Source organism: Phenylobacterium sp. SCN 70-31 (genome assembly GCF_001724605.1).
Classification (GTDB): domain Bacteria; phylum Pseudomonadota; class Alphaproteobacteria; order Caulobacterales; family Caulobacteraceae; genus Phenylobacterium.
This window is the reverse complement of sequence record NZ_MEEX01000028.1, coordinates 1-56585: the sequence shown is the minus strand read 5'-3', so window position 1 is coordinate 56585 and position 56585 is coordinate 1. Positions and strand designations below refer to the sequence as shown.

Annotated in this window: 49 protein-coding genes (1 of these 49 running past the window's edge); 27 read left to right on the top strand and 22 right to left on the bottom strand. The window is 70.7% G+C overall.

The features are described from left to right. From ABS78_RS18330 to ABS78_RS18315, 4 genes are all read left to right on the top strand, one after another. A protein-coding gene (locus ABS78_RS18330; protein ID WP_293382752.1) for a 50S ribosomal protein L25/general stress protein Ctc crosses the window boundary here: on the top strand, nt 1–463 show its 3' portion. It extends 146 nt beyond the left edge of the window; the window shows 463 of its 609 coding nt (coding positions 147–609); the start codon falls outside the window, past its left edge; it ends in the stop codon at nt 461–463. 22 nt (nt 464–485) lie between these two features. Continuing rightward, on the top strand, nt 486–1106 hold the full coding sequence (gene pth / locus ABS78_RS18325; protein WP_293382749.1) for an aminoacyl-tRNA hydrolase: 621 nt from the start codon (nt 486–488) through the stop codon (nt 1104–1106). Nucleotides 1107–1125: 19 nt separating this feature from the next. Beyond that, nucleotides 1126–2133, top strand: coding sequence for a beta-eliminating lyase-related protein (locus ABS78_RS18320; RefSeq protein ID WP_293382746.1), 1008 nt, complete (start codon nt 1126–1128; stop codon nt 2131–2133). Between the two features lie 326 nt (nt 2134–2459). Then, entirely contained in the window at nt 2460–5555 is a 3096-nt protein-coding gene (locus ABS78_RS18315) for a TonB-dependent receptor plug domain-containing protein (protein ID WP_293382743.1), read from the top strand. A 206-nt stretch (nt 5556–5761) separates the two neighbouring features. On the opposite strand, the gene ABS78_RS18310 is transcribed toward ABS78_RS18315, so the two are convergent. Beyond that, nucleotides 5762–6724, bottom strand: coding sequence for an acetyl-CoA carboxylase carboxyltransferase subunit alpha (locus ABS78_RS18310; RefSeq protein WP_293382740.1), 963 nt, complete (start codon nt 6722–6724; stop codon nt 5762–5764). A 174-nt stretch (nt 6725–6898) separates the two neighbouring features. On the opposite strand from ABS78_RS18310, the gene ABS78_RS18305 reads away from it, so the two are divergent. Beyond that, nucleotides 6899–7675: a glycine zipper domain-containing protein gene (locus tag ABS78_RS18305; RefSeq protein WP_293382737.1), complete on the top strand. Its 777-nt coding sequence runs from the start codon at nt 6899–6901 to the stop codon at nt 7673–7675. Nucleotides 7676–7747: 72 nt separating this feature from the next. On the opposite strand, the gene ABS78_RS18300 is transcribed toward ABS78_RS18305, so the two are convergent. Then, entirely contained in the window at nt 7748–8668 is a 921-nt protein-coding gene (locus tag ABS78_RS18300; protein ID WP_293382734.1) for a site-specific tyrosine recombinase XerD, read from the bottom strand. After that, nucleotides 8665–9912: a hypothetical protein gene (locus tag ABS78_RS18295; protein ID WP_293382731.1), complete on the bottom strand. Its 1248-nt coding sequence runs from the start codon at nt 9910–9912 to the stop codon at nt 8665–8667. Before ABS78_RS18295 ends, ABS78_RS18300 begins: the two co-directional genes overlap by 4 nt. Nucleotides 9913–9981: 69 nt before the next feature. Between ABS78_RS18295 and ABS78_RS18290 the strand changes: the two genes are divergently transcribed. Both ABS78_RS18290 and aroB read left to right on the top strand, forming a co-directional pair. After that, entirely contained in the window at nt 9982–10530 is a 549-nt protein-coding gene (locus tag ABS78_RS18290; RefSeq protein WP_293382729.1) for a shikimate kinase, read from the top strand. Then, entirely contained in the window at nt 10527–11657 is a 1131-nt protein-coding gene (aroB, locus tag ABS78_RS18285; protein ID WP_293382726.1) for a 3-dehydroquinate synthase, read from the top strand. Before ABS78_RS18290 ends, aroB begins: the two co-directional genes overlap by 4 nt. Nucleotides 11658–11700: 43 nt before the next feature. Here aroB and ABS78_RS18280 read toward each other — a convergent pair whose 3' ends face one another. After that, nucleotides 11701–11952, bottom strand: a complete 252-nt coding sequence (locus tag ABS78_RS18280; protein WP_293382723.1) for a DUF3297 family protein — start codon at nt 11950–11952, stop codon at nt 11701–11703. Nucleotides 11953–12066: 114 nt separating this feature from the next. On the opposite strand from ABS78_RS18280, the gene ABS78_RS18275 reads away from it, so the two are divergent. Then, on the top strand, nt 12067–14325 hold the full coding sequence (locus ABS78_RS18275) for a S9 family peptidase (protein ID WP_293382720.1): 2259 nt from the start codon (nt 12067–12069) through the stop codon (nt 14323–14325). Between the two features lie 5 nt (nt 14326–14330). Here ABS78_RS18275 and ABS78_RS18270 read toward each other — a convergent pair whose 3' ends face one another. Both ABS78_RS18270 and ABS78_RS18265 read right to left on the bottom strand, forming a co-directional pair. Next, nucleotides 14331–16460: an ATP-binding protein gene (locus tag ABS78_RS18270; RefSeq protein WP_293382717.1), complete on the bottom strand. Its 2130-nt coding sequence runs from the start codon at nt 16458–16460 to the stop codon at nt 14331–14333. A gap of 118 nt (nt 16461–16578) precedes the next feature. Then, complete coding sequence (locus ABS78_RS18265) at nt 16579–17349, bottom strand: class I SAM-dependent methyltransferase (RefSeq protein WP_293382714.1); 771 nt, start codon at nt 17347–17349, stop codon at nt 16579–16581. 112 nt (nt 17350–17461) lie between these two features. Here ABS78_RS18265 and ABS78_RS18260 point away from each other — a divergent pair, with 112 nt between their 5' ends. After that, the gene (locus tag ABS78_RS18260) at nt 17462–18274 is read left to right on the top strand and encodes a hypothetical protein (protein ID WP_293382711.1); all 813 of its coding nucleotides are present in this window, start codon (nt 17462–17464) and stop codon (nt 18272–18274) included. 107 nt (nt 18275–18381) lie between these two features. On the opposite strand, the gene ABS78_RS18255 is transcribed toward ABS78_RS18260, so the two are convergent. After that, nucleotides 18382–19665 carry a PEPxxWA-CTERM sorting domain-containing protein gene (locus tag ABS78_RS18255; protein WP_293382709.1) on the bottom strand — a complete coding sequence of 428 codons (1284 nt, stop codon included), beginning with the start codon at nt 19663–19665 and terminating at the stop codon, nt 18382–18384. 808 nt (nt 19666–20473) lie between these two features. On the opposite strand from ABS78_RS18255, the gene ABS78_RS18250 reads away from it, so the two are divergent. From ABS78_RS18250 to ABS78_RS18240, 3 genes are read left to right on the top strand one after another with little or no spacing between them, the layout of a single operon-like run. Then, the gene (locus ABS78_RS18250; RefSeq protein WP_293382706.1) at nt 20474–21103 is read left to right on the top strand and encodes a TetR/AcrR family transcriptional regulator; all 630 of its coding nucleotides are present in this window, start codon (nt 20474–20476) and stop codon (nt 21101–21103) included. Nucleotides 21104–21113: 10 nt separating this feature from the next. Then, nucleotides 21114–21941, top strand: coding sequence for a tRNA glutamyl-Q(34) synthetase GluQRS (gene gluQRS, locus ABS78_RS18245; protein ID WP_293382703.1), 828 nt, complete (start codon nt 21114–21116; stop codon nt 21939–21941). Next, a complete protein-coding gene (locus ABS78_RS18240; protein ID WP_293382700.1) occupies nt 21934–22821 on the top strand; it encodes an EamA family transporter in 888 nt (295 codons plus the stop codon). Before gluQRS ends, ABS78_RS18240 begins: the two co-directional genes overlap by 8 nt. A 29-nt stretch (nt 22822–22850) precedes the next feature. Here the strand turns inward: ABS78_RS18240 and ABS78_RS18235 are convergent, their stop codons facing one another. The 3 genes from ABS78_RS18235 to ABS78_RS18225 all read right to left on the bottom strand — a co-directional run bounded on the left by ABS78_RS18235 (nt 22851) and on the right by ABS78_RS18225 (nt 25828). Beyond that, nucleotides 22851–24266, bottom strand: a complete 1416-nt coding sequence (locus ABS78_RS18235) for a protein adenylyltransferase SelO (protein ID WP_293382697.1) — start codon at nt 24264–24266, stop codon at nt 22851–22853. 178 nt (nt 24267–24444) lie between these two features. Further along, a complete protein-coding gene (locus ABS78_RS18230; RefSeq protein ID WP_293382694.1) occupies nt 24445–25257 on the bottom strand; it encodes an SDR family NAD(P)-dependent oxidoreductase in 813 nt (270 codons plus the stop codon). A gap of 1 nt (nt 25258) precedes the next feature. Further along, on the bottom strand, nt 25259–25828 hold the full coding sequence (locus tag ABS78_RS18225) for a carboxymuconolactone decarboxylase family protein (RefSeq protein ID WP_293382691.1): 570 nt from the start codon (nt 25826–25828) through the stop codon (nt 25259–25261). Nucleotides 25829–25927: 99 nt separating this feature from the next. Here ABS78_RS18225 and nhaA point away from each other — a divergent pair, with 99 nt between their 5' ends. From nhaA to ABS78_RS18210, 3 genes are all read left to right on the top strand, one after another. Beyond that, nucleotides 25928–27115: a Na+/H+ antiporter NhaA gene (gene nhaA / locus ABS78_RS18220; RefSeq protein WP_293382688.1), complete on the top strand. Its 1188-nt coding sequence runs from the start codon at nt 25928–25930 to the stop codon at nt 27113–27115. A gap of 85 nt (nt 27116–27200) precedes the next feature. Then, nucleotides 27201–27692 carry a (2Fe-2S)-binding protein gene (locus ABS78_RS18215; protein WP_293382685.1) on the top strand — a complete coding sequence of 164 codons (492 nt, stop codon included), beginning with the start codon at nt 27201–27203 and terminating at the stop codon, nt 27690–27692. Further along, nucleotides 27689–29944, top strand: a complete 2256-nt coding sequence (locus tag ABS78_RS18210; RefSeq protein ID WP_293382682.1) for a molybdopterin cofactor-binding domain-containing protein — start codon at nt 27689–27691, stop codon at nt 29942–29944. Before ABS78_RS18215 ends, ABS78_RS18210 begins: the two co-directional genes overlap by 4 nt. 82 nt (nt 29945–30026) lie before the next feature. On the opposite strand, the gene ABS78_RS18205 is transcribed toward ABS78_RS18210, so the two are convergent. After that, the gene (locus ABS78_RS18205) at nt 30027–31469 is read right to left on the bottom strand and encodes an aldehyde dehydrogenase family protein (protein WP_293382679.1); all 1443 of its coding nucleotides are present in this window, start codon (nt 31467–31469) and stop codon (nt 30027–30029) included. Between the two features lie 85 nt (nt 31470–31554). On the opposite strand from ABS78_RS18205, the gene ABS78_RS18200 reads away from it, so the two are divergent. The 5 genes from ABS78_RS18200 to ABS78_RS18180 all read left to right on the top strand — a co-directional run bounded on the left by ABS78_RS18200 (nt 31555) and on the right by ABS78_RS18180 (nt 33977). Then, the gene (locus ABS78_RS18200) at nt 31555–31773 is read left to right on the top strand and encodes a hypothetical protein (RefSeq protein WP_293382676.1); all 219 of its coding nucleotides are present in this window, start codon (nt 31555–31557) and stop codon (nt 31771–31773) included. A gap of 28 nt (nt 31774–31801) precedes the next feature. After that, nucleotides 31802–32530, top strand: a complete 729-nt coding sequence (locus ABS78_RS18195) for an SDR family oxidoreductase (RefSeq protein ID WP_293382673.1) — start codon at nt 31802–31804, stop codon at nt 32528–32530. Beyond that, nucleotides 32527–32910 (top strand): dihydroneopterin aldolase, encoded by a 384-nt coding sequence (gene folB, locus ABS78_RS18190; RefSeq protein WP_293382670.1) that lies wholly within the window; start codon nt 32527–32529, stop codon nt 32908–32910. Before ABS78_RS18195 ends, folB begins: the two co-directional genes overlap by 4 nt. 172 nt (nt 32911–33082) lie before the next feature. Further along, the gene (locus ABS78_RS18185) at nt 33083–33478 is read left to right on the top strand and encodes a hypothetical protein (RefSeq protein WP_293382667.1); all 396 of its coding nucleotides are present in this window, start codon (nt 33083–33085) and stop codon (nt 33476–33478) included. Between the two features lie 124 nt (nt 33479–33602). Then, nucleotides 33603–33977 (top strand): VOC family protein, encoded by a 375-nt coding sequence (locus ABS78_RS18180; protein ID WP_293382664.1) that lies wholly within the window; start codon nt 33603–33605, stop codon nt 33975–33977. Between the two features lie 43 nt (nt 33978–34020). On the opposite strand, the gene ABS78_RS18175 is transcribed toward ABS78_RS18180, so the two are convergent. Further along, the gene (locus ABS78_RS18175; protein ID WP_293382661.1) at nt 34021–34716 is read right to left on the bottom strand and encodes a hypothetical protein; all 696 of its coding nucleotides are present in this window, start codon (nt 34714–34716) and stop codon (nt 34021–34023) included. A gap of 208 nt (nt 34717–34924) precedes the next feature. Here ABS78_RS18175 and ABS78_RS18170 point away from each other — a divergent pair, with 208 nt between their 5' ends. Beyond that, nucleotides 34925–35368, top strand: coding sequence for a DUF2059 domain-containing protein (locus tag ABS78_RS18170; RefSeq protein ID WP_293382658.1), 444 nt, complete (start codon nt 34925–34927; stop codon nt 35366–35368). 76 nt (nt 35369–35444) lie between these two features. Here ABS78_RS18170 and ABS78_RS18165 read toward each other — a convergent pair whose 3' ends face one another. The 7 genes from ABS78_RS18165 to ABS78_RS18135 form a co-directional block, all read right to left on the bottom strand. Next, a complete protein-coding gene (locus ABS78_RS18165) occupies nt 35445–36542 on the bottom strand; it encodes an acyl-CoA dehydrogenase family protein (protein WP_293382655.1) in 1098 nt (365 codons plus the stop codon). A 101-nt stretch (nt 36543–36643) separates the two neighbouring features. Then, nucleotides 36644–37852, bottom strand: a complete 1209-nt coding sequence (locus ABS78_RS18160) for an acyl-CoA dehydrogenase family protein (protein ID WP_293382652.1) — start codon at nt 37850–37852, stop codon at nt 36644–36646. Nucleotides 37853–38004: 152 nt separating this feature from the next. Continuing rightward, on the bottom strand, nt 38005–39207 hold the full coding sequence (locus ABS78_RS18155; protein WP_293382649.1) for an acyl-CoA dehydrogenase family protein: 1203 nt from the start codon (nt 39205–39207) through the stop codon (nt 38005–38007). 88 nt (nt 39208–39295) lie between these two features. Next, nucleotides 39296–40501, bottom strand: coding sequence for an acyl-CoA dehydrogenase family protein (locus ABS78_RS18150; protein ID WP_293382647.1), 1206 nt, complete (start codon nt 40499–40501; stop codon nt 39296–39298). Nucleotides 40502–40584: 83 nt separating this feature from the next. Further along, nucleotides 40585–43509: a TonB-dependent receptor plug domain-containing protein gene (locus ABS78_RS18145; protein WP_293382644.1), complete on the bottom strand. Its 2925-nt coding sequence runs from the start codon at nt 43507–43509 to the stop codon at nt 40585–40587. 108 nt (nt 43510–43617) lie between these two features. Then, nucleotides 43618–44829, bottom strand: coding sequence for an acyl-CoA dehydrogenase family protein (locus tag ABS78_RS18140; RefSeq protein ID WP_293382642.1), 1212 nt, complete (start codon nt 44827–44829; stop codon nt 43618–43620). A gap of 56 nt (nt 44830–44885) precedes the next feature. Then, nucleotides 44886–46091: an acyl-CoA dehydrogenase family protein gene (locus ABS78_RS18135; RefSeq protein ID WP_293382639.1), complete on the bottom strand. Its 1206-nt coding sequence runs from the start codon at nt 46089–46091 to the stop codon at nt 44886–44888. A 120-nt stretch (nt 46092–46211) separates the two neighbouring features. On the opposite strand from ABS78_RS18135, the gene ABS78_RS18130 reads away from it, so the two are divergent. Next, entirely contained in the window at nt 46212–47849 is a 1638-nt protein-coding gene (locus ABS78_RS18130; protein WP_293382636.1) for a phosphatidylglycerol lysyltransferase domain-containing protein, read from the top strand. Nucleotides 47850–47873: 24 nt separating this feature from the next. Here the strand turns inward: ABS78_RS18130 and ABS78_RS18125 are convergent, their stop codons facing one another. After that, a complete protein-coding gene (locus tag ABS78_RS18125; protein WP_293382633.1) occupies nt 47874–48071 on the bottom strand; it encodes a hypothetical protein in 198 nt (65 codons plus the stop codon). A gap of 133 nt (nt 48072–48204) precedes the next feature. On the opposite strand from ABS78_RS18125, the gene ABS78_RS18120 reads away from it, so the two are divergent. The 5 genes from ABS78_RS18120 (at nt 48205) to ABS78_RS18100 (ending at nt 54103) form a co-directional block, all read left to right on the top strand. After that, nucleotides 48205–50646: a hypothetical protein gene (locus tag ABS78_RS18120; protein WP_293382630.1), complete on the top strand. Its 2442-nt coding sequence runs from the start codon at nt 48205–48207 to the stop codon at nt 50644–50646. A 32-nt stretch (nt 50647–50678) separates the two neighbouring features. Further along, the gene (locus ABS78_RS18115; RefSeq protein WP_293382628.1) at nt 50679–51602 is read left to right on the top strand and encodes a sulfite exporter TauE/SafE family protein; all 924 of its coding nucleotides are present in this window, start codon (nt 50679–50681) and stop codon (nt 51600–51602) included. Further along, nucleotides 51599–52393 carry a TIGR02186 family protein gene (locus ABS78_RS18110; RefSeq protein WP_293382625.1) on the top strand — a complete coding sequence of 265 codons (795 nt, stop codon included), beginning with the start codon at nt 51599–51601 and terminating at the stop codon, nt 52391–52393. The genes ABS78_RS18115 and ABS78_RS18110 overlap by 4 nt, the downstream gene beginning before the upstream one ends. 6 nt (nt 52394–52399) lie before the next feature. After that, nucleotides 52400–52867 (top strand): DUF3429 domain-containing protein, encoded by a 468-nt coding sequence (locus tag ABS78_RS18105; protein ID WP_293382908.1) that lies wholly within the window; start codon nt 52400–52402, stop codon nt 52865–52867. An 87-nt stretch (nt 52868–52954) separates the two neighbouring features. Further along, nucleotides 52955–54103, top strand: coding sequence for a hypothetical protein (locus tag ABS78_RS18100; RefSeq protein WP_293382622.1), 1149 nt, complete (start codon nt 52955–52957; stop codon nt 54101–54103). Nucleotides 54104–54109: 6 nt separating this feature from the next. On the opposite strand, the gene pdeM is transcribed toward ABS78_RS18100, so the two are convergent. Together pdeM and ABS78_RS18090 are read right to left on the bottom strand one after the other, a co-directional pair. Continuing rightward, nucleotides 54110–54838 (bottom strand): ligase-associated DNA damage response endonuclease PdeM, encoded by a 729-nt coding sequence (pdeM, locus tag ABS78_RS18095; RefSeq protein WP_293382619.1) that lies wholly within the window; start codon nt 54836–54838, stop codon nt 54110–54112. Beyond that, a partial coding sequence (locus ABS78_RS18090) for a helicase-related protein (RefSeq protein ID WP_293382617.1) occupies nt 54835–56585 on the bottom strand: 1751 nt, incomplete at its 5' end. The genes ABS78_RS18090 and pdeM, both read right to left, overlap by 4 nt.

Sequence of the window (56585 nt, the reverse complement as noted above, 5' to 3'; positions counted from 1 at the left end):
CCGCAAGGCGCTCTACACCGGCAAGCTTCTGGGCCATCTGGTGACCCTGAAGTACGGCGAAGAGACCCAGCCGGTCATCGCCAAGGCGGTGGACCTGCATCCGGTCACCGACGAACCGCAGCACTTCGACCTCTACCGGGTGGACGAGCACCAGGAGATCAAGATCGACGTGCCGGTGCACTTCGCGAATCAGGAAGCCTCTCCGGGCCTGAAGCGCGGCGGCTCGCTGGCGGTGATCCTGCACAGCGTCAACGTCTCGTGCCACGCCGACCAGATTCCGGAAGAGATCGTGGTCGACCTCACGGGCCGCGAGATCGGCGACACGATCCGCGTCGCCGACCTGACGCTGCCGAAGGGCGTCACCGCCGCCATCGACGGCGAGCTGGTGGTGGTCTCCATCGCCGGCGCCAAGGTCGAGGCGGCCGACGCCGAGGGCGAAGCCGCCGAGGGCGGCGAAGCCTGATCCTCCATTCCCGGGGGCTTCCGTGCTGCTCATCGCGGGCCTGGGCAACCCCGGGCCCAACTACGCCAAGAACCGCCACAACATCGGCTTCATGGCCGTGGACGAGATCGCGCGCCGCTGGGGCTTCTCCGCGGCGCGTTCGCGTTTCCAGGGCCACGCCAGCGAGGGCGCGATCGACACCCCGCAGGGTCCGGTCCGCACGCTGATCCTGAAGCCCCAGACCTTCTACAACGAGGCCGGACGCGCCGTGGGCGAGGCGGTCAAGTTCTTCAAGCTCGATCCTGCGATCGACGTTGTCGTCTTCTACGACGAGATCGACCTGGCGCCGGGCCGGTTCCGGATGAAGGCCGGAGGCGGCGCCGCCGGCAATAACGGGGTCCGCTCCATCACCTCCCAGATCGGACCCCATTTCCGCCGCGCCCGCCTGGGCACGGGCCATCCGGGCGACAAGGCCCTGGTCCAGGGTCACGTCCTCTCCGACTTCCACAAGGCCGACATGCGATGGGTGGAGCCCCTGCTCCAGGCCTGCGCCGACGCCGCGCCTCTGCTGGCCCTGGGCGAGGACGAGAAGTACCAGGCCGAGGTGATGCGGCTGGCGCCGGCCGAGAAGCTGGACCCGCGCAAGCTGGCGCGCGAGGAATAGGCCGCCTAATAGCCGGGGCATGGCCCGCTACGACTTCGCCTCCGACAACACCGCGCCCGCTGCGCCCGAGGCCGTCGCGGCCCTGATCGACGCGAACCGCGGATTCACCCCGGGCTACGGGGCCGACGCGATCAGCGCACGGGCCGCCGACCTGATCCGGGCGTGGCTGGACGCCGACGCCGAGGTCCGCTTCGTCGCGTCCGGGACGGCGGCCAACGCCCTATCCCTCGCCGCCCTCTGCCGACCCTTCGAGGCCGTCCTGGCGCACGAGCACGCGCACGTCCTCACCGACGAGACGGGCGCCCCGGGCTTCTTCGGCCACGGCCTGGGCCTGATCGGCCTGCCGGGGCCTTCGGGGCGGATCGACCCGGCGAGCCTCGAATCGCCTCTGTCCGCGCCCGACGTCTCGTTCCGTCAATCGGTCGCGGCGCTCTCGCTCACCAACGCCACGGAATACGGCACGGTCTACTCGAACCGGCAGATCGAGGTGCTCGCAGCGCCGGTGAAGGCGCGCGGCTATGGCGTACATCTCGACGGGGCGCGACTGGCGAACGCGGTCGCGGCGGGCTTCGACGTGCGCGCCCTGCGGACGGCAGGGATCGACATCCTGGTCGTCGGGGGGACGAAGGCGGGCATGCCGCCCACCGAAGCCGTGGTGATCTTCGACCGCGATCTCGCCCGGCGATTCGACGCGCGCCTCAAGCAGGCCGGGCAACTGCCGTCCAAGGGCCGCTTCTACGCCGCGCCCTTCATCGGCATGCTGGAAGACGGCGCCCTGCTGCGCCACGCCGCGCACGCCAACAGCATGGCGCGGCGGCTCGCAGCGGCCTGCCCGTTTCCGGTCCGCCATCCCGTGGAGGCAAACGGCGTGTTCGTCGAGATGGACGACGCCCGCCTGTCGGCCCTGCAGGCCGCCGGCTGGTTCGCCTATCGATTCCTCGACGGAACGGTTCGGTTCATGTGCTCCTGGGCCACAGTGGAGGCGACCGTCGACGAGCTTTCCGAGGCGCTCCGCCGCATAGCCTAGTCTCCGCGGGGCTCCGGGCGCGGGCGTTGAGGTTATCTTTACCTCATCTGGGCGGATGTGTGGCCGAAACACCGCACATCATGGAAAAACTGTAATACTACCCGACTGTTCAGCGCGAGTGTGGCGGCTTTTCGTTGCCCGGATGTCGCGTGCGTGACAGCTTCCGCCTCACCTTGACAGGTGTGACCCTTTGGTACGTCGGGCGAAGAAGTTCCGGCGCGCGGGAGGGTTTTCGCGCCTGTTTCGGGCGCGTCGGCCTCGGCCGGCGCCCCATCATAACGTTCCCAGGCCGGGGGGCCGCAGACATGAAAGTTGAAATGAGGACCATGCTTCGAACCGCGCTTCTCGCGTCGGCTGCGTGCGCCACGATCGTTGGCGCGCCGACCATCGCCCAGGCCCAGAGCGGCGACGCCGCCGTGGACGTCGGCGAGATCGTCGTCACCGGCTCGCGGATCCGCCGTGCGGACCTGACCTCGGTCCAGCCGCTGCAAGTCATCACCACCGAGCGTATGGAAGACCGCGGCTTCACCAACGTGGCCGACGCGCTCAACGACCTGCCGTCGGTCGGCGTGCCCGTCAGCCCCGTGGGCGACCAGGGCTCGTTCGGCGTCGGCCGTAACTTCCTCAACATCTTCAACCTCGGCACGCAGCGCACCCTGACGCTGGTGAACGGCCGCCGCTTCGTGGGCGGCAACCCCGCCTCGATCTTCACCGGCGCAGCGCCGGGCGGTCAGGTCGACCTGAACGTCATCCCCACCGGCCTGATCGACCGGATCGAAACCGTTCAGGCGGGCGGCTCGGCGGTCTACGGCTCGGACGCCATCGCCGGCGTCGTCAACATCATCACCAAGACCGAGTATGAGGGCGTCGAGGTCGACGGCCGCTACAGCTGGGCCGACGGCGGCTACGATGACTGGCGCGCGCGCATCACCGCCGGCAAGTCGTTCCTGGACGGCAGGCTGAACCTGTCGGGCAGCTACGAATACAACCAGACCGGACAGCTCGCGTTCACCGACCGGGCCCGCACGGCGGAACAGCTCACCTTCGCCGCCAACCCGGCGAACACCAGCACCAGCGACGGCATCCCGGGCGCGATCATCATCTTCGATCGCCGCATTCCGGAACTGACCACGGGCGGCCTGCCCTATCGGTCGAACAGCATCTCGGCCGCCCAGGTCATCACGATCGCCAACCCCAACGGCGCGGGCCGCGTGCTCGCCCAGTTCGGACCCGGCGGCGTGCTGCAACCCTACAACCCCGGCCAGTTCTACCAGGCCTCGATCGCCTCCGGCGGCGACGGCCTCAACCTTGCCGAACTCAGCTCGCTGATCTCGCCGGTGAAGCGTCATGTCGCCACCGCGTTCGTGAAGTACAACCTGCTCGACAACGTCCGCGTCAACGGTGAGTTCTTCTACTCCGAGTTCAAGGCGGTCGAGCCGTTCAACCAGCCGATCTACAACTCCGGCCTGTTCGGCGGCAACTCGGCTTCGCTGGCGTTCTCGACGGCCAACCCGTTCCTGCCCGCCGCCACCCGAGCCGCCCTGCTCGACCCTGCCAACAACCTGGTCGCCGACGCCGCGAACCCCGGCGAAGGCATCTTCTGGCTGCAACGCGCGTCGGTCGATATCGGCAACAACAAGACCCGGGCCGAAGGCGACACCTTCCGCGGCGTCCTGTCGGTCGATGGCGACTTCCAGTTTGCGGACCGGAACTTCAACTGGAACCTGGCCTACGCCCAGGGGATCTCGAAGGGCTCGTTCGAGTCGCCGAACATCATCCAGACCCGCTTCCTCGAAGCGGTGGATGTGATCCGCGACGCCAGCGGCGCCATCGTCTGCCGTAGCGCCACGGCGCGGGCCAACGGGTGCGCCCCGCTGAACATGTTCGGCGACGGCGCCCCCAGCCAGGCGGCGCTGAACTACATCGGCGTCCAGTTCGAGACCGAGTACAAGAGCATCCAGACCCTGTACGAAGGCAACTTCGGCGGCGAACTGCTCCAGCTTCCGGCCGGCATGTGGAGCTTCAACGTCGGCTTCGAGGCCCGCTACGAGAAGTCGGACTTCAATCCGAACGATCCGCAGGAACGTGGCGTCGGCCGGTCGGCCGCGATCACCGCCCTGACGGGCAAGTACAACACCAAGGAGTTCTACGGGGAATCGCTGCTGCCGATCTTCGGCGGCGACTTCACGTTCCCGCTCATGCACCGCCTGGAAGTCGAAGGCGCCTACCGGAAGGTCGATCACTCGACCGCCGGCAAGGATGACGCCTGGAGCTACGGCGGCCGCTGGTATCCGGTTCGCGACCTGATGATCCGGGCTCAGAAGGCCCGCTCGTTCCGCGCTCCGGCGATCACCGAGCTGTTCCTGCCCCAGGCGACCAGCTTCATCACGGCGAACGACCCCTGCGATTTCCGCAACATCAACAGCGGTCCCAGCCCGGCGATCCGCCGCGCGAACTGCGAAGCCGCCTTCCAGGCCCTCGGCCTGCCGGCGAACTTCTCGCTGACCTCGCAGGTCCAGGCCGCCACGGTCCAGGGCAGCACCGCGGGCAACCCCACCCTGGGCAACGAACTGGCCGACCAGTGGACGATCGGCTTCGTCTACCAGCCCAGCTTCATCCCGGGCCTGGCGATCAGCTTCGACTGGGTCGATATCGACCTGCGCGGCGCGATCAACAACTTCAACTTGGCCTCGATCCTGCAGGTTTGCTACGACTCGCCGGACTCGCCGCCGGATGCTTGCAGCCGCTTCGAACGGGGCACCTCGACGCTCGCGGCGAACCGTCAGGGCCAAGTCCTGACCAACGGTGAAGCGGTCGGCAACGGCCAGACGGCCCAAGGTCCGCGCCAAGGCTACATCAACGCCGGCTACACCAACTTCGAAGGCTTCACCGCCGGCATCAAGTACCAGTCCGACCTGGCGGACGTCCTCGACGGCGTCTTCTCGACCTGGCTGAACAACGATCCGGGCCGCATCTCCTTCGACTTCGACGTGTTCCACGTCGAGAAGCAGCAGACCTCGGTCACCGGCCTCGGCTTCGACCTGAACCGCGACCAGGGCGAGATCGGCAACGCCAAGTGGCGCTGGAAGCTGGAAACGGCCTATTCCCGCGGCCCGCTCTCGCTCGTCTGGACGACCAACTGGATCGACGAGTCGCGCTTCAACAACGACTTCACGCTCGAAACCCGTACGCCGCTGAAGGTGGACGACTACTTCCTGCATGACCTGTCGGTGACCGTGAAGCTCGACGAGCTGACCGAGAACTACGGCATGGGCGTGCTGGATCAGGCCCGTCTGCGCTTCGTGGTCCGCAACGTGTTCGACACGAAGCCGCCGCTGGCCGCGACCAACTCGGCCAACGCCTACGGCACCTACGACTTCATCGGCCGCTACATGCAGGTCGGTCTGACGGCCCGCTTCTAAGCGACGCCTGAAGTCGGAAACGACGAAGCCGCCGGGGCGACCCGGCGGCTTCTTTCGTTTGCGGAGGCTCTTGCGTCACCCGTCACGGCGGCGATGGAGGTTCCACGCCGAAAGCGCTGTGAAGGAAGGCCAGGCCCAATCCGGCGGATACCGGCCCGAGCCGTAGGAGTCCCGCCCGCGGGAGCGCGGCGCGGGCGCGATCGCGGCTACTGCAGGCCGCTGCGGCCGATGGCGTAGAAGCGTTCGGCGCGACGCGCGCGGAGTTCGTCCGGGGACAGGCCGTCCAGACTGGCCAGTTCCTGCTCGACCGCGTCGCCCACGGCGGCGATCGCCGAGTCAGGATCGGCATGCGCGCCGCCCGGCGGCTCCGGGATGATCCGGTCCACCACCTTCATCTGCAGGAGATCCTGGGCCGTGATCTTCATGGCGTTCGCGGCCTCGGCCGCCGTCCGCGCCCCGCGCCAGAGGATGGAGTTGGCGCCCTCGGGCGGGATCACCGAATAGATGGCGTGCTCCATGATCAGCACGCGGCTGCCGCAGGCGGTGGCGATGGCGCCCCCCGATCCGCCCTCGCCCGTGATGACCGCCACCATCGGCACGCCGAGCATCAGCGCCTTTTCGGTCGAGCGCGCGATAGCCTCGGCCACGCCCCGCTCTTCGGATGCGATCCCCGGGTAGGCGGCCGGCGTGTCCACGAAGCTCAGCACCGGCAGAGAGAACCGCTCGGCCAGCTCCATCAGCCGCACGGTCTTGCGATAGGCCTCGGGCCGGGCGTAGCCGAAGTTGTGCTTCACCCGGCTGGCGGTGTCGCGTCCCTTCTCGTTGCCCATCACAACGACGGCGCGGCCCCGGAAACGGCCGACGCCACCCAGGATCGCCGGATCGTCGGCGAACTTGCGGTCGCCGCGCAACTCCTGGAACTCGTCGATCAGCGCTGCGGCGTAGTCGATGAAGTGCGGTCGGTCGGGGTGGCGGGCCACCTGCGTCTTCTGCCAGGCGTCGAGGTTCTCATAGGCCTCGCGACGAAGATCCTGGACCCGTGTCCGCAACGCTTCGATCTCCTCGTCGAACGAACCGGCGTTCGCCTTGGCGGACAGCCGCGACAGCTCTTCGATCTTGGCTTCGAGGTCGGCGATGGGGCGCTCGAACTCGAGGTAGTGGGCGGCCATTCAGGAATCCGTCGTGTGGGGCGGGCCCCGGGAAGCCGCGGAAATTAGGCGTGATCGGCCCCCGTCACAAGCGCCGAAGACCCCGGTCGTCGCCACGCGACGGAACGCGCGGCGGGGCTTGGCCGTTTGGCCGCCACGAGAACTGCCCTCGAGAACGACCAGGGAGCTTCCTCCATGACGACGTCCGCCCGGATCGGTCTGGCCTCGGCGCTGGCGATCGCGACCGCTCTGCCGGCCGCCGCCCAGCCCTATCGCCCCACCGACGAATATCAGCGCCAGCAGCGCGCCTACGAAGCCGAACGCGATCGCTACGAGGCCCAGCGCGCCCAGTACGAGGACACACGCGCCGACTATCGCGAGGCCCGCCGCGATCATCGCGCCGCACGTCGCGACTACGACCGCCGCCTCGCGGAATGGGAGCGCGCACGGACGATCTACGACCGCCGCCACGGCTCGGGGGCCTATGCCCGCGTCTACGCCCGACCGGTCTGGGACGAAGCCTACTGGACCCGCAACCAACCGCCGCCCTACGCCGGCTATTACGGGCAGCACGCCTCGGCCAACATCCGCTGCGACAGCAACACCAACACCGTGGCCGGCGGCCTGATCGGCGCCCTGGCCGGCGCGGTCCTGGGCTCGCAGGTCGCCTCCAGCGGCGTCAGGACCGAGGGCGCGGTCCTTGGCGGCGTGGTCGGCGCGGGCCTGGGCGCCGCCATCGGCAACTCCAGCGACCGCAAGTATCGCTGCGACAGCCGCGGCCCCTACTTCACCTACGACGAGACCATCCCCTACCGCGAAGGCCGCCGCCGATTCTCCTCGGCCTACGACAGCGGCTACTACAACCGCGAGGGCTGCCGGCTCGCGGCGGCTCCCGTCGACGCCTATGGCCGCGACATGCGCTACGTCCGCGTCTGCCCCGACGGCGACCGGCGCTACCGCATCACCGGCTGACGCACCGCTCAGTTCCTCCCCTGCGTCGGCGGGGGAGGTGGCGGCGAAGCCGGCGGTGGGGGCGCAAAGGCGTCACTTCTTGGCCAGCGGGTGCTTCGTCGCCACCACCTCGCGCAGGCGGTCCGAGGCCACATGGGTATAGATCTGGGTCGTGGCGATGTCGGCATGGCCCAGCAGCGTCTGCACCACCCGCAGATCGGCGCCGCCCTCCAGCAGGTGCGTGGCGAAGGCGTGCCGCAGGACGTGGGGGCTGACCCGCTCGGGATCGACGCCGCAGGCCGCCGCAGCCTCGTCCAGCAGCTGGGCGAAACGCCGGGGTGTGAGCCGCCGCGCCTTGCCTCGTGAGGGGAACAGCCAGGGGTTCGCCGCATCGCCCCTGGGCAGGAAGACGTCGCGCACGTCCAGGTAAGCCTTCACCGCGGCGCGGGCGGCGTCGTTCAGCGGCGCCAGCCGTTCCTTCCCGCCCTTGCCCTTCACGATGAGATAGGCCGGGTCGCGGGCCAGAGCAGCCAGCGGCAGCGACGTCAGCTCCGAGATCCGCAGGCCCGAGGCGTAGGCCAGCTCGACCATGCAGGCCAGCCGCAGCCCCTCGGCGCGGCCGTGAGCGCCGTCCCGCCCGCCCGCCGCCGCGATCAGGCGGTCCATGTCCTCGCGGCTCAGCACCTTCGGCAACGCCCGGCCCTGCCGCGGCGCCTCGATCCGGCGCGAGGGGTCGTCGTCGCGCCAGCCCTCCGACAGCACGAACCGGTAGAACTGCCGCAGCGCCGCGCGCCGCCGCGCCGCGGTGGCCGGCGACAGCCCGCGGACGCCGAGGTCGGTGAAATAGGCCTCCACGTCCTCGGCGGCGGCGTCCCCCAGGGTCTGGCCGCGGCGGCCGAGGAAACCCGACGCGTCCTCCAGGTCCCGGGCGTAGGCGTTCAGGGTGTTGCGCGCGGCCGCCCGCTCGACGGCCATCATCTCGAGGAAGGCTTCAGGCCACCCGGCGGCGCTCACTTCAGCCCCGCCAGGCCTTCCAGCACGAACGCGCGCGCCTCGCCCATGAGGCCGGCCCGCGCCAGCGCGCGGACGATACGCACGCGATCGGCCAGAGCGGGCCCGGCCGCGCCGGCGTCGGCGCTGGTCCACAGCGCGAGCAGCGCCACCTCACCCGCCCTTCGGGCGTCCGCCGCGGCCTCGAGGGCCAGGTTGCGGCCTGCGGGCGACTTGCCCTCGGCCACCGCGAACGCGGCGATACGCCCCCGGTCGGCCGCCGGCAGCTCGCCCGACAGCGCCGCCGCCAGGAGCGCCGCCGACTGCATGCGCGTTCGCGTCTTGGGATCGGCGTCGAGCGCCGCCGCTATCAGGGCCGAGACCGCGCCCTGCGGCGGCGGGCCGGCGGCGATGGCCTCTCCCAGGCCGCCGATCTCGGCGTCGATCGCCGCGGTGTCGAAGACGGGCGGCGCGGGCGCCTCGCCCGACAGCGCCGCCGCAACCGCCGGCGCAGGCTTGGCCGTGGAGAGATCCAGGCCCAGCGACCGCGACAGGGCGAGGTCCAGTCCGTTGCGCAGCGAAGCCGCGCCGGGAGCGCCCGCCCCGCCCGAGAGCCTGGCGCCCATCAGCCGTCCGTAGACGGCGTCGCGCGACTGCGTCTGGGCGAGATCGAAGGTGAGCTGGGCCTGGGCCGTCTGCTCCGCTTCGACCTGGCAGAAGGCGCGCAGCCGCAGCCAGTAGATGTCGCCGCGCCCGCTGGCGAGGCCATCGGCGATGGCGCACGCCCGCCGGGCCTGATCCGCCAGCAGCGCCGCCTCGGCGGCCGCGCGCGCCACGTCGGGATTGCGGTCCTGCCCCGGCGCCCGATCCAGAACCCTCGCGGCGGCCGTGAAGTCGCCCAGCGCCAGCAGCGCTCCGGCCCGCGCGCCGGCCAGCGCCTCGTCGCCCGCCGCACCGTCGGGACCCGGCGCCCCCGTCGCCAGCACGCGGAGCGCCAACGCCGCCGACGCCGGCGAGAGCGGCTTCCCGTTCAGCATCGGCAGGACCGTCCTCGCCGTCTCCACCGGGGTTCCCCGCCACAGATCCCGCGGCAGGCCGGTGTCCCGGCCGGGCGTGGAGAACGCATCGGGCGCGGCGAGTTCGCTCACCTGCACCTCGATCTGCGCCAGGAGGGGGACCGGCGCCGGTCCCTGGGCGGCGTGGGCGGGAACGCTCGCAGCCGAGGCGGCGAGGACGAGGGTGGCGGCGAAGGACGTCAGACGCGACATGGCTTCGAGCCTAACCCGAGTGCGCCGGTTGGCGCGAGGGCGCAGCGTCGTGTAAAGCCTGCCCCGCTCATGGAACCGCACGAACCGCTTCGCCGCCGCACCATCGCGCTCGTAGGACTCATGGGCGTCGGCAAGTCCAGCGTGGGCCGACGCCTGGCCATGACTCTCGGCCTGCCGTTCCGCGACGCCGACTCCGAGGTCGAAGCGGCCGCCGGGCGCTCGATCTCCGAGATCTTCTCCGCCCTGGGCGAACCCGCCTTCCGCGACGGCGAACGCCGCGTGATCGCGCGCCTGCTTGAGGGGCCGCCCCATGTCCTGGCCACGGGCGGCGGCGCCTTCATGAACGACGAGACCCGCGCCCTGATCAAGGCGCGCGCGATCTCGGTGTGGTTGAAGGCCGACCTGGACATCCTGGCCCGCCGGGTCGGCCGCAAGGACACGCGTCCGCTCATCGCCGACAAGGACCCGCTGGAGGTCCTCAAGGCCCAGGCCGAAATCCGCTATCCGGTCTATGCCGAGGCCGACGTCGTGGTGGAGACCGGCGACGCCGCCCACCACATCACCGTCGCCCAGGTGATCGAGGCCCTGAACGCCCATCTCGGCGAGACCGCGAAATGAGCCGCAGCGTTCCCGTCGGCCTGGGCGCGCGCGCCTACGACGTCCTGGTGGGGGACGGCGTCCTGGAGCAGGCCGGCCGCCTGATGGCCCCCTTCCTGAAGCGCGGTCGCACCGCCGTGGTCAGCGACGAGACCGTGTGGGCCCTGCACGGCGCGCGCCTCACCGCGGCCCTGGCCGCCGCGGGGATCGAGGCGCTGCCCGTGATCGTGCCGCCGGGCGAGCAGACCAAGTCGTTCGAGGGCCTGGCCGGCCTCAGCGACCGCCTGCTGGCGCTGGAGCTGGATCGCGGCGACCTGATCACCGCCTTCGGCGGCGGCGTCGTGGGCGACCTCGCCGGCTTCGCCGCCGCGATCTACAAGCGCGGGATCGACTTCGTACAGATCCCCACCACCCTGCTGGCGCAGGTGGATTCCTCGGTGGGCGGCAAGACCGCCATCGACACCCCGCGCGGCAAGAACCTGATCGGCGCCTTCCACCAGCCGCGCCTCGTCCTGGCCGACCTTTCGGTGCTGGCCACCCTGCCCGTCCGCGAGATCCGCGCCGGCTACGCCGAGATCATCAAGTACGGTCTCCTGGGCGACCGCGACTTCTTCGAGTGGCTGGAGCATGGCGGCAACCGCGAAGCCCTCTTCGCCCTCGACCCCGCCGGCCCTGTCCCCGACGCCCTGGGCCATGCCGTGGCGCGCTCGGTCGAGATGAAGGCCGAGATCGTCGCCGAGGACGAGAAGGAGCAGGGCCGCCGCGCCCTCCTCAACCTGGGCCACACCTTCGGCCACGCCCTGGAAGCCGAGACCGGCTACGGAGACGCCCTGCTGCACGGCGAAGCCGTCGGGGCGGGCATGGCCCTGGCCTTCCGCTTCTCGGCCGCTCAAGGATTCTGCCCGGGACAGGACGCGGCGCGCGCCGTCGCCGGGATCGCCGCCTCGGGATTGCCGACCACGCTGGCCGAGGTCGCCGGCCATCCGTTCGACGCCACGCGCCTCGTGGCGCACATGGCCCAGGACAAGAAGGCCGAAGCCGGCCGCCTGACCTTCATCCTCGCCCGCGCCCTGGGCGACGCCTTCGTGGCCCGCGACGTGGACGCCGATGCGGTGCTCGCCTTCCTCCGCGCCGAGGGGGCGCGGTAGCGTTCGGACTGGCGCCTGTTGCGCTGTCGCCCGCGCGCCTGCCTCAGCCTTCGCGGTAGTACGGCTCGACCGGACCCTGGAGCTTGAGCGTCAGGGCGTTGCCCCGCCGGTCCTTGGCCGTGCCCACCGACAGGCGCACCCAGCCCTCGCTCACGCAGTATTCCTCGACGTTCGTCTTGTCCTCGCCCTTGAAGCGCACGCCCACGTTCCGCGCCAGAACGTCGGCGTCGTAGTAGGGGCTGTTGGGATCCACGCTCAGCCGGTCGGGCGGCGTGTCGGACGTCGTCTCGCTCATGCGGCGGGAGGTGACACAGACCCCGCCGATGTTCAAGCGACTCGGTCGCGCGGGCACGGCCGTTGCGCGAAACCCCGATTGCCAAGCGCAGCTCGACCCTGTTCAACGTCCGGCATGAAACGTCTTGCCGCCGCGCTCGTGGCTCTCGCCGTCGTCGTCCCCGTCCACGCCCAGACTCAGGTTCACACACCGGTCCTGGACAAGGGCGAGCCCCTGCCGCCCAAGCGGATCTTCGAGAGCCCCGACATCTCCGGTCCCCGCGCCCGCGGGGTGAAGCTGTCGCCCGACGGCCTGTCGGTCACCTACATCAGGACCCGCGACGACGACCTCACGATCAGCGACCTCTGGATCGCCGACGTCGCCGGCGGCGAGCCGCGCCTGCTACTGGACGGCAAGCAACTCGCCCCGCCCGAGCGCGAACTCTCCGAGGCCGAGAAAGCCCGCCGCGAGCGGGCGGGCGTCGCGACGCGCGGCGTGGTGGACTACGCCTGGGACCGTCAGGCACGGCTGATCCTGGCGCCGGTAGAGGGCGATCTCTGGATCTACGACGTCGCGTCGCGCCGGGCCCGCCAGCTCACCCGGACGCCCGGCGACGAGATCGACGCCAAGATCTCGCCCCGCGGGACCTATGTCTCCTACGTCCGCAACGACGACCTCTACGTCACGCCGGCCGCCGGCGGCGCCGAGCGCGCCCTGACCGAGGGGGGGACCGAACTGCGGAGCTGGGGCACGGCCGAGTTCATCGCCCAGGAGGAGATGCGCCGCCACACCGGTTACTGGTGGAGCCCCGACGAGCGGGCGATCGCCGTCGCCTTCGTGGACCAGACCGGCGTCGACGTGGTCGAGCGGCCCGAAGTGAACGCCACCGGCGCCCGTGTGGTCCCTCAGAGGTATCCGCGCGCCGGCCGGCCGAACGCCGTGGTCGATCTCTACGTCCAGCCGCTGGACGGACCGCGGGTGAAGGTCGACCTGGGCGCCGACGCCGACATCTACCTGGCCCGGGTCGAATGGGCGAAGGACGGCCGCACCCTCTACGTTCAGCGCCAGAGCCGCGACCAGCGGCGGCTGGACCTGCTGGCCGTCGAGCCCGCCACCGGCCGGAGCCAGGTGATCCTCACCGAGACCAGCCCGCACTGGGTGGGCCTCACCGACGACTTCCGGCCGCTGGGTGACGGATCGTTCCTATGGTCGTCCGAGCGCTCGGGCCATCGCCACCTCTACCTCCACGGCCGCGATGGCCGGCTGATCCGCCAGATCACCCGGGGCGACTGGCCGGTCGACGAGATCGAGGGCGTGGACGAGGCCACGAAGAGCGTCGTCTTCTCCGCCTTCCGCGAGACGCCGGGCGAACGGCGCATCTGGCGCGCGTCCTACGCCCGCCGCGGCGAGCCTACGCCGCTGACGCCCGCCGGCGGCTGGTGGACCGTGACCGTGGCTCACACCGGCGGCGCCTTTGCCGGAACCTACGAAGACCCGAAGACCCCGCCCCAGACCGCGCTTTACCGCGCCGACGGAACCCGCGTCCGCTGGATCGAGGCGAACGCCCTGGAGCCGGGCCATCCCTACTGGCCCTACGCAGGCCGCCTCCGCGCGCCCGAATTCGGCGTCGTCAAGGCCGCCGACGGCTCGGACCTGTGGTGGTCGCTGCGCACCCCGCCGGGTTTCGACCCCTCCCGGAAGTATCCGGTCATCGTCCAGGTCTACGGCGGCCCCTCGGGTCCACGTGTGGCGTCCAACTGGCACACGCCCGAAGACCAGATCCTGCTCGACGCCGGCTACATCCTGTTCCGCCTCGACAATCGCGGCGTGGGCCACCGCTCGGTCGCCTTCAAGACCGCCATCGATCGGCGGCTGGGCCAGCTCGAGGTGGACGACCAGCTCGCGGGCGCGGCCTACCTGAAGACCCTGCCCTATGTGGACGGCGGGCGGATCGGCGTCACCGGCTGGTCGTACGGCGGCTACATGACGCTGCTGATGCTCACCGCGCCGGACAGCCCGTTCCGGGCCGGCGTCTCGGGGGCGCCCGTCACCGACTGGACCCTCTACGACACCCACTACACCGAGCGCTTCATGGGCAAGCCGTCCGAGAACGCCGCGGGCTACGCCGCCTCCGAGGTTGTCGCGCGGCTGGGGAGCCTGAAGCCCGGCGCGCTGCTCCTGATCCACGGCATGGCGGACGACAACGTCACCTTCGATCACGCCACGCGCGTCATGTTCGCGCTGCAGGCCGACGGCAAGCCGTTCGAGACGATGGTCTATCCGGGCCTGCGCCACCGCGGCGGCTGGACGCCGGCCAATCGCATGCACCGGGCGATGGCCGCGCTGGACTTCTTCGACCGTAAGCTGAAGGGCCCGCCCGCGACCGCGGAGTGACGGGCTCAGGCGACGGCCTGCGACCGACCGTCGTCCTCGTTCCCGGACGGGACCAGGGCGCGCTCGATCGCCTCGATCAGCACCGCCATCTCGATCGGCTTGGCGACGAAGCCGTTCATGCCCGCCGCCCGGTACTCCTCGATCTGATGCGGCATGACATTGGCCGACAGCGCCAGGATCGGCGTGGGCGGGAGTCCGCGCTGGGCCTCCAGCGCCCGGATCGCCCGCGCGGCGTCGACTCCGTTCGCGACCGGCATCTGGATGTCCATCAGGATCAGGTCGAAGCGGCCGGCCTCGAAGGCCTCCACCACCTCGGCGCCATCGCCCGCCAGGCGGATTTCGGCGCCGAGAGGCTCGAGCATCGCCGTCAGCAGGAGCTGGTTGGTGCGGTTGTCCTCGGCCGCCAGGATACGTACGGCCGGCAGCGTGGGCTCGGCTTCGGGTTCCGGCTCGGTTGAGGCCGGCGTCCCGGGCCTCACCCATTCCAGCGGAAGCTCCACCGTGAAGGCCGATCCGCGCGCCTCGGCGCTGGCCACCGAGACGCGTCCGCCCATCAGTTCGACCAGCTCGCGCACGATGGCGAGGCCCAGGCCCGACCCCCCGTGCTTGCGCGTGGTGGTGGGGTCGGCCTGCGAGAACCGCTGGAAGAGTTGGGGGATGCGGTCGCGGGCGATGCCCGGACCGCTGTCGAGCACGGCGATCGCCAGGCCGGTGTCGCTGCGGCGGATACTCACCTGCACCTCCCCGGTCGCGGTGAACTTCACGGCGTTGGAGACAAGGTTGGCCAGGACCTGGCGGATTCGCCCCGCATCGCCGCACCAGACGCCGCGCGCCGATCCCTCGATATCGACGGCGAACCCCACATCCTTCTGCGCCGCCAGGGTGGCGAAGGCTCGCGTCGCCGCCTCGACCTCGGCCTCCAGGTCGAATTCGTCGAGATGCAGCTCCATCCGCCCCGCCTCCACCTTGGACAGGTCGAGCAGGTCGTTGAGCAGACCCAGCAGGGTCTCGCCCGAAGTTCGGATCAGCCGCACCTTTTCCTGGTCGGTCGGCGACAGGTCGCTGCGGGCCAGCACCTGGGCCATGCCGAGGACGCCGTTCAGCGGCGTGCGGATCTCATGGCTCATGTTGGCCAGGAACTGGCTCTTGGCGACATTGGCGCTCTCGGCCCGGTCGCGGGCGTAGGCCAGTTCGTACAGCGCCGCCGCGTGGCCCCGTTCGTAGACGTCCAGCTGCCTGACGACTCGCCGGATCTGCCACCCCAGCGCCGCCATCACCGCCAGCAACAGCAGAAAGCCCGCCGCCAGCACCGGGGCGGCGTCCGCCAGCACCTCCAGCCCCGGATGGCGAGGCGCCCAGGCCACGCCGCCTACGATCTGGCCGTCGGCGCCGCGAAGGCTGATGCTGGCCGACGACTCGAAGGGATGGCGTTCGATCCGGACCCCCGTGAGGCCCACGTTCGCCATCAGGCCCGGAAGCTCGCGCTCCACTCTCTGCGCCGACACCAGCAGCGGCGCCGGGCCGGGCTGGCGCGGAATGGCGGAAGTCTCGGGCGTGACGGTGGAGGCCGCCACGAAGTAGATGGCGTCGCCCGACCGCACCAGCCCCGAGGCGGTCTCGGAGAGCGCCGGGTCGGTCGGGGCGAGGTCCGGCGGCCGGCTGCCACGGCCGGCTTCCAGCACCCGGGCCTGCCGGATGATCGCGGCGGCGTCGGCCAGGAACACCGGGTACGCGTCCGGCGCGCGGCGGCCCGCGCGGTCCCAGGCGTAGAAGGGGCGGCCCGCGGCGTCGAGCGCGATGGTCAGGTCGTGGCCGCGGTTGTTCGCGAAATAGCTTCCGATCTCCTCGTCCAGCCAGCGAACGTCGCCTCCCCGGCGCAGCTCGCGGTAGGCCTGGTTCCAGACCGTCGACGTGGTCAGGTCCGTCACCATGCGGTGCAGCCGCCGGTCGATCAGGCCCGTCACGAGGGCGCGATCCTCGCGGGCCTGCAACGCATCGAGGGCCTTGGAGCCCGCCGCCAGCATCGCCAGCGCGCCCATCAGGACCAGGAACACCGCCGCGAGACCCAGCACGACCAGACGACGCGCCGCCGTCTGGCCTTCCGTCAGGGAACTGGTCGCAGGGGTCGCGGTCATGGGACGACATGGTCCCCACCCGGAGGCGCCGGCAGGTTAACGGCCCCGCTCGGGACGCCTGACATACTGTCGCAGGCCAGCCCGCCGTGCGGTCCCGCAACCGCCGTTTTCCGGGCGCTTAGGCCGGCTTGCGGAACTTCAGGACGAACTGGTCGGTCTTGCCGCGGATCGCGGGATCGAAGACGTTCGCCGTGTGCGGATCGGACGGATCGCGCAGCAGCGGACTGTCACCCTCGAACCGGAAGCCGGCCGCCTCCACCTCCTGACGCACGATGGCCGGATCGATGCGGTGGACCTTCATCGCCGGCTCCAGGCCCGAGCCCGGGACGGCGGCGTGGTCCACGATCACATACAGCCCGCCCGGCTTGAGCGACCTGAAGACCTCGGCGTTGACCTTGGCCGCGGTGTCCTTCGGGAACGGGGTCAGGTGGAAGTCGTGGTAGTTCTGCACCGTCAGCACCAGGTCCAGGCCGTCCGGCAGGTCGAGGTCGGCGAACGTCGCCGTCAGCGGCGTCACGTTGGCGTAGGCGCCGGCGACCTTCTTCTGGTTCTCGCCGTAAGACGCCTGGAAGCGGATGAACTCTTCCGGCTGATAGGCGGTGACATTGCCCTGCGGCCCGACCGCCGCCGAGAGTATGCGGGTGAAATAGCCCCCGCCCATCACCAGGTCGGCCACCTTCTGCCCCGGCTTCACCTCGGCGAAGGCCAGCAGTTCGCCCGGCTTGCGCGCCGCGTCGCGCGCAGCCTCCTCGTCCGGCCGGGCCTTGTCGGCCAGGGCCGCGGCGATATGCGGCGGAACCGCCGCCTGCGACGCCGCATGAGACACGCCCTGGGCCGCGTCGGCGCCTAGAATCGCGGCGGCGGCGGCCGCCATCAGCATCATGCGCATGGTCCGATCCCTCCCTGGATGGATGGGCGAGCCTAGCGCGGCGGCGTGGCCGCCTCTAGCCGCCTGCGAGGAACAGCCCTATCGTCGCGATGCGTGTCAGTCAGGAGTCGTCGTGATCAGGTCGATCATCGGCGGCGCGATGGCTGTCGCGCTCGTTTCGGGCCCGGCCGTCGCGGCGCCTTCACCGCCCCGCCCCGCACCTCTCGCGTGGATCGTCACGCCCGGAGAGGCGGGATGTCAGGTGGAGTTCGAGCTGTCGGGACGCTCCGGCGGCGTCACGCCCGTCCGCCTCTCGTCCGACGGCCAGTTCATCAGCCTGAGGTTCGCCAAGGCCGACCTGCCGTCGCGGGCCTTCCTGCCGATCCGCATCGACAATGCGCGGTTCTCGAACCTGATGCTGCGCGACGCCGACGGGTCGGGAGAACTGGTGTTGTCCGAGGAGACCGAGGCCGCCCTGCGACGGGGCTCGACCCTGGGCGTGGCATGGTTGGGGGAAGAGCCGCTGACCGGATCCCTGGCGGGGTCCGACCGGGGACTGGTGGATCTGCGCGTCTGCGGGGCTCAGGCCGCGAGCCGTCACCGCGAGCGCATGACCGTCGAGGCGGTTGAACGGGAGCGCGCCCAGGCCGAGGCCCGCTCGCGCGCCCTGAGCGAGGCGCAACTCGCCGCCATCCAGGCGCAGACCGCCGCCGCCGAAGCTCAGCGGCGTCAGGCCGAAGAGGCGGCCGAGCGCCAGCGCCGCGCCGAAGCCGCCGCCACCGAACGCGCTCACATGGAAGCACGGCAGCGAGCCTATGAGGACGAGCGCCGCCGCGCCTACGAGGACGAACGCCGCCGCGCCTATGCGCGGGAGCTGGAAGAAGACGGTCGCTGGGCGCCGCCATCCGGCTGGACCCGGCCGCGATATCCCTACGACAGGTACTGACCCGACGCCCCGGCGCCGTCCGCCCCCGACCGCACAGGATCGGGCTCGAAGCTGCCCCCGGGGGAGAAGGCGGCGACCGTCAGACCCGGATCGTCAGGTCGGGACCGTCAGGCCACCGTGGCGCGGAACCGCCGCCGGCGGATCACATAACCCGCCGCGCCGAAGCCGAGGATCATCATCGCCCAGGTGGACGGCTCGGGGATCGCCCCGACCGGGCCATTGGCGCCGCCGGGTCCGGTGTCGCCCGGACCGCCCGGCGCGCCACCGCCCGGAGGCGTGAAGGGATCGTCGCCACCGCCGGTGTCGGGCGCAAACGGGGCGCCGCCGCCCGGCGAGCTGCCGCCACCGCTGGGGCCGCCACCCGGCCCGCCGCCCGGCAGGGTCGGGATATCCGGCTTGTCCGTCGGCGGGTCGGTCGGGAACGGCGGATCGCCGCCGCCGCCCGGAGGTGTGAAGGGATCTTCGCCGCCCGGCTGCGTCGGATCGGTCGAGCCGCCGCCGCCGCCACCGGAACCGCCACCGGAACCGCCGCCACCGCCACCGCCACCGCCCGAGCCGCCGCCGCCGAAGCCCAGGCCGGGATCGGGCGCGAGGTCGCCGTTCGGGTCGTTGAAGGACGGAGGACCGCCTGTCGAAGAGTCGCCGGGCGTCGTGCCCGGACCGCCGCCGGTATCGCCGCCACCGGCGCCGCCGTCGCCACCACCGCCGAAGTCGCCGCCCGACCCGGGCGTCGCGCCATCGCCGCCGCCGACGGGACCGCCGCCGGAGCCGGAACCGCCCGCGCCGCCCTCACCGCCACCGACGCCGCCATCGGTCTCGCCGCCGGGCGTGGTGTCGCCGGGTTGTTCGGCCGTGAACGGCTGAGACGCCTCGGTCCCGCCGCCACGGAAGAGATTGATGCGGCCGCCGTCCAGCGCCGCGTTGCCGTCCATCAGGGTCGGCGCGGCGATGGCCGTGGCGCCGAACATCATGGCCAGGGCGCCGCCGTGGCGCGTGACCTTGCGATGCCAGGGATCGGTCGGGCAGAACGCCGGCTGGGCCGCCGGATGCCAGGGCGCGATCGGGCAGATCTCGCCGTCGGGGCCCATGACGCGGCCCGGCCAGATCCAGCTCCACAGCCAGCTCATGCGCCACCAGCGCGCCAGCCCGCGATCCGCACCCTGGGGCCACAGCCAGCCGAACAGGGCGGCCATCAGGCCGTGCCGCTGGCCGAACCGTTCGTCCTGAAGGCGTGACGGCCACAGCCAGCCCGCCAGGACGCCCATGAACGTCGTGCCGGCGACGCTGCGCCGTTCGGTTTGCAGGGGCTGCGGCCACACCCACGCCACCGCCGAGGCCAGCAGGCCCTGGCGGCCGCGCGGGGCCCCGTGGGAAATCGCCTGGACGCTCATGCGCGCACCGTCCCGCCGATCGTCCGACCGGCCAGACCGTTCGCTGCGCAGACAGCCTGCGTCGCCGCTTCAGGAACCATATCGTCGCCCCGCGCGCTCAAGGCGCGTCCTACGTTCGACGTGACGCAAAACCGTCGCTCTGTCGTTAACGACCTGCGCAGCGCGACGCTTTGCCCCACGGATCGCGCCAGGGGACCGGACATGGCGAAAGACCGTGAAGACGCAAGGCCGGGAGATCCCGTCCTCGGAGCTTCAGCGGCCTTGGCGAGACGTTCCATCGTCGCCGGCATCCCAATCCCTCCAGCGCAACATTCGTCCAATCCGGCTGGGGGAAACCGAATAAACGAAGCCAGACCATGCAGCGTCGGGGGTAACGCTGCTACTTGAGACAATCGACAGGGGAATTTCCCCTTTTGGGAGAACCTGCCCGCCTCGCGCATTCTCCAGCAAGTACGGCGCCAGCTGGACCATGGATGCAGAACCGGCGCCGACCACGAAAAAGGGCCCCGCGATGGGGGCCCTCCGTCCGCTTCGACCGCGTGAGGCGGGGAGACCTCAGGCGCCCAGCGACGCCGTGCCCAGGGCCGCGATGAGGCCGAGGAACAGCAGAAGGGCCGGAGCCAGACGGTCGACAACCCGTTCGAAGTTCACGAGAGACATGACACACACCTTTCAGTTTGATCCCCCATTCGTTGGTTCCCCCGGGGGCGCGGGGCTTTTCTCATTTGAACGTTGCTCAGATGGGAGCGGCAAGCGGGAGCGTCAATGGCATCTGGACGGTGCTCAGATATGAAATTATGGTAATGCGATGAGCGAAGCTAAAAGCGCCGAACCGCGCCCCTACCACCACGGCGACCTGCGGCGCGCGCTCGTTGACGCCGCCCGGCGCCTTCTGGAGGCCGAGGGACCCAGCGCGCTGTCGCTGCGGGCCGTGGCGCGGGAGGCCGGCGTCAGCCCGGCCGCGCCCTATCATCACTTCAAGGACAAGGCCGAACTGCTGGACGCCGTCGCCCACGAGGGCTGGGAGACTCTCGGCGCTCAGATGGCCGAGGCCAAGAGCCAGGCCGAAGGCCGGGCCCAGCTCACCGCCCTCGGGATCGCCTACGTCTGCTTCGCGCGCGACAATCCGGCCCTCTACCGCGTGATGTACGACGCCGTCCGCGACAAGGAGGCCCTTCCCGAGGACATCCACGACAAGGACGACAGCGCCTACTGCATGGTGCGCGACACCCTGATCGAGCAGGGCGCCGACCCGACGGCGGAAGCCCATCTGGAACTGGCGACCATCGCCGCATGGTGCGCCGGCCACGGCCTGGCCGAAATGGCGGGCTTCACCCAGTTCGCACCGCTGAAGGAGGCCCTCGGCGGCGAGCGGCGGTTCCTGGAAGCGGTGTTCGAGCACATGGGCCTGTTCCAGCACCCGCCCGGCGCCTGCTAGACGCCTGCGGGTGTTCGCCACCCGCTTCGCACCCTCGCCCACCGGCTATCTGCACCGCGGCCACGCCTTCTCGGCGTTGACGGCGCATGCGGCCGCGACCGCCGCCAGCGGCCGCTTCGTGCTGCGCATCGAGGATATCGACACCACCCGCAGCCGGCCCGCCTTCGAGTCCGCCATCTACGAGGACCTGGCCTGGCTGGGGCTGACCTGGGAGACGCCGGTCCGGCGGCAGTCCGAGCATCTCGCCGACTACCACGCCGCCCTCGCCCAACTGGAGGCCCACGGCCTCGTCTACCGCTGCTTCCGCACGCGCCGGGAGGTGGCCGAGGCGATGGCGTCGGCGCCCCACGGACCGATGGAGGTGTTCCGCGGCGGTCCTCTCCGCTCCGAAGAGGAAACCGCCCGCCTGGCCGCCGGCGAGCCCTTCGCCTGGCGCCTCTCGCTGGACGCCGCCGCCGCAGCCGTGGGCGGTTTCGACAGCCTGACCTTCGTGGAGGAGGGCCAGGGCGTGATCCCCGCCCGTCCCGAACTGGGCGGCGACGTGGTCCTGGCGCGGCGGGACGTCGGCGTCGCCTATCACCTGGCTGTGACGGTGGACGACGCACTCCAGGGGATCACCCACGTCATCCGCGGCCGCGACCTGTTCGAGGCCACCCATGTCCAGCGCCTGCTCCAGGCCCTGCTCCACCTGCCCGAACCGACCTACCGGCACCACGACCTGCTGCTCGGTCCCGACGGCCGCCGCTTCGCCAAGCGCGACCGGTCCGAGACGCTCCGGTCGCTGCGCGAGCGCGGCATGACCCCGGCGGACCTGCGGAAGGAGCTGGGCTTTGGATGACGCGGCGGCCTCGGCCCCGGGCGGCGCACGCTGGCAGGCGCTGGCGGTGCTGGTCGCGGGCGCCTGCATCATCGGGCTGTCGCCGATCCTGGTGCGGTTGACCGAGGCCGGGCCCGCCGCGGCGGGCTTCTGGCGGCTGGCCCTGGCGCTGCCCCTGCTGGCCTTCCTGTCGCGCGGAGCCGCCGGCGGCGTCGGACGGCCTTCGAAGATGGCGCTGTGGGCGGGCCTGTTCTTCGCCCTCGACCTGGGATTCTGGCACTACGGCATCCACTACACCTCGGTGACCAACGCCACGGTCCTGACGAACCTGACGCCGGTGGTGGTCACCGCCTTCGCGTGGATCTTCCTGAAGCAGCGGCCCGCGGCCCTGTTCCTGGTGGCTGTGGCCGCCTCTGTCGGCGGCGCCTCGATGATGGCCCTGGACAAGGGCGGGGGCGGTCTCCGGAACCAGCCGCTCGGCGATCTCCTGTCGGCCCTGACAGCGCTCTGGTACGCCCTCTATTTCCTGGCGATGGCCGAGGGCCGCCGCACCGAGGCCGCCAGCCGTCTGATGTTCTGGGTCAGCGTCGTCGGCGCGCCGCTCCTGCTGATCACCGCACTTCTGATGGGCGAGCGCATCCTGCCGCTCAGCCCCCTGGGTTGGGCGGCGCTCGTGGGGCTGGGCCTGATGCACGTCGGCGGCCAGGGCTCCATCGCCTGGGCCATGGGCCGCCTGCCCACCTCGACGGCCTCGGTGGTGGTGCTGGTCCAGCCGGTGGTGGCGGCGTGGCTGGGCTGGCTGCTGTTCGCCGAACCGCTCGGGCCGCTCCAGGCCCTGGGCGCGGCGGTGACCCTGGGCGGCGTGGTCCTGGCCCAATGGGCCTCACGTCCGCGCGCCTGAACCCTTCCGCCCACCTCGCTGCGTTGCGGCTACCCCAGTCCCCAGGCCACGCGCGCGATCTCGATCCGCGCAAGCTTCTCGTGGAAGGCGTCCCAGTCGTCCGTCGCGGCGATGGGCGCCCAAAGCGCCTCGATCTGGTCGTAGAGCAGTTCTTCCGGCTCCAGCCCGGCGAAGTAGGGATGCCCCAGGCGCTCGGGCCGCTCGGGCTCGTAGTCGGCCAGACCGGTGCGGAACGCGGCGAAGGCCTCCTCGCCGTACACCGCCGCCCGAGGCCCCGACATCGCACGTCCCTCGTCCCCGCAGAACCAGTCGAAGAAGAACGGCTCCCAGCGCACCCGAGGCCCGCCTTCCGCCAGCGCCCGGAACGCGGACTGCACGAAGGCCACATCCGCCTCCCCGCCCTTCGGCTTCAGGCCAAGCCGCGCCAGCATCGCCTCGGCCAGGGCGGCGCGATAGGCGGGGGCGAAGCGGTTCAACGCCTCGACCAGCGGGTCGCTTTCGGCCACCAGGCTCAGGCAGCCGGCGAGCTGCTGCAGGTTCCAGAACACCGCCTCGGGCTGGCGGCCGAAGCTGTAGAGCCCGTTCTGGTCGAAATAGGCCGCCACGTGGTTCGGGTCGGAGTAGGGCAGGAAGCGGTAGGGCCCGTAGTCGAAGCTCTCGCCCGTGATGTTCATGTTGTCGGTGTTGAGCACGCCGTGGACGAAGCCGGCCGCCATCCACCGCGCCACGAGCCCCGCCGCGCGGCCGGTCGCCGCCTCCATGAGCGCGACGGGCCGGTCGTTCGCCCCCGCCACCTCTGGATAATAGGTGTCCACCACATGGTCGGTGAGCGCCAGCAGACGATACTTCGCCTCGAAGAACGCGTGCCGTTGGAAGCTGCCGAAGCGCACGTGGCTGTGCGACAGCCGGACAAGCACCGCCGAGCGCGTCGGACTGGGCTCGTCGCCCCGGACCAGCGCCTCGCCGGTCTCCACCAGCGAGAACGACTTCGAGGTCGGGACGCCCAGCGCCTCCAGCATCGCCGTCGCCAGCACCTCGCGCACGCCGCCCTTCAGCGTCAGCCGCCCGTCGCCGCCACGCGACCAGGGCGTCTGGCCCGAGCCCTTGGTCCCGAGATCCAGCAAGCGGCCCGTCCCGGTCTCCCGCAACTGCGCGAACAGGAACCCCCGGCCATCGCCCAGGTCGGGGTTGTAAACGCGGAACTGGTGGCCGTGATAACGCAGCGCCAGAGGCGGATCGATATTCCCCGGCAGCGCCTGGAATCGCCCGAAGTGGGCGATCCATGCCTCGTCGGTCAGCGTCTCCAACCCCACCGACGCCGCGGCGCGGTCGTTGCGGTAGCGTAGGATCGTCTGGGGAAAATCCGCCGCGCGGACGGGATCTCCGAACTCGGCGCCCAACGCGGGCAGCCGGGGGTCTGGGCGGTAGGCGGGCGAGACGGGCATGCCGTCAGCTAGCCCCGCCGACCCGACGGGGCAACTAGGCGATGCCCAGGAAGCCCAGGACGGCCAGGACCACCACGACAAGGCCCACGAGATAGATGATGCCGTTCATGCCGGCGCTCCTCGGTTTCAGTCCGGCGTCTAACGCGGACCCGCGACGAGGCGTTCCGTCGATGGTCCGTCAGCCGACCCGCACCCCCATGCCGCCGTCCACGGGCAGGACCGCCCCGGTCACGAACTTCGCCTCGTCCGAGGCCAGGAACAGGGCGGCGTAGGCGGTGTCCCAGGCCGTACCCATCTGGCTCCCGAGCGGCACCCTGGCGTCCCGTTCGGCCCGCACCTCGGCCTGGGTGCGCCCGCTGGCCCCGGCGATGCCCGCCACCGCCATCGGCGTGTCCATCAGGCCCGGCTGGACGGCGTTGCAGCGGATGCCGTGCCGCGCCTGGGACATGGCCACGTGCGCCGTCAGCCGGTTCACCCCGGCCTTGGAGATCTCGTAGGCCACCTGGATGCCACCGGCCCGCGCCGCCAGGGACGAGATGTTGACGATGGCGCCCGCCTTCTGCCCGCGCATCACCGGCAACACCGCCTTGGTGACCAGCCACATCCCCTTCAGGTTCACGGACAGGATGCGGTCGAAGGCCGCCTCCTCCACCACATGGGCCGGGCCGTCGCCGCCGCCGATGCCCACGTTGTTGACCAGGATGTCGATCCGTCCCAGCCGCGCCTGCGCCGTCTCCACGATGGACGCTGCGTCCGCCGCCTTCGTCACGTCGGCCTCGAGCGCGGTGGCGTCGCCGCCTTCGGCGCGGACCAGGGCGGCGGTCTCCTCGGCCCGCTCGCCGATCCGGTCGACGCACAGCACCCGCGCGCCTTCGCGCGCGAACAACAGCGCCATGGCCCGGCCGTTGCCGACCGTCTCTCCCGGCGTCTGGCCCGCGCCCACGACGACGACGGTCTTGCCCGCCAGCCGCCCGCGTCCCTCGGCCGCCATCTCAGTAGCCCTTCAGCTCGGGGTCGAGCGTCTGACCCTCGTCGAGCTGCACGCCGAAGCTGTTCAGGATCATCGAGACCTGGGTGTACTGGCCCACGGTGAACACCACGTCCATGCGCTGCTTGTCGCTGTAGTGGCGGCCCAGTTCGGCCCAGGTGGCGTCGGTGATGAAGTGGTCGCCCACCAGCTCGTCCGCCGCCTTCACCAGCACCGCGTCCGCCGCGCTCCAGCCGGCGTCGGCGCCGCGCTTGATCTGCTCGATCTCGGCGTCGGTCAGGCCCGACTGTAGGCCGATCCGCGTGTGCTGGGTGAACTCGTAGCCCGACTTGCACAGGTAGCCGACACGCAGGATCAGGATCTCCCGCTCGCGGGCCGGCAGGTCGTTGCGGCGCGACAGGATATAGCCGCCCCAGTCGTTGAAGCGGGTCAGCGCCTTGGGCGCGTGCGCCAGCGTCCGGAAGATGTTCAGCACGCCCATCGTCCCGTTGCGCACGGGTTGCAGCGCCTCGGCCTGGTCGGGCGACAGGTCGGCGTCCTTCAGCGGCGGCACCCGGGGGGCGGACAATCTCATGGCGTTTCCTCGAAGCTTCGGTTTGTTGCGCCCGCACCTTAAGGCCCTGCCGGGCGATTTCGCTAGAGCGGGCGCGGGCGGCTTGTTACCCAGGCCCCGATGTCCACGCGCTCGACGCTCGCATACCTGCGGACCGAGACCGGCTCGGGCCTGCTGCCGCCCATCGCGGCGCTGGCGGCGATCCTCTGGGCCAACACGCCGTGGTCGGACGCCTATTTCGGGCTGGTGGCCGCGCCCGTCCCCATCCAGGTCGGGCCGTTCGCCCAGACGATGGGCCTGGGCGCGTGGATCACCACGGCGCTGATGCCGGTGCTGTTCTTCGTCCTGGGGCTCGAGCTGAAGCACGAGGTCCTGCGGGGCGAACTCTCGAACCCCCGCCGTCTCGCCCTGCCGCTCCTGGCCGCCGCCGGGGGGATCGTTCTGCCCGCCGCGATCTACGTCGCCGCGAACCTCGGCCCCGGCGGCGCGGCCCACGCCTGGCTCGCCGCCGCACCCACCGACATCGCCTTCGCGCTCGCGATCCTGGCCCTGGCGGGGCCCCGCCTGCCCCCCACGCTGCGGATGTTCCTGCTCACCATCGCCCTCATCGACGGCGCCGCCACGGGCCTGGGCGTGGCGCTGCTCTACCCCGAGGGCCTGCGCTTTCCGATGCTGGCCGCCGCCGCCGCGACCCTCGCGGTGCTGGCGGCGATGTCGCGCTGGCGCGCCGCCCCCTACGCCGTCTGGGCCGCAGGCGGGCTGCTGCTCTGGGCGTTCACGCTCAAATCCGGAATCAGCACGGCCCTGGCGGGCCTGGCCCTGGCCGCCGTCTTCCCGCTGGACCCCAAGCGGGCCGGCGGAACCGGCGTGCTCCAGGAGACGATGGACGCCCTGCACCCTTACGTCGCCTTCGTCGTCCTGCCGTTGTTCGTCTTCCTGGCCGCGGGCTTTCCCCTGAGCGGCGGCGCCGACCGCGACCTCGTCTCGCCCGTCAGCCTGGGGCTGACCGCCGCCCTGGCCCTGGGCAAGCCCGCGGGCGTCTTCGGGGCCGCCGCCCTGGTCATCGGCCTGAAATGGGCGCGGCGGCCGACCGGGGCGCGCTGGATCGAACTCTTGGGCGCGTCCGCCCTCTGCGGCGTCGGTTTCGCCATGAGTCTCTTCGCCGGCGCCGCCGCCTTTCCGCCCGGCGACGTACGGGAGGACCAGATGCGGGCCGGCGTGGTCGTCGGTTCGGCGCTCGCCGGGGCCCTCGGCCTGGGGCTGCTCGGCTTCAGCGCGGCCCGTCGCGCCCGCGAGGCGCAAGGCTGAGATAGGCCTTGCCGAACGTCGCTTTTGGGCGTCCGCTCCCAGCTTGTCCGGCTCTGTTCGGGCCGCCGACATTCGGAGAGGTCGCATGACTCAGTTCCGTCTGAATGGCCGCAGCGTCACGTTGACGACACCCGACGACACGCCTCTGCTGTGGGCCATCCGCGACGAGGTCGGCCTCACAGGCACCAAGTTCGGATGCGGCATCGGCGCCTGCGGGGCCTGCACCGTGCACGTGGACGGTCAGGCGGTCCGATCCTGTGTGACCCCCGTAGGGTCGATGGCCGGCCTGTCCGTCACCACGATCGAAGGCCTCGATCCCGCAGGCCGCCACCCCGTCCAGCAGGCCTGGATCGAAACCCAGGCGCCCCAGTGCGGCTACTGCCAGTCGGGGCAGATCATGCAGGCCGCCGCCCTCCTGAAGGAGACGCCCGCCCCGACCGACGACCAGATCGTGGCCGCGATGGAGGGCAACCTCTGCCGCTGCATGGCCTACGTCCGCATCAAGCGCGCGATCAAGCTGGCCGCCAGCCGCACCTCAGCCGGCCGCACGTCCGCCCGTCAGGGAGCCAAGGCATGAACACGATCGCTGGTCCTTCGCCGGTCGGCCTGTCGCGCCGCGGGCTTCTCATCTCGATGACGGCGGCGGGCGCCGCCTTCACCCTCACCTCTCCGACCGACGCAGCCACGGGCGTCTACGAACCCACCATCTGGTACTCGATCGACCGCTCGGGGGCCGTCACCGTCCACATCATCCGGGCCGAGATGGGCCAGCACGTCGGCACCGCCATCGCCCGCATCGTCGCCGACGAACTGGAAGCCGACTGGGCCAAGGTGAAGATCGACCACGTGGACAGCGATCCCCGGTGGGGTCTCATGGTCACCGGCGGCAGTTGGTCGGTGTGGCAGAGCTACCCGCTCTACAGCCAGGCCGCCGCCGCCGGCCGGATCGCCCTGGTCGAGGCCGGCGCCAAGGCCCTCGGCGTTCCTGCCGCGTCGTGCGTCGCGCGCGACGGCGCCATCGTCGCAGGGGCGAAATCGATCTCGTACGGCGACATCGTCGCCCGCGGCGGGCTTCCGTCCGGCTACACGGCCGAGGCCCTCGCGAAGATGCCCGTCAAGGACGCCACCCAGCGTCGCCTCGTCGGCCGTCCGGTGATCGCCCGGGACATTCCCGCCAAGACCAACGGCCAGGGCCTCTACGGCCTCGACGCCAAGGTCCCCGGCATGGTCTACGCGCGGCCCAGGCTGCCGCCCACCCGCTATGGCGCGTCGGTGACGGCCATCGACGAGAGCGAGGCCCGGAAGATCCCCGGCTACCTCCGCGCCATCGCACTGGACGACCCTTCGGGCACGGCGCCCGGCGTGGTCATGGTCTACGCCGAGAGCTTCGTCGCCGCCGACCGGGCCGCCGAGGCGCTGAAGGTGACCTGGAAACCGGGCGACACCGCCACGGTGTCCGAGGCCGACCTCCAGGCCCGCGCCCGGACCCTCATCGCCGACAAGGCCGGCGGCGGCCTGGTGGTCGACGATCCCGGCGTGGACGCCGCCTTCGCCGCCGCCGGAACCACGCTGGAACGCACCTATACGACGGCCACCGCCCTCCACTTCCAGCTCGAGCCCGTGAACGCCCTGGCTTTCGAGAAGGACGGCGTCTTCGAGATCCACACGGGCAATCAGTGGCAGTCGCTCGTCCTGCCGTGGCTGGCCAAGGCCCTCGGGCGCGACGAGAAGACCATCGTGCTGCGCACCTACCTGCTGGGCGGCGGCTTCGGCCGACGGCTCAACGGCGACTACGCGGTGGTCGCCGCGCTCGCCTCCAAGGCCATCGGCGGCAAGCCGGTGAAGGTGGTCTGGACCCGCCCCGACGACACCCGCTTCGACAGCCCCCGCTCGCCATCGGTGCAGGTGGTCCGCGCCGCCCTCGGCGCAGGCGGTCGCATCACGGCGATGGACCACGCCTGCTGCGCCGGCTGGCCCACCCAGGCGATGGCGCCGTTCTTCATGCCCAACGGCAAGAACGGCGTGGCCTACGACCCCTTCGCGATCAGCGGCGCCGACCACTGGTACAACGTCGGCGCCCAGCGTGTCCGGGCGATCCGGAACGACCTCGCCAACCGCGCCTTCCGGCCGGGCTGGCTGCGTTCGGTGGGACCGGGATTCACCAACTGGGCCGTCGAGTGCTTCATGGACGAGGCCGCCCTCGCCGCGAAGGCCGACCCTGTAGCCTTCCGTCTGAAGATGCTGGACGCCCGCGGCCGCAACGCGGGTTCCAGCCCCAACGCGGTCGGCGGGGCGGCGCGCCAGGCGGCGGTGCTCAGGCGGCTGGCGTCGAAAGCCGGCTGGGGCGGCGCCCTGCCGAAGAACACCGGCCTGGGCGTGGCCACCACCTTCGGCCAGGAACGCGACATGCCCACCTGGGTGGCCTGCGCCGCCCGCGTCGCGGTCGATTCCGCCACCGGCGCGGTCAAGGTCGAGAAGCTGACCCTGGTGGTCGACTGCGGGATCGTGGTCGATCCCGACGGCGCCCTGGCCCAGATGGAAGGCGCCGCGCTCTGGGGCCTGAGCCTGGCGCTCAAGGAGGGCTCGGCGTTCGAAGGCGGTCAGCCCAGGGACCTCAACCTCGACGGCTACACGCCCCTGCGGATGTCGGACGTCCCGGACCTCGACATCGAGTTCGTGAAGAGCGACCACGTCCCCGTGGGTCTGGGCGAGCCCGCCACCACCGTGGTCGGTCCGGCCATCGGCAACGCCATCTTCAACGCCGTCGGCGCCCGTGTCCGAGACCTTCCGATCCGGCCCGACGCGGTGAAGGCGGCCCTCCCGGCCTGATCCTTCCGGCCCGACCGCCATCGGCAACGAAAAAGGGCCGCCCTCGCGGGCGGCCCCTCCGTCGTCGCCGATGGCGTGGGCGCTATTCCGCCGCCTGCTTGGGCGCGTAGCCCAGCATGGCCTTGGTCTCCAGGAACTCGTGGAAGGCGTAGTCGCCCCACTCGCGCCCGTTGCCGCTCATCTTGTAGCCACCGAACGGCGCCATCATGTCGCCGCCGCCGCCGTTGATCGACACCTGGCCGGCGCGCAGCTTGGCCGCGACCTTGCGGGCCTTCTCCAAGTCGCCCGACTGGACATAGGCGGCCAGGCCGTACTCGGTGTCGTTGCCGATATCGATGGCCTGCTCGACCGTCTCGTAGCCCAGGATCGACAGCACCGGGCCGAAGATCTCTTCCTTGGCGATCGTCATCTCGTTGGTGACGTTGGCGAACACCGTGGGCTTCACATAGTAGCCCTTGTCCAGGCCTTCCGGCCGGCCCACGCCGCCGATGACCAGGGTCGCGCCCTCGTCGATGCCGGCCTGGATCAGCTTCTGGATCTTGTCGAACTGGGTCTTGTTGACCACCGGGCCGAGCTGGCTGTTGCCGTTCGGGTCGCCGACCGTCACGCCGGCCGCCGTCTCGCGCGCCACCGCGATCGCTTCGTCCATCCGCTTGGAGGGGACCAGCATCCGGGTCGGGGCGTTACACGACTGGCCCGAGTTGGTCATCATGGTGGCGACGCCGCGGCCGACGCCCTTGGCGAAGGCGTCGTCGTCCAGGACGATGTTCGGGCTCTTGCCGCCCAGTTCCTGGGCCACGCGCTTGACCGTCGGGGCCGCCGCCTTGGCCACCTCGATTCCGGCGCGGGTCGAGCCGGTGAACGACACCATGTCCACTTCCGGGTGGCTGGAGATCGCCGCGCCCACGGTCGGGCCGTCGCCGTGCACCAGGTTGAACACGCCCGCCGGCACGCCTGCCGCATGCATGATCTCGGCGAAGATGTGCCCGCTGAACGGCGCCACTTCCGACGGCTTGAGCACCATGGTGCAGCCGGTGGCGATGGCCGGGGCCACCTTGCAGACGATCTGGTTCAGCGGCCAGTTCCAGGGGGTGATGAACCCGCAGACGCCGATCGGCTCCTTGACGATCATCGTCGGGCCGCGGTCTTCCTCGAACTTGAAGGTCTTCAGCACCTCGATGGCCGTGCCCAGATGGCCCAGGCCGATCGGAACCTGCGCGCGCTGCGCCAGGTTGGCGGGGGCGCCCATTTCTTCCGTCACCGCCGTCGCCAGGTCGCCGAAGCGCTTCTGGTATTCGGTCATGATACGGCCCAGGACCTCCAGGCGCTCTTCGCGGCTGGTCTGGCTCCACGAGTCGAAGGCCTTGCGCGCGGCCTTGCAGGCGCGGTCCACGTCGGCCGCCGAGCCCAGGGCGATCTTGCCGGCGACCTCTTCGGTGGCCGGGTTCTCGACGTCCAGCGTCTTCAGCCCCTCGGCCGGGTCCACCCACGCTCCGTCGATGTAGAACTTGAGGTACTCGCGCATAGACGTCCTCCTGGCATGTTGTCGGGGCGATCCTGTCGTGGCGGACTTAAGGCGTCCGCTCCCCGTCTTTCAAACGTTCATATTAGTGATCGGCGTTAAGCTGGGAAGCCCCGACCTGTGGAAAACCCCGCTTGCGGCCGACGCTTTCCCGGGCGTGCGCGCCAAACCTTGCGGGAACACCGCCGCCTCGCTAAAGCCCACGCCATCTGACTCCGGAGGCCCCATGAGCGGCATCTACATGATCCTCGTGTTCGTCGGCGTCCTCGCGGCGCTGAACTATTTCGAGTTCGGCCGCTTCGACTGAGGCGCCCGCGAGCCCGGCAGACCGTCCCGTGGGCCGCCGCGGCGCAGCCCTGATCACCGGCGCGGCCCGGCGCATCGGCCGCGTGCTGGCCGCCACGGCCGCCCGGGCCGGCTATGACGTCGCCCTCCACGTCCGCGCCGTCGACGACGACGCCGAGGCCGCCGCCGGCGAGGTCCGCGGCCACGGCCGCAAGGCCGCCCTCCTCACCTGCGACCTGCGCAAGGAGAGCGCCACCGTGGCCCTGGTGGGCGAGGCCGAGGCCGAGCTGGGGCCCGTCACCCTCCTGGTGAACTCCGCGTCCGTCTTCGAGAACGACGCCTTCGCCGACATGAACCGCGCCTCCTGGGACCTCCACCTGGAGACCAACCTGCGAGCGCCCCTGGTCCTGGCCCAGGCCTTCGCGCGGCGCCTGCCAACGGACCGCGACGGGCTGATCGTCAACATCCTCGACCAGAGGGTCTGGCGCCCCGGCCCCGACTTCTTCACCTACACCCTGTCCAAGTCCGCTCTCTGGGCCGCAACCCAGATGCTGGCCCGCGACCTGGCCCCGCGAATCCGGGTGAACGGCATCGGCCCGGGTCCCGTCCTGGCCTCGATCCATCAGGACGCCGCGGCCTTCGCCGCCGAGGCGGCGTCCACCCCGCTCGGGCGTCCCGTCCCGCCCGAGGACATCGGCGCGGCGCTGGCCTATCTGATCGACGCCCGCGCGGTGACCGGCCAGATGATCGCCGTGGATTCGGGACAGCACCTGTCATGAACGCCCCCACCCACAGCCCCGTACGCCTGGCCGTCTCCAGGGTCTTCGTCACCGGCGTGAAGGTGCAGGCCGAGATCGGCGTCTACCGCCACGAGATCGGCCGCGTTCAGCCCCTCATCGTCGACGTCGAGCTGGATGCGCCCACCAACGCCTCCGACCGTCTGGCCGAGACGGTGAACTACGAGACGATCCTCCAGGCGGCCCAGGCGCTGGCCGCCGAGGGCCACGTCGATCTGGTCGAGACCTTCGCCCACCGTCTCGCCGAACGCTGCCTCGCCGATCCGCGCGTGACCCGCGCCCGCGTCCGCATCGAAAAGCCCCTGGCGCTGGCGCCCCACGCCACCGGCGCCGGCGTCGAGATCGTGCTCGAGCGGGCCTGAGCGGCCTCGGACACGAACCCCGCCGTATCCCGGGCCGTGTCTCTCGCCGATTGCGGCGCGGATCACCTGTCGCATTTGTAACGCGGAGCCGTCTTTGCGTGACCGCGTTCCGAGTCCATCTATTTGCGTGAGGCGCCCTTCCGGCGCCCGCCCTGGAGGGACCTGACCGACGATGACCCACAACGCGAGCTTCAGCGCGGCCGAGGACAAGACCATGCCCGCGGTCTGCTACGCGCTCTATCTCCTGGCCTACGCCACGGGGATCACCGCCATCATCGGCCTGGTGATCGCCTACAGCCAGCGCAGCACGGCCGGGCCCGTCAACGCCAGCCACTACACCTTCATGATCCGCACGTTCTGGATCGGACTCCTGATGATGGTCGCCACCGGCGTCCTCTTCGGGGTGGGCGCGATCCTCAGCATCATCCTGATCGGCTTCCCGATCATGGGAGTGGCCTGGCTGCTCGGGGCCGCCGCCTGCATCTGGTACGGCGTCCGCTGCATCGTGGGCCTGGTCTACCTCAGCCGCGGCGAGGCCTATCCCCGCCCCTACGCCGTCCTGGCCTGATCGGCCTGACGCTCCCCTTCCCGCCCAGGTGGCCCGCCCAAGTGGCCCCCAGGTGGGAAGGGGCCGTTGCGCCCGGCGCGGCGGCGCGCCAAGGTCCCGCCCTTGAATCCAGGGAGGGATACACATGTTCTCGCACATCATGGTCGGCGCCAACGACCTGCCCCGCGCCAAGGCGTTCTACGACGCGCTCCTCGGCACGCTGGGCGTCGGCCCGGCGATGCAGGACGGCCACCGCATCTTCTACATGACGCCCACGGGCGTCTTCGCCGTCTCCGAGCCCATCGACGGCCAGCCGGCCACCCACGCCAACGGCGCCACCATCGGCTTCGCCTGCAAGGATTCCGCCCAGGTCGACGCCTGGCACGCGGCGGGCGTCGCGGCGGGCGGCACGTCGATCGAAGACCCGCCCGGCCTGCGCGAAGGCAGCGTCGGCAAGCTCTACCTCGCCTACCTTCGCGACCCCGACGGCAACAAGCTCTGCGCGCTGCACCGGCTCTAGGCCCCGGCGCCCACAGACCACGCAGGCCCGGCGGCGCGCGGAGTCATCTTGGCGCCCTCCACCGCCGGGCCTGTTCTGCCGCGCCGTCCCGATACAGGCGCGGCGTCAAGCGCCCCCGCCGCGCACCGGCCGCCCGCAATCGGGCCGCCGCGGCCTGGATTCCAATCGTGCAGCACGCATCGATGGCCCGTTCGGCCGCCATCCAGAGGGTCAGGTCACGCCAGCCGCACGCATCTTCGAATGCGGCGCGAAAGCCCGGGCAGCCGCGCACTCGAGAATAGATCGCCTTCGACGAGGCTGCGCCCGGCGCCTGCGTCGCCTCGAGCATCGACGCGCCGTCGCGGATCGCCTGGAGCACCGCCTCCAGCGCCGCCGCGGGCACGGATGGCCCCTTTCCGCCCCCACGTCGCCGGCCGTCGCGGCGGCGCCCTTCGGACGCCCATTCCCGGAAAGCCTGGCGCCGGGCGTCGGCGTTGCTGATCCGCATCGCCGCCAGCAGCACCCGCGCCTCCCGCAGCACGTCGCCGAATTCCGGAACCACCTTCGCCCAGCGATAGACGGTGCAATAGGCCGGCATCCTGGGATCGGCCGTGATCGCCTTCATCGTCTCCCCGGCCATCACCCGGCCCAGGATCAGGTCGCCCATCGCCCAGGTGAAGGCCGTGTCCTTGAACCCCGGCGCCTTGTCCATCCAGGGAACGGGGCTGGTGAACCGGGAGGGGGTGTTGCGGTCGCTCATGGCGCCAATCCGCCCCACCGCCACGTCAGAAACGGACGCATCCCCACCTCCTTCGAGAGGCGGCGTGAGGGCACGCCGTCTGGTGCGTGGTGGACAGGGGCAACCCTCAAACACCGCGGAGCGTGATCGTCCGCCCAGCGTCGCCTTGCGGCCGATGCCGAAGTCACCGCGGCTTGTGCTATGCATCGTCTCCGCGAGGAGCGACGTTGTGAACGCAGCGATGATCCCTGAGCCACCGAGCCCCGCCAAGCTGGACCTGATTCGACGGCTTCTGCGCGCAAGCGGACTGCAGGCGGATATCGATCGCGGCGGCTTCCTAGATACCTACGGCCGAGCTGGGAGCCAGTTGTTCAAGGACCTTGCGGAAGCCCGGCCCGACCTCACATTGGGTGACGCCATGCAGCTTCCGATGGAACACCTTCGGCAAGCCTATCTGCCCCACAGACAAGTCTGGCAGGACGAGTACGAAGGACACCTGAACTGGGAGTTCACGGAAGACGAACTCCGGGAAATCGTCGCCTTCCTGGAGAGTACGTCCGGTCAACACTATCTGACGGCCCGTTGGCGGATGAACGCCTACATATCGACCAACACGGAAGGCTTGGTGGACGAGATCATCCGTGAGGCTCGCCGACGGCTCGGGTTGAGCTGATCCCCCCACGCAAAACCCCGCCGGCCTTGCGGCCGACGGGGCTTCGTCACATCGGAACCGATGAGGCCACAGCCTCTCAGTAGCCGTTGATCCGCGCGTAGCGGTCGCGGTGGTACGCCTGATTGCCGAAGGCGGCTTCGGCGGCCCGGGCGCGCTTCAGGTAGAAGCCGGCGTCGTGGGCGTCGGTCATGCCGATGCCGCCGTGCATCTGGACCATCTCGTTCGAGACGAGGTGGAAGGTGTCGCCCATCTTGGCCTTGGCCAGCGACGCCAGTTCCGGCACGTCGGGGCTGTCGGCGTCGATGGCGGCGAGCGCCGCCTCCACCGCCGAGCGCGCCAGCTCCAGCTCGGTGAACATCTTGGCCGCCCGGTGCTGCAGCGCCTGGAAGCTGCCGATCACCTGGCCGAACTGCACGCGGGTCTTCAGGTAGTCCAGCGTGGTCTCGAACGCCTGGATGGCGGCGCCCAGCATCTCGGCCGAGAGTCCGGCCCGGGCGCGGTCCAGCACCTTCTCCAGCAGCGCCGCGCCGCCCGAGAGCTTGTCGGCGTCCGAGACGGCCACGTTCTCGAACGTCACGTTCGCCGCGCCGCGGCTGTCGGCCAGCGACAGCTTCTGGCGGCTCACGCCCGCCGCGTCGGCCTTGACCAGATACAGCTCGATATTGCCGCCGTCCTTGGCCGAGACCACGAAGACGTCGGCGGCCATGCCTTCCAGCACGAACACCTTCTTGCCGTTCAGCTTGCCGCCGCTGACGCTCGCTTCGACCTTGTCGGGCCGGTGGTGGGGGCCTTCGTCCACCGCCAGGGTGGCCACGGCCGAGCCGTCGGCCAGCTTGGGCAGCCATTCGCCCTTCTGCGCGTCGGACCCGCCCAGGATCAGCGCCGAGGCGCCGGCCAGACCCGAGGCGATCAGCGGCGAGGCCGTCAGGGTGCGGCCCAGTTCCTCGAGCACCAGGCCCAGGGACAGATACCCGAAGTTGGACCCGCCGAACTCTTCCGGGATGATCACCCCGGCCCAGCCCATCTCGGCCATCTCATTCCAGGCGGCGACGTCGTAGCCAAGCTCGGCCCCGCTGTCCCGGACCTTGCGGAACGCCGTCACTGGGCTCTTTTCCTGCACCCAGCTCTTGGCCGCGTCGCGCAGCATGCTCTGTTCTTCGGTCAGAACGGCCATATCAGTGTTTTCCTCGTCAAATTCGCGTTGTCGTTCAATGGGTTCGATTCAATACGAGCGCGCCGGCCACCCCGTGCGGAGCGCCGGCTTCGCCGCTATTCTCAATGGGCTTGCGTCAGGTCAGGCAAGCCCAGGATGCGCTTGCTGACGATGTTCGACTGCACCTCCTGGCTGCCGCCGAAGATCGTGAACGCCTTGCCGAACAGCCAGCCGCGCACGGCGCCCAGCTCCTCGGCCGTAAAGGTGTCTCCCTCCCAGCCCAGGCCCTGGTGGCCCATGATCTCCAGCGTCATCTCGTGACGCTCCTGGATCAGCTGGGTGCCGGCGTTCTTCATGATCGACGTCGCCGTCGAGGGGCCCTGGTTGCCCTTGGCCTCGACCATCGCCCGCACCGCCGTCTGCTGGAAGGCGCGCATGTTCATGGCGTTGGTGACCAGGCGGGTGCGCAGGTCCTGGTCGTCGATCCGGCCTTCGCCGTCCACGCCCACGTACTGCTTCGCCATGTCCTCCAGCGGCCGCCCGCCCGAGCCCAGGCCGCCGCCCGCGCCCGTCAGGCCGTTGCGCTCGTGCTGGAGCAGCCGCTTGGCGATGGTCCAGCCGCCGTTCAGGGGCCCCACCAGATCCTTCTTCTCGGCGCGCGCGTCGTTGAAGAAGGTCTCGCAGAAGGGCGAATTGCCCGCGATCAGCTTGATCGGCCGAACCTCAACGCCCGGCTGGTGCATCGAGAACAGCACGAACGAGATGCCCTCGTGCTTCTTCGAGGTGTCGGTGCGCACCAGGCAGAAGCACCAGTCGGCCCATTGGGCGCCGCTGGTCCAGACTTTTTGCCCGTTGATGATGAAGTGGTCGCCCTTGTCGTCCGCCCGCGTCTGGAGGCTGGCCAGGTCCGACCCGGCGCCCGGTTCGGAGAAGCCCTGGCACCACTGGAGTTCGCCGCGGCAGATCGGGGGGATATGCTCCTGCTTCTGCGCTTCGGTGCCGTATTCCAGCAGCGTCGGGCCGAACATCATCACGCCCATGCCGCCGATCGGGTTGTAGGCGCCGGCGCGGGCGAACTCGCCCTGCACCACGCGGGCCTCGGCCGGCGACAGGCCGCCGCCGCCGTACGCCTTGGGCCACGTCGGCGTGCCCCAGCCCTTGTCGCCCACGGCCTTGCGCCAGGCGTCCTGCGCCGGGGTGAGCGGCCGGTCCCGCTCCTCGCGCGCCATCGGGTTGGGCTTGCCCTTCAGTTCGGCGGGAAAGTTCGCCGCCACCCAGTCCCGGGCCTCCTTGCGGAAGGCGTCCAGGTCGGTACCGCCAAAATCAGCCATCTCGGAAATCGTCCTCGTCAGAAAAATCGTCGTTCAAAGGCGCCGCGGGCGCACCCTATTCAAACCACAGAAGGCGGAGAAAACCCAGAACCCAGACCCATGGAATCTCCTATATTTTCTCCAATTTATTCAATGTTTTGAAGATTTTCTGTCTATCTGGAAGGCGTCGTCTCCGGCAAACCCAGGATGCGCTTCGAGATGATGTTGAGCTGAACCTCCCAAGATCCGCCGGCGATCGTACCCGATTTTCCACGCAGCCAGGCCCGCACGGCGCCCAGGTCGTCGGGCCCGAAAGCATCACCCTCCCAGCCAAGGCCCCGGTGACCCAGGGTCTCGATCGTCAGTTCGGCGCGGGCCTGACGCACCTTCGAGCCCACGTTCTTCAACACGGACGACGCGGCCGACGGGCCCTGGTTGCTGCGCGCCTCGGCGGCCGCGCGGCGGCCGGTGAGCTGGAAAGCGCGCGCCTCCATCAGGTGGTCCGTCAGGCGGCGACGCAGGTCCGGGTCGGCCAGGCGCCCGTCGTCGTCACGCCCCACCAGCGAAACGGCCAGCTCCGGCAACGGCGGACCGGGCGTCACCCCGGGCGCGCCGGCCTGGTTCGCCCCCGAAATCCCCTCGCGCTCGTGCTGGAGCAGCCGCTTGGCGATGGTCCAGCCGCCGTTCAACGGCCCGACCAGATTCGCCTTGGGAACCTCCACGCCGGTGAAGAAGGTCTCGCAGAACGGGGACGTCCCGTTGATGAGCAGGATCGGCCGCACCTCGACCCCCGGCGTCCGCATGTCGATGAGCAGGAAGCTGATCCCCTCATGCTTTTTCGAGGGGTCGGTCCGCACGAGGCAGAAGCACCAGTCGGCCCACTGGGCGCCGCTCGTCCACACCTTTTGGCCGTCAACGACATAGCGGTCGCCGGCGTCCGCCGCCCTGGTCTGGAGTCCCGCCAGGTCCGACCCGGCGCCCGGCTCCGAGAAGCCCTGGCACCAGCGCAGCTCTCCCCGCGCGATCGGCGGGATGTGCCGCCTCTTCTGGGCCTCGTCGCCGTACTCCAGCAGAGTCGGGCCGAACATCATCACGCCCATGCCGCCGATCGGGTTGTAGGCGCCGGCCGCGGCCAGCTCCTCGGCGATCACCCGCGCCTCGCTACGGCCGAGGCCCCCGCCCCCGTACGCCGCGGGCCAGGTGGGCACGCCCCAGCCCTTCTCGCCCACGGCGCGGCGCCACGCGTCCTGCTCGGGCGACAGCTCTCGGCCCTCCGGGGCCGCCGCGCCCGTCAGCGCCGGCGGGAAGTTCGCCGCGATCCAGGCCCGGACCTCGTCCCGGAAGGCGGACAGGTCGACGCCGCCGAAATCAGCCATCTTGCCTCACCCCATCCGCTGTGGCCGTCACATCCGGAGGCGCCGCAACCTACGCCTCCGCAGGCGACAGATGTTTCAGCCCGCCTGCTCAGCCCGTCTGCGTAGTGTCGGGCAGTCCGAGGATACGCTTGGAGACGATGTTGGACTGCACTTCCTGGCTGCCGCCGAAGATCGTCCAGGCCTTACCCGACAACCAGCCGCGCACGGCGTCCAGTTCCTCGCGTTCGAAGCCCTCACCCTCCCAGCCCAGGCCCTGGTGGCCCATGATCTCGACCAGCAGCTCGGCCCGCTCCTGGCCCACCCAGGTGGACGAGTTCTTCATCACCGAGGTGGTGGCGCTGGGATTGGAATTGCCTTTCGCCTCGGCCGCCGCGCGGGCCACGGTCAGCAGGTGGGCCCGTTGGTCGATCTGGTGGCGGGCGATGCGGGTGCGCAGGTCGGGATCGGCGATCCGCCCCTGCGCGTCCTCGCCCACATAGGTCTTCGCCAGCGCCTGGAGGGTGACGGCCCCGGCGCCGGCCATCCGCGAACCGCCCTGTCCCGAGCGTTCGTGCTGCAGCAGGCGCTTGCCGATGGTCCAGCCGCCATTCAGCGGCCCGACCATGTCGTCCTTCTCGACCCGCGCGTCGGTGAAGAAGGTCTCGCAGAAGGGCGAGGATCCCGCAATCAGCCGGATCGGCCGGACCTCGACGCCCGGTTGATGCATATTTATGAGGACGAAGCTTATACCCTCATGCTTCCTGGAAGTATCCGTCCGCACGAGACAGAAACACCAGTCGGCCCATTGAGCGCCACTTGTCCAGATTTTCTGACCGTTGACTTTCCAGTGATCGCCAACATCCTCGCATTTCGTCTGAAGACTTGCGAGATCCGAGCCGGCCCCCGGCTCCGAGTAGCCCTGACACCAGCGCAGCTCCCCGCGGACGATCGGCGGGATGTGGCGCTGCTTCTGCGCCTCGGTGCCGTACTCCAGCAGGGTCGGCCCGAACATCGACAGACCCATGCCGACCATCGGATTGTAGGCGCCGATCCGGTCCATTTCCTGCTGCAGGACCCGCGCCTCGGCCGGCGAGAGCCCACCGGCGCCGTACGCCTTCGGCCAGGTGGGGCAACCCCAACCCTTCTCGGCCATCCGCTGCTTCCACAACAGATGATCCCCGGTGGGTTTGAAGCCGCCCTGCTGCGCCCGCTCGCCCGCCTTGGGATCGTCGCGCAGCGAGCGGGGATAGTTGGCTTCGAGCCAGTCCCGCGCCTCGGCGCGGAAGGCGTCGAGCGCGCCGCCGGAATCCGCCATGACATCCTCCCTTCGTACTCTTTTTTCTACCGTAGCATCGGCGTCCGGCAGGCGGGAGTCTGTTCAAACGGCCGTTCGCCCCATCAGAAGAACAGCTTGCGGAAGCTCAGGCTGACCACGCGGCCCGTGGGGTTCAGTTCGTCGGCCAGGTAGCCGGTGGGCGTGCGGCCGGCGGCGTCCCGCACCGTCTGGTCGGCGTCGAACAGGTTGGTCACCGAAAGGCTGACGCGCGACCCGCGAAGGAACGGATGCTTCGTCACCAGTTCGCGGTTCGCCCCGAGGTTGGCGAACAGACGCAGGTCGACCGTGGCCAGGCTGCCGAAGCGCAGATCCCCGGTCGGAGAGGCGGGCGGCGCATCAACCGTCGTCGCGCTCTGCCAGTTGGCGCTCAGGCGCCCGCCCATCCCGTTCCGCGAGATGCCGGCCTGGGCCTGGATCTGATGCCGGGGCTGCCCGCCGCCGTTGCCGGCCGCCGAACCGCGCAGCAGGTCGAAGACCGGCCCACCCTCACGGACCAGGATCTCGTTCTCGAGATTGACGGTGTGATAGACGGCGAACTGGATCCGGCCGCCCATGCCGCCCGGCCCGGGTCCGAAGCCCCGGCCCGGACCTCCTGAGCCCCCGGGACCACCGCCCCCCCCGGGACCACCGGGCCCGAAGCGCGGTCCCTCACCGAACCCGCCCTGGGCCTGCGCGCCTTCGGCCGACGGACGCCTCTCCGCACCGGGCGAGGCGCCGGCGGATGCGCCTTCCGGCGGCCCGCCGTCCGGGCGCTCCGCCGAGGATGCGCGCTGAGCTTCGGAAGCGCCGGATCCGGCGACCGCCCGGCCCGCGCCCTGTCCGCCCGCCTGGCCGGATCCGGCGCCCGGGAATCGCCGCTGCGGCTGCGGGCCCCACGGTCGCGAATAGTTGAAGCCCCAGCGCAGCGTCTCGGTCCGGGTCTGGGCGAAATTCAGGGGCCGATAGTCGATCTGGATCAGATCGCCGTCGGCGTTTCGGGTGAACCGGTCGGGAAACGCCGCTTCGATCTCGGCGGTGACCGCGGGAAGGCTCGCGGTCGGATTGTCGATGCGGCTGCGGACATAGTTGGCGCTCAACGTCAGGTCCTGGCCGGTGATCGGCTTCCAGGTCAGGCCCACCTTGGTCACGTTCCGCTCGTCGCCGACCAGCGCGGCGTTGCCCCCGTCCAGCCGGCGCACCTCCACCGTCCGGCCCGTGACATAGTCGAAGACACGGCTCGCCTCGGTGACGACCTGCGGCCCGCCCAGCTGGCTCATGCTGGGAGCGCCTTCGTCCCGCGTGTGCGACACGATCAGGCTGACGCCGGTCACCGGCCGCCAGTTCACGCCGAAGCCCACGGTGGTCAGGGCGCCGAAGTCGGACAGTTCGTCGATGGCCGCATTGGCGTTGAGCGACAGGTCGCCCAGGAACGGCAGGACGTCGTTCTTCCGGCTGGCGAGCGGGACGTCCACGCTGCCCTGTGCGCTCAGGGTGTTGCGTGACAGGTCCACGCTGCGCTCGACGCCCAGGCGCAGGGTGTCCGACGAGAGCCAACTCGCCGCCTCGCCAAGCTTGATCGACGTCCGGACCGGGCCCGCGGGGACCTCGAACGCCGGTCCGCTGGCGACGAACTGGAGGTTCACGCCGTCGCTCACCGACCGGGCCTTGTTGCCACCGCGCTCGGCGATGAGCGCCGAAGGCCAGGCCGCGAACGGCGAGGCGAGCGTTCCGCCGTCCGCCGCCGCCTGGAGCGCGCCCACGTCCACGCCCACGTCGCTGCGGGTGAACGAATCCGAGTGGTCGTAGGCGCCGGTCAGCGACAGGCGCCACTGGGCGATGTCGCGGTTCAGCGAGCCGCCGATCTGGCCGCTCCAGCTCTCGTTCGTCTGCCGCAGGGGGCCGAACGCCTCCACGTAGCGATTGAGGGTGACGTCGCCGGCGAACGGCGAGGCGGGATCGGTCCCTGGGATCGTCAGGCTGGCGCCCGGCAGACCGCGCATCCAGTCGCTGCGACTGGCGCTGAAGTTGGCCGTCAGCGTACCGCGGAAGTCGTTGGGGAGCGTACGCGCCACCACCACGTTGCCGGTGACGGTCTGGGTTTCGGGAACGAGCGTGCGATAGCGGCCGACATCGCCGGCGTTCGCCACGCCTGCGGTCGCCGCCAGGCCCGGGAGCGTCAGGGGCTGTCCCTGTGCGACGGCCGCCGGCAGGCCCGCCACCGTCACCGGGCCGCCGGCGAGCGCGCTGAGGGCCGGGTCGATCTCGCCGCCCCGCGTCGCGCCGGTGATGTTCCCGAGGAGATCGAAAGGCCGGGCCGAAACGGCGTCGCCGACATCGCGCTCGTCGGCCGTGATAGCCGACGACGACTGGGCCTTCAGCACCATGTTGACGCGGTTGTCGCCCCGGATCTCGATGCGGTTCAGCTCGACCCGCCCCGTGGCCTGTCCGCCGGCTGTAGGCCCGGCGCCCAGGACCTCGGCCGCCGTCGCCTGGAAACGCCGGCGCAGGACGAAGTTGACCACCCGCTGGTCGGCGCTGAAGCCGTACGCCAGCGCCGCCTCCTCGGGGAGGATGTCGACGCGCATGATCGCCTCGGTCGGGATGTCCCGAATCTCGCCCATGCCCGAGATGCGGCGGCCGTTCAGGAGCACGACCGGCGCTCCCCCGCCGCGGCCGCGACTGCTGCTGATCTGGGGGGCCAGTTCGCTCAGGAGGTCGGCGACCGAACTCACGCCATACGACTGGATCTGGGCCGGGCTGAGCTGGATCTCGGGCTGGATGTCCCCGACCACGGCGCCGGGTTGCGGCGTGTTGCGCGACGCCACGACCACCAGTTCCGAAACCGCGTACTCGTCATCCTCGGCGAAGTCCGCCGACGCACCCTGAGGGGCCGGGGCGGATGGCCCGGACTCAGGCGCCTGGGCGTAGGCCGACGTCGCGCCGCCCGCCAGAAGCACGGCGACCAGAGTGAACGCCGCGCGCTGCGACGCCGAAATGTCCTGAACCACCCAACCCTCGATCCTTTACGTGTCCCGCAGGCTTGCTCGCCCGTCGCGGCGGCGGAATTGAGGACCCTCGGTTACGCAATCATGTCGTTTCGGCGCGCACCCGAAACTTTACTTCGGATCGGGCAATCCGAGCACACGCTTCGAAACGACGTTCAGGTTGATCTCCGAGCTGCCGCCCTCGATCGAATTGGCCTTGGAGCGCAGCATGCTGCGCATGGCCGCCAGTTCGCCTTCGCCGAAGCCGGGCCCGCTCCAGCCGACGCCCTGATGGCCGAGGCTCTCGACCACCAGTTCATTGCGGTCCTGGGCGATCTTGGCGCCGGCGTACTTGATCGCCGCGGCCAGGTTGGAGGGGCCGTTGCCGGCCTTGGCCTCGTCCTGCTGGCGTCGCACGGTGAGCTGGAACGCGCGGTTCTCCATCAGGTGCTCGGTCACGCGCCGGCGCAGATCCGGGTCGGCCAGCCGGCCGCCCTCATCCAGGCCGACGTTGGTCTTGGCCGCGTCGATCACCGTCGGCACCGTGGCGGCGCCCCCGATGTTGCCCGCGCCCAGGCTGGCGCCGATGCCGTCGCGCTCGTGCTGCAACAGCCGCTTGGCGATCGTCCAGCCGCCGTTCAGCGGCCCGAAGAGCTGGTCCTTCGGCACCTTCACGTCGGTGAAGAACGTCTCGCAGAAGGGCGACGTGCCGTTGATGAGCAGGATAGGCCGCACCTCGACGCCGGGCGCCTTCATGTCGATGAGCAGGAAGCTGATGCCCTCATGCTTCTTCGAGGTGTCGGTGCGCACCAGGCAATAGCAGCGATCCGCGTACTGAGCGCCCGAAGTCCAGATTTTTGAACCATTTACGAGGAAGTGATCTCCCTTGTCCTCGGCCCGGGTCTGGAGGCCCGCCAGGTCGGAGCCGGCGCCGGGCTCGGAATAGCCCTGGCACCACCAGACCTCGCCCGACACGATGCCGGGGAAGTGCTCCTGCTTCAGCGCCTCGCTGCCGTATTCCAGCAGGGTCGGGCCGAACATCGAGACGCCCATACCCCCGATCGGGTTGCGGGCGCCGATCTTCGTCATTTCCTGCGACAGGACGCGGGCCTGCTCGCGCGACAGACCGCCGCCGCCGTACTTCGCCGGCCAAGTGGGCGTGCCCCACCCCTTCGCGCCCAGGGCCTTCCGCCACCTGAGCGCATCCTCGCTCTCGGGCTCGGCGCGAAGCCTGGCGAGTTGCGCCTCGGGCGCGGCGGCCAGCGCCTTGGGGAAGTTGGCCTCGAGCCAGTCCCGCACCTCGGCCCGGAAAGCCTCCAGGTCCTCGCCGCCGAAGTCCGCCATCTTATATCCTCCTCTGTCCACGGATCGCACGTCGGCCATCCGGGACGGTGTTGTCTTCACTTCGGGTCGGGCAGACCCAGCACGCGCTTGGCGATGACGTTGAGGTTCACCTCGGACGTGCCGCCCTCGATCGAATTCGCCTTGGTCCGGAGCCAGCCGCGCACGGCAAGGATCTCGGGCGTCTCGAAGCCCGGCCCCTCCCAGCCCAGGCCCTGATGCCCCAGGGCCTCGACCATGAGTTCCGACCGTTCCTTCGCGAACTCGGCGGCCGCATACTTGATGATCGAGGTGGCGGCCGACGGGCCGTTTCCAGCCCGAGATTCGGCCGCCGAGCGGGCGATCGTCTGCCTCAGGGCTGCAAAGGCCATCTTGTTCTCGGTGATCCGTCGGCGCAGGTCGACGTCCTCGGCGGCGCCGTACCGCTTCGCCAGTTCGGCCAGATCACCCGACGCCCCGCCGGCCGAACCGCCCTCACCGAAGCCGGCCGAGATGTTCTGGCGCTCGTACTGGAGGAGCCGCTTGGCGATCTCCCAGCCGCCGTTCACCCGCCCGACGAGATTCTCCTTCGGGACCTTCACGTCGGTGAAGAACGTCTCGCAGAAAGGGCTCTCGCCACTGATCAGCTCGATCGGCCGCGTCTCGACCCCCGGCGAGGCCATGTCGATCAGGACGAAGCTGATGCCCTCGTGCTTCCGGCTGGTGTCCGTCCGCACCAGGCAGAAGCACCAGTCGGCCTTGTCGGCATAGCTCGTCCAGATTTTGCTGCCGTTTATGAGCCAGTGGTCGCCCTTGTCCTCGCAGCGGGTCTGCAGACCGGCCAGGTCCGAACCCGCTCCCGGTTCCGAATATCCCTGGCACCAGCGGATCTCGCCGTTGACGATCCGCGGCAGATGTGTCCGCTTCTGCGCCTCGTCGGCGTACTCGAGCAGGACGGGCCCCAGCATCCAGATGCCGAAGGCCAGCACCGGAGGGCGGTAGCCGCCCCGGGCCAGTTCGCGCTCCAGCACCCGCGCCTCGTCCGCGGACATCCCGCCGCCGCCGTATTCCTTGGGCCAGGTGGGCGTGGTCCATCCCTTGGCGGCCATGCGCCGCATCCAGACGATCTGCGGATCGTCCGAATCGACGAACGCCCGCCCGCCCCAGACAGCCTCGGGATCTGTCTTCACCCGGGGCTCGCGCAATTCGGGCGGATACATCGCCTCCAGTTCGGTCCGGACCTCCCGAGCGAAAGCGTCAAGGTCCGTGGCGCCGAAGTCGGCCATACCGATCTCCCAAACTTACCGAAATCGGCCGCAAGATTAGCGTCCGCGGGCGCCGGGGCAAGGGCGACCAAACATCTGTTTGAGCGCAAGTGGCGAAACCTCGCCTATACAGGCGATTCGATGCGCTTCTTCCGCCATCCGGCCGTGACCGCCGCCGCGCCCTGGACCGCGGCCCTGCTGACGCTCGCCCTGGGCGCACTGCTGCTGGCGTCGGGCGCCCGGCCGTCGCTGCCCAACCGCTTCATCGTCCTCACCGACGTCGTGCCGGCGCCGCTGATCGAGATCAGCCACGTCCTCTCCAGCGTCCTGGGACTGGTGCTCGTGATGCTGGCGTTCGGCCTGCGGGCCCGGCTGGACGGCGCCTGGGCGGCCACCCTCATCACCCTCCTCATCGCCGCGCCGCTCAGCCTGGTGAAGGGGTTCGTCTGGGAGGAGACCGTGCTGCTGCTGGCTATGGCCGCCGCGCTGGCGCCCTTCCATCACGCCTTCCCGCGGAAGTCGCGCCTGTACCGCATGGAGATCACGCCCGGCTGGCTCCTGTCGGCGGCCTGCTTCCTGGTCGGGGCCGGCATGATCGGCATCTGGTCGTTCGAGAACGCCGACTACGCCGACATCCCGCTGTGGAAGATGATGGTCGGCGAGGACGCCGCCCGGTCGATCCGCGCCTGGACCGGCTCGGCGATGGTGCTCCTGGCGATCGGCGTCTGGCGCCTGTTCGCCTCGGCCGCCACGCCGCCCATCGTCGGCGAGGAGGATCCCGACTTCGATCGGGTGCGGGCGATCCTGGCGCAGGCCGAGGTCTCGCGCCCGACCTCGAACCTGGCGCTGCTGGGCGACAAGCGCTTCCTCTTCTCGGCGTCGGGCGACAGCTTCCTGATGTTCGGGGTGCGGGGCCGGAGCTGGATCGCCCTGGGCCTGCCGGTGGGCCGGCGCGACGAACGGCTCGAACTCCTGTGGCGCTTCCGCGAACTGGCCGACGCGCACGCCGCCCGGCCGGGGTTCTACAACCTGGAGCCGGATGACCTGCCGGACGTTGTGGAACTGGGCTTCGCGATCCAGAAGATGGGCGAGGCGGCCGTCTCGCCCCTGGACAGCTTCACCATCGAAGGGACGAAGCGGGGCAACCTGCGGCGCGCCTGGCGACGGGCCGGCGACGACGGGGCCGTCTTCGAAGTCATCCCGCCCGCCGAAGTCGCCGCGCTCATGCCCGACCTGAAGCGGATATCCGACAGCTGGCTGGAGGGCCATGCCGGCGGCGAAAAGGGCTTCGCGCTCGGCGGCTTCCACGAGCGCTACGTCCAGGAATTCCCCGTGGCGCTGGTGCGCTGGGAAGGGCGGATCATCGCCTTCGCGACGCTCTGGACGGTGACGTCGCGCAGCGCCTTCTCGATCGACCTGATGCGCTATGTGCCCGAAGGCCCGCCGCGGATCATGGATTTCCTGTTCGTCGAACTGATCAACTGGGGCCGCGCGCAGGGTTACGGCGCGTTCGACTTCGGCATGGCGCCATTGTCGGGTCTGGACGACCGTCCGCTGGCGCCGGCCCTCTCCCGCGTGGGCCGGCTGATCTACGACCGCGGCGAGGAGATCTACAACTTCCAGGGCGTACGCCACTACAAGTCGAAGTACGACCCGACCTGGCAACCGCGCTTCGTGGCCGCGCCGCAGAAATGGGCCATCCCGCTCCTGATGGCCGACGTGGGGCTGCTGTCTTCCGGCGGGGTGGCCGGCTTGGCCAAGCGCCCGAAGAAGGACTGAGGCCGGACCCGGCGGCCCGGCGCCCTAGCGAATGAGGCCCGCCGCCTCGGCGGCCAAGGTCAGGCATAGAACCGCGGCCGTGGCGCCGACCAGCATGAGCGCCCGCCACGGAACCAGCCGAGGGCCCTTGAACGGATTGGGCGGCAGGGCGCCCCGCCAACCCGAGAAGGCGGCCGCCGCCGCGAAGCCGGCGCTGAGTGCGAAGAAGGTCCGGGCGTCCATCGCGTCCTCCTACGCCAGTCCCGGGCGGCCATCCACAGGAACTATCGCCGCACACTACATCTAGCGTTAAGGCTTCGTTTACACCCCAAGGATCGGTGGGTAGCGTTCCGAAGGCACGGAGCGAGCGATTCGGATGAGCGCGGGGGCGCCCTGGAGCGTCAAGGGGATCGACCCGAAGGCCCGCGAGGTCGCCAAGGACCTCGCCCGGCGTTCGGGCATGACCCTGGGCGAGTGGCTCAACCGGGTCATCCTCGAAGACGACGTTCCCGACGAAGTCACCAGCGAAGCGCAGGTCACCGACCGGCCGTTCCGCCAGGGGCTCGGCCAGAGTCTCGCGCAAGGTCTCTCGACGCCGCGCCTGCGGGCCGTCCCCGATCCCGGCGCGCCCGAGTTCGCGCGGATCGCCTTCGCCCTGGACCGCCTGACGGACCGCATCGAAGCGTCCGAGACCCGGACGGGCCTCGCCATCAACGGCGTGGAGCATTCCGTTCGCCAGGCCCTGGCCCGCATCGAGGCCGCCGAACGCGAGCAGCAGGCCTCGGCGGCGCGACTGGAGGGCCTCCTTGCCGAGGCGTCGGCCGAACAGGGCTACAATGGCGATCGCATCCGACGGCTGGAGGCCGAAGCCGGGCCACGCTCGGCCGAGGCGCTGCGCCTGATCGAAACCCGCCTCGCCCGCGCCCAGCCCGAGGCGGTGGTCGAGACCGTGCTGGAAACGCTGGGTGACCGCCTCTCCACCGCCGAGGCGCGCACCGCCACCGCCCTCGACGAGCTCAAGCGCTCGCTCGCCACGCTCGACCGGCGCCTCGGAGCGGTCGAGCAGGAGGCCGATCCCGAGCCGAGGTTCGCCGCCCTGGCCGAGACCCTGGGCCGGCGCGTGGACGCCGTGCGGGCCGAGATCGCCGACCGGCTGACGCAGGCCGGAGGCGCCGGCTTCGAGGGCCGGGTCGCCGAACTGGCGGCGCGGGTCCAGGACGCCGAACGGCGATCCGTCCAGGCCGTGGAAGCCATCGGCCGCCAGGTCCTGGCCATGGCCGAAGCGGTGAACCGCAAGCTGGGCGATGTGGACGCCCGCGGCGCCGAGGCGATCGACCAGGTGGGAACCGAGGTCGCGCGGATCGCCGGGGCGGTCGAGCTGCGGCTGGCCCGCGCGGAACAGACCCAGGCCGAGGCGTTCGGGCGGTTCGAGGCCGAGTTGGCGAGGGCGGTCCGCGCGCCGGGAACGGGCTTCGGCGCGACGGCTCCGGACATCGCCTTGTCCGACATCGACTTGCCTGAGGCGACACCCGATGGGGCGACAAGGCCCGCCGTCGATTCCCTGGCCGCCGCCATTGCAGCGCTCGGACCGCCGCCCGAGCCGGAACCCGAGCCCACACGTGAGACCGAGGCGGCCCTGGCCGATGTCGCGACGGCGGCGCTCGGCCCCGAGCTTCTCGCGCGCGCGGAAGACGTCACCACCGCCGCCGACGCCGAGGACGACGTCATCGATCCGCCCTGGCGCCGGCTCGACCTGGGCGCGCCCGAACTGGACGTCCCCTCAGACTTCGCGCCGATCGCCGAAGACCTCGACGACGATCTGTTCGAGCCGGGAGCGACCTCCGAGGACGTCCAGGCGCACGACTTCGCCGCGCCCCCGACGGCGTCGGCCCCCGGGCCGCAGCTTTCGACCCGCGAGGTCATCGAGCGCGCCCGCGCGGCCGCCCGCGCGGCCGAGGACGCCAGCCAGCACGGCGCGGGCCCGGACGCTCGAGACATCGATGTGGCGGCCGCGCGCGTCCGGGCCGCCGAGGTGAGGGCGCGCCTGGGCGCCAAGGCGTCGGGCCGCCTGTTCCAAGGCTTCGCGGTCAAGCCACGGCGTGCGCCCAACTCGCCCTTACAGACGGCGCTCATGGTGGCCGGCGGCGCAGCCTTCCTCAGCGTCGGCGCCGCCGGACTCACGCTGATGCGGCCGCACGGCGGTCACCAGCCGACCGAAGCCCCGCAGGTCCCCGTCCAGCAGGCCCCCGTTTCACAGACCCAACCTCCGGCCCAGACCCCGCCCCGCGCGGCGATGGCGCTGGGGCCGACCACGCTGACGGGCCCGGCTGCGACGTCTGTCGCCGCCTTCGAGCAGGTCCGTGGCGACGTGGAGGCCGGGACACCCGGCGCCCTGGGCCGGCTCACCGCCCTCGCCGAGGCCGGCCACGCTCAGGCCATGCTCTACCTGGCCCAGCTCTACGACGAGGGCTCCGCTGGCCTGCCGCGCAATCCCGCCGAGGCCCGGCGGCTCACCGGCCAGGCCGCGGAGGCCGGGGATGTGAAGGCGATGCACAACCTCGGCGTCTATCTCTTCCGCGGCGAAGGCGGCGCCCAGGATCTGGTCGGCGCGGCGCAATGGTTCCGCAAGGCCGCCGCGGCGGGCGTTGTCGAGAGCCAGTACAATCTCGGACTGCTCTACCAGTCGGGCAGCGGCGTCGCGAAGGACGAGTCCCAGGCCCGGTACTGGTTCCGCCTGGCCGCGGCCCGTGGCGACGGAGAAGCCCGCCGTGCGCTCGCGGCGCTGAAGCCCGCCCCTGTTTCACCGGCTCAGCGTTGACGCGGCCGGTCCGCACGGCCTAGGCCGGCGCCGTGGATATCTACCTGCCCATCGCCGAGGTCTCGGTGAACGCGCCGACGATCGTCGCGCTGGGGGCCCTGGTCGGCTTCATCTCCGGCATGTTCGGCATCGGCGGCGGCTTCCTGATGACGCCGATGCTGGTGTTCTTCGGCATTCCCCCCGCGGTGGCGGTCTCGACGATGGCCAACCACGTCGCCGCCTCCTCCATGTCCAGTGTGATCGCCTACAGCCGCCGGCGGGCGGTGGATCTGCGGATGGGCGCCGTGCTGGCGGCCGGCGGCGTCGTGGGGGCGATCCTGGGCGTCGAGCTTTTCCGCTGGCTGCGGCTCCTGGGCCAGGCCGACCTCATGGTCTCGGTCTCGTATCTCCTGTTCCTCAGCGTGATCGGAGGCCTGATGCTGGTGGAGAGCGTCGGCGCCATCCTGCGCCGGCGCCGGGGCGACACGGCTCCGGCCCGTCGCGACCGCCGGCCGGTGTGGCTGTACGGCCTGCCCCTCAAGATGCGGTTCCCGCGCTCGCGCCTCTACATCAGCGTGATCCCGCCCCTGGCGCTGGGGGCTTTCGTCGGCATCCTCTCGGCCATCATGGGCGTCGGCGGCGGGTTCATCCTGGTGCCGGCCATGGTCTACATCCTGCGCATGCCCGCCGGCATGGTGGTGGGCACCAGCCTGTTGCAGATCATCGTCACCACCGCGCTGACCGGGGTGCTCCAGGCGGGCCGCAACCAGACCGTCGACATCGTCCTCGCCATCCTCCTGATCGCGGGGGGGATCGTGGGGGCGCAGTATGGGGCCCGCGCCTCGTACCGTTTCCGGGCCGAGGAACTGCGGGCGATCCTGGCGTTGATCGTCCTCGTGGTGGGCCTGCGCATGGGCCTGGGCCTGTTCCTGACGCCCGAGGAGCCCTTCGTCCTGATGGCGGGGGCGAACGGATGACCGACCTGCCGCCGCCCTCGGCTCCGCCCGTGGCGGCTCCGCCGGCCGCGGTCGGCGCGCCGGCCATTTCCGCGGCGCTGACCACCACCACGGTGCAGGTGAAGTCCGACTTCCGCGGCGCCCGGATCGTCCTCTACGGCGCCGTCTTCGATACGGGCGACCGGCCCACCGACGTGGTGGTCATGGTCCGCGGCCCGGAGCAGCCGGTGCGCCTGACCCGGAAGCAGAAGGTCGCCGGTCTGTGGCTCAACAGCCGGCCGGTCGTGTTCGACGGCGCGCCGGGGTTCTACCGGGCGGCCTCGAACCGCCCGCTACAGGACATCGCCACCTTCAGCACCCTGCGTCGCCTGGGCGCGGGCGTGGATCATCTGACCATCAACGCCCCGGCCGAGCAGCGCGTCGAGACGCGCTACGGCGTGCGCGACGTGGTGGTGAGCCGGCTCGGTCCCGACTACTACGACTGGCGCCGCGCCGTCGTCCGCCTGAAGGAGAAGGCCGGCCTCTACCACGAGGACCAGCAAGGCGTGCGCTTCGTGGATCGCGGCCTGTTCCGCGCCGAGATCGCCCTTCCGACGGGCGCGCCCACGGGCGAATACCGCGCCGACATCCTGCTGTTCCAGGACGGCCGGCCGGTCTCCAGCCGGGCCCGGACGCTCACGGTCGAGAAGGTCGGCCTCGAACGGGCTCTTTACGTGTGGGCCCATGACAGGCCATGGTCGTACGGTCTGGCAGCCATGGCGTTCGCGCTGGCGGCCGGTTGGGCGGCCTCGGCGGTGTTCCGGAGAGACTGATTGCTCATGGAAGACGTGCGGCCCGCCCGGCGGGCGGAGTCCATTCCGGCGACACTCTGGGCCATCGCCCTGCTGGCGTTGGCGCCGTTCCCCGTCACTGCGCTCCTGTTCGCCTACGGCCCGCCCGACGTTTCGCGGCCGGCGCTCACCACCCTTCTGGTGTGCTCCACGGCGGTGCTGTCGTTCCTGGGCGGCGTCCGCTGGGGGCTCGAGACCCGCGAACCGCGTCCCCGCTGGATGCGCCAGGCCTTCTCCGCGCTCTGCGCCGTGGCGGCCTGGGTGATCCTGCTGGCCCGCGGCGCGGCGCCCGACAGCTGGATCATAGGGGGCTTCCTGGCCGCCTTCCTGCTCCAGTGGCTGTTCGACCACCACGCCCCCGACGCACCTTCGCGCTATCCTGCGCTGTCCACGGCCGTCACCGTCTCCGCCTGCATCTCCCTGGGCCTCGCGCTCGAGACCGCGATGCGGGTCTGAAGCGCCTGCCGAACTCACGGCTTTCCGTCGCCGGCTTCAGACAACCGTAACGCCCGGCGGCCTAAGGCCCCGCCGAGGCGTCCCGCCTTGCGTAAGACCGGCGTGATGAAGAAGAAGGCTGCGATCAGGCCCTACCGAAGTCTGGCCGCGCTCGGGAAGAGCGGCTCGACCACGCGCGTCCTGAATCTGTCGTTCGTGGCCGACACCGCCGGCCACCTCCCCGAATACCACGACCGGCCCTTCTTCCGCGCGCCACAGCTCAATCGCTCGCTTGTGCTCAAGCATCGGCTGCGGCCGGACGATCCCGAGATGCTCGACGGCGGGCGCGGCACCGCCACCAAGGTCGTCGTGCCGCTCGATCCGGGCAACCTGGCGGCGGGTGGCGCGTCGTTCCTGATCGGCCAGACCGGCTGGCTGGAATTGCTGGAGCAGATCGCCGACGCCCGGGACGAAAGCGTCCATGACCGGCGGCTGCTCGAATGCCTCGACACCCTGCCGTCGTTCGACCCCTTCCTGCTGCGGGAACACCTGGGTCGCCTTGGGTTCAGGCCCGCCGACTGCTACTTCGCGATTTCCCCCGGCGACCGCGAGCAGATGCGGTTGTTCGTGCAGGCCGAGATCGGACGGCTGATCGAGCGGGCCTTCGGCGGCGGCGGAAGCGGCAGCCAGCGGGCGTCCACGGCCAAGCTGGTGGACATCATGCTGGCCGCCGACGTCGACGAGCGGCTCGACCCCCTGCGTCTGACCCTGCGGCTGGAGCCCAAGTCCTATCGGGAGGGCATCTTCAGCTGGAAGGGGTTCCTCTACTACAAATGGTCCCTGGCCTCGCTGCTCGACCACCTCCAGGAGGTGATGCGCGGGATCGGCCGGCTACAGACCAACGAGCGTCCAGCCCCCGAGGCGGCCGCCTTCCTGGAGGGGGCCCGCGGACGCATCCAGAAGAGCATCCAGAGCCGTTGCCGGGACGTCAGCCTCGGCCTGCAGACCTACGACGAGGCCTACTCCGGTCTCATCGACCGCGGCGACGCCATCGTCTTCCGCGATTTCCTGCTCTCGGCGCCCGGGTTGTTCCTGGAACTGGGCGAGCGCATCGGGATGATCTCCCACGTCGCAACCTACTGGCGCTACCGGTTCCCGCCGGGCGCGCCGCTACGCGCGTCTTCGGACGAGGTGGTGGCGATATTCAAGGACTTCGAGGCCCACCTGGCCAATCCGACGCTCTACCTGGCCGCCTGATCGGGTTCAGTCGGGCGCGATCCGGCGCCAGCCCACCGCGCGGACCCGGCCCGCCCCCAGCACGCCGGCCAGGGGCGGTCGCGCGAACAGGCCGGCGAAGGCGGGATCCCGCACGCTCAGCCCGCCGGCGTAGGCGCCGAAGGCCGGCAGGATCGCGCGCGCCCCGTCGGTGAGGAAACAGCGCCGCCGCACGCTTCCCCGGGCCGCGACCACCCGGGCCGCCGGATGCAGATGGCCCGCCACCTCGCCCGGGCGGTGACCGGGAAGGGGTTCGTGGCGCAGCACGAGGCCCGCTGTCGCCAGTTCGTCCACGACGTCGCCCGGCAGCGACGCCGGCCCGTCGGCGTCGTGGTTGCCCACAACCCAGACCAGCCGCCGCCCCGAGGCCAGACCCGCCAGGCGCGCCACGTCACCGCTGTCCAGTCGTCCCTCGGCGCGGCGATCGTGGAAGGTGTCGCCCAACAGGACCACGCTGGCCGGCGCCAGGGCCTCGACCTCCCGCGAGAGCCGGTCCAGCGTCTCGCGCGTGTCGTAGGGGGGCAGCATCTGGCCGCGCGCCGCATAGGCGCTGCCCTTTTCCAGATGCAGGTCGGCCGCGACCAGCATCCGCTCGGCCTCCAGCCACAGCGCGCCCGAGGCGCGCATCACCACGTCCACTCCGCCCAGCCGCACGTGCAGCCCGCCGCAGGCACGGGAGGAAAAGACGTAGGGCGCCGCCAGGGTCACATCGTTCATCGGGTGGCCTCGGCGATGAGATCTTCCTCGGCTTCGGCCAGGATCGCCTCCCCGGCCGATCCGGGCGAGCGCTCCTTGCCCAGCTCCAGCATCAGCGGCACGGCGAACGGCGACAGCCGGTCCAGCGCGGCGTGCCGGATGCGTCCCTGGATGCGCGCCAGCATGTCGCCCAGGCGCGCGACGTCGATCATGCCGGTGGCCGCGTCCGCCCGCGCGCAGCGCAGCAGCAGGTGGTCGGGCTGGTGACGCCGCAGCACGTCGTAGATCAGGTCCGTCGAGAAGGTGATCTGCCGCCCCGTCTTCTGTTCGGCGCCCGGGAAGCGCCGCTCGATCAGGCCCGAGATGATCGCACAGCCCTTGAAGGCGCGCTTCATCATGAAGCTCTCGTCGAGCCACGCCTCCAGGTCGTCGCCCAGCATGTCCTGGGCGAACAGCGCGTCGAAATCGAGGCCGTCCATCGGCTCCAGCGCCCAGATCGCCAGCGCATAGTCGTTGCAGACGAACCCCAGCGGGCCCGCCCCCGCCCGCTCGAGCCGCCGGGTGAGCAGCATGGCCAGGGTCGTGTGCGCCAGCCGGCCCTCGAACGGATAGAGAGTCATGAAATGGCGCCGGCCGCGGGGAAAGGTCTCCAGCAGGAGTTCGTCCTCGCGCACGATCATCGAGCGGTCGCGCTGAAGCTCCAGCCATTCGCGCACGTCCTCGGGCAGCACCGCCCAGTGCGACTGGTCGAACATGAGCTGGCGCACGCGCCGGGCCAGATAGGTGGACAGCGCGAACTTCGAGCCGCCCCACGAGGGCATCTTGGGGTCCTTGTGGTGCGCCGGCCGCACCAGGACGTCCATGTTGGTGATCCCGGCCAGCTCCCAGATCTGGCCGGCGAAGACGAAGGTGTCGCCGGGGTCCAGCATCTCCAGCATCCCCTCCTCGACCTCGCCGATCTTGCGCCCGCCCCGACCGCCGCCTTTGGGCCCGCCGCGCATGGCGATCCGCACCGCCAGCATGGCGGGCGAGACGATGGCGCCCACGTTCAGCCGGTGGCGCTGGGCGGTGGCCAGGTCGCGCACCTTCCAGCGCCCGTCGGGGCCGCGGACGATGCGCCGGAAGCGGTCGTAGGTCTTGAGCGCGTAGCCCCCGGTGGAAACGAAGTCGACCACCTGCTCGAAGTCCTCCCAGGACAGGTGGCGATAGGGTCCGGCCGAGCGGATCTCGTCGTAGAGCGCCAGCGGATCGAAGGGCTCCGAGACCGCGCAGCCCATGACGTGCTGGGCCAGCACGTCCAGCGCGCCGATCCGGGGCGCGTCGCCGTCCAGCCGGTTCTCGGCGATCGCCTCGCGCGCGGCCTGGCACTCCAGCATCTCGAAGCGGTTGGCCGGCACGAACAGGGCGCGGCTGGGCTCGTCCAGCCGGTGGTTGGCGCGGCCGATCCGCTGGACCATCCGCGATGCCCCCTTGGGGCTGGCGAGCTGGATCACCAGGTCCACGTCGCCCCAGTCGACGCCCAGGTCGAGGGTCGAGGTGCAGACCACGGCGCGCAGTTCGCCCCGGGCCATGGCGGCCTCCACCTTGCGCCGCTGCTCGGCGGCCAGGCTGCCGTGGTGCAGCGCGATGGGCAGATTGTCGTCGTTCAGCCGCCACAGCTCCTGGAACGCGAACTCGGCCTGGAAACGGGTGTTGACGAAGACCAGCGCGATGCGCGCCCGGCGGATGGCGTCATAGACCTCGGCCATGGCGTGCTGCGCCGTATGTC

Excerpts from the sequence above, each read along its gene's own strand:
- ABS78_RS18110 (WP_293382625.1), top strand. The coding sequence starts at position 51,599 with ATGACCGACCTGCCGCCGCCCTCGGCTCCGCCCGTGGCGGCTCCGCCG.
- ABS78_RS18295 (WP_293382731.1), bottom strand. The coding sequence starts at position 9,912 with ATGTCGCGTCTGACGTCCTTCGCCGCCACCCTCGTCCTCGCCGCCTCG.
- ABS78_RS18140 (WP_293382642.1), bottom strand. The coding sequence starts at position 44,829 with ATGGCGGACTTCGGCGGCGAGGACCTGGAGGCTTTCCGGGCCGAGGTG.
- ABS78_RS18320 (WP_293382746.1), top strand. The coding sequence starts at position 1,126 with ATGGCCCGCTACGACTTCGCCTCCGACAACACCGCGCCCGCTGCGCCC.
- ABS78_RS18235 (WP_293382697.1), bottom strand. The coding sequence starts at position 24,266 with ATGCCCGTCTCGCCCGCCTACCGCCCAGACCCCCGGCTGCCCGCGTTG.
- folB (WP_293382670.1), top strand. The coding sequence starts at position 32,527 with ATGAACGCCCCCACCCACAGCCCCGTACGCCTGGCCGTCTCCAGGGTC.
- ABS78_RS18275 (WP_293382720.1), top strand. The coding sequence starts at position 12,067 with ATGAAACGTCTTGCCGCCGCGCTCGTGGCTCTCGCCGTCGTCGTCCCC.
- ABS78_RS18310 (WP_293382740.1), bottom strand. The coding sequence starts at position 6,724 with ATGGCCGCCCACTACCTCGAGTTCGAGCGCCCCATCGCCGACCTCGAA.
- ABS78_RS18270 (WP_293382717.1), bottom strand. The coding sequence starts at position 16,460 with ATGACCGCGACCCCTGCGACCAGTTCCCTGACGGAAGGCCAGACGGCG.
- ABS78_RS18105 (WP_293382908.1), top strand. The coding sequence starts at position 52,400 with ATGGAAGACGTGCGGCCCGCCCGGCGGGCGGAGTCCATTCCGGCGACA.
- ABS78_RS18255 (WP_293382709.1), bottom strand. The coding sequence starts at position 19,665 with ATGAGCGTCCAGGCGATTTCCCACGGGGCCCCGCGCGGCCGCCAGGGC.
- nhaA (WP_293382688.1), top strand. The coding sequence starts at position 25,928 with ATGTCCACGCGCTCGACGCTCGCATACCTGCGGACCGAGACCGGCTCG.
- aroB (WP_293382726.1), top strand. The coding sequence starts at position 10,527 with ATGAGCCGCAGCGTTCCCGTCGGCCTGGGCGCGCGCGCCTACGACGTC.
- ABS78_RS18265 (WP_293382714.1), bottom strand. The coding sequence starts at position 17,349 with ATGCGCATGATGCTGATGGCGGCCGCCGCCGCCGCGATTCTAGGCGCC.
- ABS78_RS18315 (WP_293382743.1), top strand. The coding sequence starts at position 2,460 with ATGCTTCGAACCGCGCTTCTCGCGTCGGCTGCGTGCGCCACGATCGTT.
- ABS78_RS18225 (WP_293382691.1), bottom strand. The coding sequence starts at position 25,828 with ATGAGATTGTCCGCCCCCCGGGTGCCGCCGCTGAAGGACGCCGACCTG.
- ABS78_RS18205 (WP_293382679.1), bottom strand. The coding sequence starts at position 31,469 with ATGCGCGAGTACCTCAAGTTCTACATCGACGGAGCGTGGGTGGACCCG.
- ABS78_RS18165 (WP_293382655.1), bottom strand. The coding sequence starts at position 36,542 with ATGGCCGTTCTGACCGAAGAACAGAGCATGCTGCGCGACGCGGCCAAG.
- ABS78_RS18230 (WP_293382694.1), bottom strand. The coding sequence starts at position 25,257 with ATGGCGGCCGAGGGACGCGGGCGGCTGGCGGGCAAGACCGTCGTCGTC.
- ABS78_RS18155 (WP_293382649.1), bottom strand. The coding sequence starts at position 39,207 with ATGGCTGATTTCGGCGGCGTCGACCTGTCCGCCTTCCGGGACGAGGTC.
- ABS78_RS18135 (WP_293382639.1), bottom strand. The coding sequence starts at position 46,091 with ATGGCCGACTTCGGCGCCACGGACCTTGACGCTTTCGCTCGGGAGGTC.
- pdeM (WP_293382619.1), bottom strand. The coding sequence starts at position 54,838 with ATGAACGATGTGACCCTGGCGGCGCCCTACGTCTTTTCCTCCCGTGCC.
- ABS78_RS18210 (WP_293382682.1), top strand. The coding sequence starts at position 27,689 with ATGAACACGATCGCTGGTCCTTCGCCGGTCGGCCTGTCGCGCCGCGGG.
- ABS78_RS18125 (WP_293382633.1), bottom strand. The coding sequence starts at position 48,071 with ATGGACGCCCGGACCTTCTTCGCACTCAGCGCCGGCTTCGCGGCGGCG.
- ABS78_RS18180 (WP_293382664.1), top strand. The coding sequence starts at position 33,603 with ATGTTCTCGCACATCATGGTCGGCGCCAACGACCTGCCCCGCGCCAAG.
- ABS78_RS18290 (WP_293382729.1), top strand. The coding sequence starts at position 9,982 with ATGGAACCGCACGAACCGCTTCGCCGCCGCACCATCGCGCTCGTAGGA.
- ABS78_RS18215 (WP_293382685.1), top strand. The coding sequence starts at position 27,201 with ATGACTCAGTTCCGTCTGAATGGCCGCAGCGTCACGTTGACGACACCC.
- ABS78_RS18185 (WP_293382667.1), top strand. The coding sequence starts at position 33,083 with ATGACCCACAACGCGAGCTTCAGCGCGGCCGAGGACAAGACCATGCCC.
- ABS78_RS18250 (WP_293382706.1), top strand. The coding sequence starts at position 20,474 with ATGAGCGAAGCTAAAAGCGCCGAACCGCGCCCCTACCACCACGGCGAC.
- ABS78_RS18305 (WP_293382737.1), top strand. The coding sequence starts at position 6,899 with ATGACGACGTCCGCCCGGATCGGTCTGGCCTCGGCGCTGGCGATCGCG.
- ABS78_RS18120 (WP_293382630.1), top strand. The coding sequence starts at position 48,205 with ATGAGCGCGGGGGCGCCCTGGAGCGTCAAGGGGATCGACCCGAAGGCC.
- ABS78_RS18160 (WP_293382652.1), bottom strand. The coding sequence starts at position 37,852 with ATGGCTGATTTTGGCGGTACCGACCTGGACGCCTTCCGCAAGGAGGCC.
- ABS78_RS18150 (WP_293382647.1), bottom strand. The coding sequence starts at position 40,501 with ATGGCGGATTCCGGCGGCGCGCTCGACGCCTTCCGCGCCGAGGCGCGG.
- ABS78_RS18280 (WP_293382723.1), bottom strand. The coding sequence starts at position 11,952 with ATGAGCGAGACGACGTCCGACACGCCGCCCGACCGGCTGAGCGTGGAT.
- ABS78_RS18175 (WP_293382661.1), bottom strand. The coding sequence starts at position 34,716 with ATGAGCGACCGCAACACCCCCTCCCGGTTCACCAGCCCCGTTCCCTGG.
- ABS78_RS18130 (WP_293382636.1), top strand. The coding sequence starts at position 46,212 with ATGCGCTTCTTCCGCCATCCGGCCGTGACCGCCGCCGCGCCCTGGACC.